Raw genomic sequence first — 57,452 nt, 5'->3', positions numbered from 1 at the left:
TTTTGCCAGAAGTTTTGCAAATGTGGTCTGCCTGCTTACCTTTGCATACTTTTTAACGGGAACGGCAGTAACAGACTGCTGGACTAGTTAGAAACAGTGCTGGTGATGTAGCTCAGTCGGTAGAGCAAAGGACTGAAAATCCTTGTGTCGTTGGTTCGATTCCAATCATCACCACCGGTACAAAAGAGAATCCCGCTTCAAGCAATTGGAGCGGGATTTTTGTTTTTGGTCTGTTTTGCCGAAAAGAGGCCAAAATCAGATTATCCTTCGTCTTTCTTCCAAGCCATTCCAAAGTATAGGAAATTGCATATATGATAGTAAGTCAATACCTTCAGCCCATATTATATCTTAAAACCTTATCCACTATACCCTTATGAAAAAATTATTAACCGTTGTAGCGCTTCTTTCCTTTATGTCTTGCTCAGATATGAAAAAAGGCGCTGAGGCAGAGACCGCAGAAACCACCACCACCGACACTACTACTGTTACTACAGATACCACTAAGACAGTGGCAGACACTACCAAAGACGTTTCCATCACCTCAGACACCTTGACGCTGGGCGCTGGTAACTAATACTTAGGGTTTTATACTACAGAAACATCCCACGGCATTTATACACCGTGGGATGTTCCATTTTCAGCCTAATTCCCAGATAACAAGCCAAAAACGCCTTCTACAATAACAACGCATCCACCCGGTGGGCGTGCACCATGCCTTCACACGGGGACCAGCTGAAGATGGTGAACCGGCCGTCTTGTGAGGCGACTAGTGCTAAAGCGTCTTGTTGATCATAGACAAACTGAGCGGCAGAGAGGTGACGGGTGCCACCGCTCTGCGAGGGGGACACCACCATGGCCTCGCCGCCTAGCACGGGCTCCGTGAAGGTCATCTGCTCTACTTGGGCGCTGTCCGTGGCGCGTACAATCTTCGCCCCGAAGGCCAATAACTCATACTGATCCGTGATGACCGTGGCGCCGTCTATGGCGGTGAGCCCGGCAATGTTGTCAATGGCCTGCACCAGGGCGGTCTGCCATTTGCTACGGCTGCGTACAGACACGTCTTGGCGCATAAGGTCCGCGAGCTCAGAGAAAGCAGGCGCGATGGCGTATTGAATAGGATGCATGATGGAACCGCGCCAGTCCTCTTTGCCAGAAGGCACCACCAGCAAGGTGCCCCCGCGGCCGTGGGCGCGCATAGACACCGCCATCTGTACCAGCACGTTCACAGAATCGTTCCAGGAAGAGGCCGCTGCAAAGCCCAGTAGCGAGGAAAGCACCGCCGGGCAGTCGGGCATGGACGCGCTGCTTTCATCCACCACCTTGATCTGGTCCCCTTTGAGCACGGCTACGTTGTTGAACTTTCCAAAGCCACCCTGCCGGCGGTGTTTAATCACCAGCAGACCCGGCTCAGAAACGTCCAGCACGAAGCAGAAATTAGTAATCTCATGCATGGTGCCCCAGATATACAGCTCCTGCCCTTGGTACCAGACCCCCAAATGAATACCCGCCCGCTCTACACCGGGGGCCAGTTTGGTCAACATATAAGAAGAAAGCGGCAGACGCTGCTCAAACACCAGCGGACGTTGGGCTTTCTCTGGAGGTAGAAATGCTAGAGATATCTTAGGCGAGTTTCCTTCTTCGCGCCGCAGGCTGGCCCAGAAGGCAGTGTCAATCATGGCGGCAATCACCTTGGCGTGCGGCTCTGGAGCCAAGCCTTTCTCGCCGCGGGCACGAGCCTCCCGCAGGTGTTGCACAAAATGCGTTTCTATGGTTTCTGCCACCGCCAGAGCTGCCTGGTAGGTTATTTCACGGTTCATGGTACAGGATTTTGCTTAAGCGAAGCGCTAGTTAAGAACGGCTTCGCTCAATGAAGTACCAACTTACGGCAATTAGACCAGAATTATATTACAGACAGACGCCCTCCAAAAGATTGTTTCTGAAATCTGCTTGAAAACAGGAAGAGCGAGGGAAAAGGAATCCGTTTTTTAGGCTGGTTTCTGGAAAAGATGCCAAAAACGAAAGATAGCGTAACGCGGCAAGAAGAGCTTAAAGTTGAGGGTTACTCTGAAGGGGCAAGCTGCTTGAGGAAGTTTTCCATGCAAGTGGTTTGCAGGTAGGGATCCAGCTGTTTCTGTGAGGTGAACGTGCGCACCAGGGCAATACTGCCGCAGTGCTCCAGCAGCCAGACCTCGGCGTAGAAAGAGCCCATGCCGTACAGACTGATGTGGCACCACCCCTTCAGGCGCGAGTGCAGGTAGCGGCCTTGGTCCTGCACCTGCTTTATCTGCTCTACCAGCGGCAACTCCACAAACTCCTTTACTTGCATATCCTTCATCTCAGTGGCTGTTTTTAAAATACGCTTCTAGCCTTATGTTTAGTACGTTCACCGGCTAATTTATTACTCTTTTCAAGATATCCTGTTGCAGCGGCAGGCCGTTTCCCGTGAGAACACCATAAGATTCTTGCTCAAATCCGATTTTCTACCACCTCACCTCTAACCCTGTCTTTCAGAAGGCAACTGCGGCCAAAAGCCCACTCGCTTAATCAAGCCATTCTACAAGTCCCAGCGGCAGAGCCTGACGCAACTCTGCGCATAGGCCTTCGTTTTAGAGGACGTTCCTACTAACCAAAGACGCCATGAAAAAATTCGCGATTGCCATCCATGCCGGTGCCGAGAACATGAAAAAGAGCGAGGTAAGCCCCGAAAAAGAAAAGGCCTACCGTGATGGTCTCTCAGAGGCGCTTAATGCGGGTTGGCGCGTGTTAAAGAAAGGCGGCACGGCGGTAGATGCGGTAGAAACCGCGGTCAGGTCTTTAGAAGACAATCCCCTGTTCAACGCCGGTAAAGGCGCGGCGCTTACAGAACTAGGCGAAAACAAAATGGACGCAGCCATCATGGACGGCAAAGACATGAACGCCGGTGCCTGTAGCAATGTGCAGCAGGTTAAAAACCCCATCTCCCTGGCGCGCGCCATCATGGAGAAAACCAAACACGTCTACCTGACCAGCGACGGCGCCATGGACTTTGCCCGCGAGCAGGAACTCACCCTCAAGCCCATCCCCTATTTTCAAGAGGAGGAACGCATCAAGGAATGGGAAAAACAGCACGAAAAAGAAAAGAAAAAGCCTGAGGCCCGTGCCAAACTACGGGTAGACACCGTGGGTGCCGTAGCCTTGGACCAGGATGGCAACCTGGCCGCTGCCACCTCTACCGGCGGGCTCACCAACCAGATGAACGGCCGCGTAGGCGACAGTCCCATCATTGGCGCCGGCACCTATGCCAACAGTGAGGTAGTGGCCGTCTCCTGCACCGGCGAAGGCGAGGAAATCATGCGCTCCGTACTGGCCCATGAAGTGTACGCCCTCATGAAATACAAAGGCCTTTCTGTGCAAGAAGCCGTTGACGAAGCCGTAGACATGTACAAGAAAAAGATTGGTGGCGACAAAGGCATCATTGCCATGGATCCTAACGGCGAAGTGGGGATGGTCTACAACTGCAACCTCATGTTCAGGGGCTTTAGACAAGGCGGCGATGACCCGGTAGTGCGCATCTGGGAAGACTAACCCCTCACTGCAACCTATCGGCTTCCATAGCCGCTTCTGAAAACCCCAGGTCTGCCGCTTTTTTAAAAGACTGGTACGCGCCAGAAACGTTCTTCTGGGCCTTTAACACCTGCGCCTGTAAGTAGTGCGCCCGGGCGTTCAAAGAATCTAACTCTATGGCCTTGGCTACGTCTTTTTTGGCCAGGTTCAGCTTGTCTAGTTTAAAATAAGCAAAGCCCCGGTACAGCCACGCGTCTGCCAACTTCCTATCCTGAGAAGGTTTTTCTAAAAACAGGGACAAGTCCTTGACTGCTAAAGGCAGGTCTTCTTCTAGGTGCAAGCGGGCTACGCCTCGGTCAAAATAAACTGACGTATTCTCTGCGCCCAGCTTTACGCTTCTGTCTAAATCATGCAAGGCCTGCGGGTATTTTTTGAGTTGCAGAAAGGCGTTGGCGCGCTCCTGCCAGAGTTGCGGATTAGGATTACTGCCTCGGTCTAAAAGCACAGAATAATCTGCCACGGCGCCTTGGGCATCCTGTAGTTTCTGCAGGCGCATTCTGGCTCTTTTCAGGCGCACATCGGCCTGGTCGGCGTCATACTCCAGCACCGTGGTGAAGGCAACTTCGGCTTCGGCCCAGTGTTTTTGGGCTTCGGCTTGGATGCCCTGCTGGTAGGCTCTTTGGCCGGCAAAACTGTCCCAGGTGAGCTTAATGGTAGCTAATAATACTACCACCAAGGCAATGATGCCCAACGTGATAAGCCTGTCTTTTTTAGAGAAGTGGCTGTGCTTCTTGGGCCGTTGGCGGTAATGGCGCTCTTGAAAACCGGCGGGCTGGCGGGTGTAGTGGTAGCGCGGGTTGCTGTAGGCCTGCGTCTGGCCGTAGTTTTTCTCGTACTGCCGCTTTAGGTCATAGCTGGTTTTTCGGCGGGGGTCAGAGAGGGTTTGGTAGGCTTCATTGACCAGCTTGAACTGCTCCTCGGCGCGGTCATTGAGCGGGTTGCGGTCTGGGTGGTACTTGAGGGCCAAACGCTTATAGGCAGCCTTTATCTCGGGGCCGCTGGCGTTGGGGGCAATGCCCAGGATATGGTAATAATTTTTGGTCAAGGTCTGTGCTAGGCGCGGTGGCCGCTACAAAAGTACGTGGTTTTTAGCGGCATGGTGGCTAGAGGCTCTTCCGTTTTGGTCTGTTTTCTGAGAATTAGCACAAAAACGGCCAAGAGCACAATTTTTACTTGGGTTAGCCATAGGTCCCAGTTTTACGTATGCGGTTTTGATGGGAAACAATTTTGGAATATTTTCCGGCCATGTTCCCGTATATCCTCACTAAAACCTTTACCAGAAAGAAACAAATGGCGCAAGACGAGAAAAGCAAGACGGACAGCATCATTGGCAACATGATGGGGTACATAGACACCCGCATAGACCTCCTCAAGCTAGACATGCAAACCAAACTGAAGAGCGCTTTTGTGAGCACCATTCACGGCGTGCTGCTGGGGCTGGTGGGCTTGATGGTTTTGCTGTTCCTCAACATCTTCTTGGCCCTGCTTTTGAATGATTTATTAGACAGCCGGTTCTGGGGTTTCGGGATCATTACACTTTTTTACCTTATTTTGCTGATTGTTCTCTTTGTTGGCTTAGATAAGAAAGTGTTTCAAGGCATGGCAGACAAGGCCTTTAGAAATACCATTTACAAAGCAGACGAATCTGAACAAACCAATTAACCTCATTTATACCCATGAGCGAGTTGAACAATCCCCTTTTTGAAGACCAGCGCGAACTGCTGGAACGCCAGAAAGAAGAATATAAGAATGCGTTGCTCAGCGACGTGGCAGACCTAAAAACCCAATCTACCCAGGTGGGTAAAAACGTGCTGATGGCTGGTGGCCTTCTAGTGGGAATGTACCTGCTGGGCAAAGCCTTTAGTGGCGGCAACGGGGACAAGCCTAAGAAAAAAAAAAGTAACAAGTTAAAGAAGGCGGCCGCTTTCAAAGGCGCCGAGGACCGTGCCTGGATTGCCAACATTCCAGACGTGGAGGATGACGAGCCTTTGTACAGCGCCATTGAGCGCACATACCCGGCCGTTTATCATCCCAACACGGGCACCCTCTTCACGGCGGGCAGACACAAAAGAGAAAGCGGGTTCATGTCGGCGGCCAAGTCGTTTCTACAGTCAGATTTGTTTAAGGCGGTAGAGCACCAACTGGCGGCCATGCTGATGGTGTACCTCTCTAAGATCATTGAGGAGCGCTTTCATGTAACCGCCGCCCTTACGTCTCATACCCAAGAGGAGCCAGAAACCACAGACGTGGTCTATCACTTACAGACTGACGAGGACACCCATGCCCATCCATCCACACCGCAGTTCTAACTTACTTTCCATACCAGATGCTACTTCGCCAGCCAGCCGCCACAAGCGGTTGGCTGTGCTGTTAGATCCAGACCACCTCACCGTAGCCCGCTGCCAGGAGATCCTGGCCTTGAGCCACAAACATGGGGTGGATTTCTTTTTCATGGGGGGCAGCCTGATTTCCAACCCAGACCAGACCTCGTTTGTCTCCTTTATCAAGCAGCACAGCTCCATTCCAGTCATCCTGTTCCCCAGCAGCGGCTTGTACATTGACGCCAAGGCAGATGGGCTTTTGCTGTTATCCTTGATTTCGGGGCGTAACCCAGATTTCTTGATTGGCCAGCACGTGGCGGCGGCACCTTTGCTCAAGTCCAGCGGCTTGCCTTTGTACTCTACCGGCTACATGCTCATAGACTCAGGCCGGCAGACTACGGCGTCTTACATGAGCGGTACTACCCCTATTCCGCATGACAAGCCTTCCATTGCCGCCTGCACCGCCTTGGCTGGTGAGATGCTAGGCTTGCAGAACATCTATATGGACGGCGGAAGCGGCGCCATGTACCCCATAAGCCCTGCCATGATTCAAGCGGTGCGCCAAGCAGTAGACGTGCCTGTGATTGTGGGAGGTGGCGTAAACACGGCAGAGAAAGCAGAAGCCGCCTGGAAAGCCGGCGCCGATGTTTTGGTTGTGGGCAACCACATAGAGAAAAGCCCCCAGTTCATTGCCGAGGTAAGCGAGGTAAAACACCGGTTCAACGTGGCCTTGCCGCAAACCCAAGAAGCTTAACCTCTTACAAGTTGCTTACCAGTAAAAGAAGGGGTATCTTTGATTAGATCCTATTTATAAACGTGTACCCTTTTAGAGACATACCCACTACCGTCTTGCAGCCTTTCATGGGCTTGGTAGCAGCGTCTCATCATGCGTCCCTGCGTGATGTCCTGAACGGGTATTGCCTTTCCTTTTTTACCTCTCCCAAAGACTTTAACAAGTAGGCCGGGAGCATATCCGGCCCTGTTACCCTTTTGCCATGCCTTGTAGTTAGCTGAGATTGCTTTAAAGCAGTTTCTGCTAGTGCTCTGCATGGCGTTTTCTTTTCCAGCTTCCTTTCTAATCAGCATTCTACTCAGCCACAGCACCTATGCTGGTGGCCCGTCTGCTTTTATTGTTGGAGCCAGAAAAAGCAAAGGCTTTGGGAGATTCTCCATTCCTGAATTTCCATTTAAACTCAATTTGTATGAACCCTATTTTTTTAACCGAGAAGGATTACGAACGCCTGTTGTCTCTGGCGCAGACCCATCGTTCCATTACCAATGCCGCCGTGGTAGAAGGCTTGTGCAAAGAGCTACGCTTGGCCACCATCATTCCCGCGCATGAAGTACCCGTAGACGTGGTGACCATGCACTCACAAGTGCGCCTGCGCGAAAAGAAAAGCGGCGTGGTGATGGACCTATCCTTGGTGTACCCCAAAGAAGCAGATGTAGCTACCCGTAAGATTTCCGTCCTGGCGCCGGTAGGCTCTGCCATCTTGGGCCGCAAAGTGGGCGAAGAGATAGAATGCCCTGCTCCCGGCGGCACGCTGTTGTATGAGATTGAAGAAGTCATGTACCAACCAGAAGCCGCCGGCGATTTTCATTTGTAGCCTTCGCAGTAAGCCTTGGGCTTGAATGTTCGTTTTTGGCTTGTTTTTCAGAAAACAGGCCGAAAACGAAATATTCTTATGCCCATTGCGCAAGAAAACTGACATGCTTTAAAACGTCTAAGCAAGGCAGCGTAACGCCTGTCTTGCCCAGATGCTTTCACCCTTTAAACCCCTGTATCATGAAAACTGAACTTGTCAATGCTTTTGGGAATGTGTTTCTCACCATCACGCTAGATCATGAGAATAGATGGATTACGGCCAAGTGGCAAGGCTACTCCACCGAAGAGTCCATCAAGACCGGTTTGGAGGCTTACACCCAAGCGCTGGAGTCGGCTGACTTTCATTCTATGCTTATAGACACCCGGGCCATGGTGGGCTCCTGGCACCACTCCCTGGGTTGGATGCTAGAGGAATGGGCTCCGCAGGCGGCTCGCGCCGGATTGCAGTACTATGCCATGGTGGTAGAGCCAGAATCCTTTGCAGAGGCTTCAGCAGATTCCTTCTATGAGCAGGTGCGCTATTTCAAGGCCAAAGTGTTTGAAGACCTGGAGTCTGCCAAGAACTGGCTGATGCGTCGCGCCAACTGGTTTCAAAGCAGAGCCTATTAATTTCAATTTATAGGAAGTCGTTTTTGGCCTGATTTCCAGAAAACAGCCTAAAAACAGAAAGGCCCGCTTGCGCGGGCCTTTCCTATAAAAAGTCACTAGTCTGTCTACACGTTCATGGAAGACTCTCTGCGGCGCATCTTGCCCGCCGGAATCCCGAACATCATCTTAAAGCGACGGCAGAAATACGCGGTGTCTTTGTAGCCCACGTCCTTGCCAATCTCTCTGATGCTCTTCTTGGTAGTGCGCAATAAGAACACGGCGCGCTCCATACGCTGGTACTCAATATAATCTTGTGGATTGATGCCGGTCAGCATTTTAAAGTACTGCCCTACGTAGTCCTCAGAAACGTTGGCCACGTTGCTCAACACTTTGTTAGACAAGTCACCGCCTAGGTTCTCTTTGATGTAGTTGAACAAGTCAATGAGGCGCGGATCCTTAAAGTAGGTGCTGTTCGTAGCCAGCTGCTCCACAAACATCTTGTTCTTTAAGATGTAACGGATCAGCTCCACTACCATCTGCTCAGTGTAAAGGCTGATGATGCGCTCCTTGCCCGGCAAGTCCTGCATGCTTTCCTCTACAATTTTAATGATAAGCGTAGCCAGCTTGTTGCTGGTGATCACAAACGCCGGTACCTCCAGAGAGGTAAAGAAGTTCACGGAATCAAACACCTTGGCCTCAAAGCTTACGTGGCTGTGGCTGTCATCGGCTTCGCCAATAAGGTCTAAGTCTGTGTTGCTTCTGAAGAATTTGTCTTTGGTGGTGATGTAGTCATCATTTGAGATGACGCGGCTCTCAGTGTCGCCGTAGTAGATCTTGGTGCTTCGGCCACCTGGTATAAAGAGCAACTGCCCCTCTTCTACCATTTGTTTGTCATCCCCGAAAGCGATAATTCCATTGTGCACTAAGATGAGGTTGTTGCCAACGTCATAGTAGTTACGCACTGTGAGCGGCTGCTGCAACACAAGGTTTTTGGCCTTAATGTAGCGAACCTTCAGCGACTCAATTATTTTATTGTAATCTTCCATGGAGGGGTACTAGATAAAGGGTTTCTTAATTTGTTGTTTTTCAAGATTGTCTGTCGCCCTAAAACTAGTACTTATCTTTGACTTTGTCAAATTACTTTAACAAATAATTATATACCCTCTATCACTATCTTGCTATGTATCAAGCGATAGAGGGTATACAAATACTCCTTATTTTAATATTTCACGGGATATCACAATCTTCTGAATCTCAGAAGTACCCTCATAAATTTGGGTGATTTTGGCATCACGCATTAACCGCTCAACATGGTATTCTTTCACAAAACCGTAACCGCCGTGTACTTGCACTGCTTCAACGGTAGTGTCCATAGCCACTTTAGAGGCGAACAGCTTGGCCATTGCCCCTGTTTTTGAATAATCCCGATGTGCGTCCTTATCGGCGGCCGCCTGCAGGCACAGAAGGCGTGCTGCGTCAATGTTGGTGGCCATGTCTGCCAGCTTGAACTGGATGCCCTGGTGCTGAGAAATTGGAACGCCAAACGCTTTGCGCTCTTTTGAATACTTAAGCGCCAGCTCATAGGCGCCCGAGGCAATACCCAAAGCCTGAGAAGCAATACCAATTCGACCACCGTTCAAGGTAGACATGGCAAACTTAAACCCGAAGCCGTCCTCACCAATGCGGTTCTCCTTAGGCACCTTCACGTCTGTGAACATCAAGGAGTGCGTGTCTGAACCTCTAATGCCCAGTTTGTTCTCTTTAGGCCCAATCTCAAAACCAGGCATGCCCTTCTCCACAATAAAGGCGTTGATGCCCTTGTGACGAAGCTCTGGGTTGGTCTGCGCAATCACTAAATATACAGAGGCAGTACTACCGTTGGTGATCCAGTTTTTGGTACCGTTCAACAGGTAATGGTCGCCCATGTCTACAGCCGTGGTGCGCTGCATGGTGGCGTCAGAACCGGCTTCTGGCTCAGAAAGACAGAAGGCGCCAATGATTTCGCCGGTGGCCAGACGCGTCAGGTATTTCTGCTTTTGCTCTTCGTTGCCGTATTTTTCCAATCCCCAGCAAACCAGAGAGTTGTTTACAGACATCACCACAGAGGCAGAGGCGTCAATTTTAGAGATTTCTTCCATGGCCAGCACGTAAGAAACGGTGTCCATTCCGCCGCCGCCGTACTTAGGGTCTACCATCATGCCCAGAAAGCCCAGCTCTCCCAGCTTCTTCATCTGCTCCGTTGGGAACTTCTGTAGCTCATCGCGCTCAATGACGCCCGGCAATAATTCTGTCTGTGCAAAGTCACGCGCAGCCGCCTGCACCGCTAACTGCTCTTCGGTAAATTGGAATTCCATATCAAAAAGGTGTTATAAATTCTTGTGTACTATTTCTAAGGACAAAGCAGGAAATTACTAGTACAGGTACCTTTCACGCTCCTGCTTATATCAACAGGCAAGCTAACATTTGTTTTGCTCTTATCCATCAGTTTGGGGCAAAAATTGACCTATCCCTTAGGGGTTTACACAAAAAAGGGACAACCCTCAGATTGCCCCTTCCCAAAATAAGTCTTAAAAGATTAGTCTCTTCTGCCAAACAGCATAGAAGCATAGTACAACAACGTGGCTAGTGAACCAATGGCAGCCACCACGTACGTCATGGCAGCCCACTTAAGAGCGTCTTTGGCCATGCCATGTTCTTGCGCGTTAACAATACCTTTGGTGTCCATCCAAGCCAAAGCGCGTTTACTGGCATCAAACTCCACTGGCAGGGTGATGAAACTGAACAGCGTCGTCAAGGCAAAAAGCGCCACCCCTATAGCCAGCGGAATAGGCGTGGACTGAACCAAGATCACTCCTATTAAGAGAATCCATTGCATGTACCGGCTGGCCACACTCAAAGCAGGCACCAACGCTGACCGAAACTTAAGGAATGCATACGCTTTGGCATGCTGCACGGCGTGCCCGCATTCATGGGCAGCCACGGCGGCAGCGGCGGCGCTTCTTCCCTCATACACATACTCGCTCAGGTTCACGGTTTTGTCCGCCGGGTTGTAATGGTCCGTTAGCTTACCCGGGGTGGAAATCACGCGTACGCCGGTAATGCCGTTGTCGGCCAGCATCATTTCTGCTACCTCGCGGCCGCTCAATCCTGACTGCAAGCCTATCTTTGAGTATTTCTCAAACTTGCTCTTTAGCATCCAGCTGACCGCCGCAGAGGCCAGCATGGTCACAATCACTATTAAATAAATGCCTCCCATGGTCTTGTAGTTTTTTTTAGTGGAGGTGCTACGCGCCGAGGATCCTGGCAACCACCTGTGAGGTTGAATACCCCTTTACCAGCGGAATGGTTTTCACCTCTCCCCCCCTCTCTAATACGAGGTCATGGCCCACAATGGTATCTATGGTATAATCATCGCCTTTCACCAACACGTCTGGCTGCACGGCTTTGATCAACTCATAGGGCGTCTCCTCGTCAAATAGCACTATAGCGTCTACAAACCAAAATGATGCCATGACCCGCTGGCGTGACATTTCGTCCTGCAGCGGGCGACTTGGCCCCTTTAACCTACTGACAGACTGGTCAGTATTCAAGCCTAAAATTAGCTTATCGCCCAAAAGCCTAGCCCGCTCCAGATAATCCACATGCCCCACGTGCACAATGTCAAAGCACCCGTTGGTGAACACGATCTTCTGGTTTTGGGAACGCCATTCCTGGACTTTACCTAACAGTTCTGGGAGCGTGCAAATTTTAGCCTGAGACGGAAGCATAGCAAAATAGAATTTGAGAATAGAGAAAGGACGCCGTTTTTGGCCTATTTTCCAGAAAATAGCCTAAAAACGAATTACGCAGGCTGACTAACCAGCACCGCTTCTTTTTTTTTAGCACCCAGGCTGGCCACCAAACTAATCACGCCTAAGACTACCACTAGGATGGCTCCGGTGGCATGCACAATCAAGGCATAGGCCATGCCTTTGTCCAGCGGCACCGCGTATAGCAACAAGGCCGTTCTCACCAAGATATGGTATACGCCAATACCACCTTGCACCGGCGCCGACATGCCAATCCCGCCCATCACAAAAATGGTCATCCCGGCTTGCCATGACAAATGCGAAGTGCCCGGCAGCACAAAAAAAGCCAAGTAGCTGGTAAGGAAGTACGAGAGCCAGACAAATGCCGTATGCAGTAGAAACTGGCCTTTCTGGTCCATCTTTCTAATACTGAAAATACCCTGCCAAAGCCCTTTTACAAACTGGCTCACCTTCTGGAAGTGCCGGTTGTGCTGCAGCCTGCTTATGTTCTTGTAGATGTACCACACTACAAAAAACGTCCCCAAAAGGACCACGCCTATCAAGAGATACAACGTCTCTAAATTCTGCTGAAGGCCTTGGTATTTATCTGAGAAAATCTGCAGAAAGAACTCATTCAAACGGTCAAACTCTAAGAGAAATGTAGCGCCAATGCAGGAAACCAGAATCACTAGATCCAGAATACGTTCTGTGATGACCGTTCCTAGAGACACATTGACCGGCACGCTGGCCGTACGGCGCAGGATGGTGCATCTAATCACTTCGCCGGCTCTTGGCAACACTATATTGGCTAGGTAACCCACCATCTGCGCATGGTATACCTGCCAGAACGAAGGCTGATAGCCCACCGGGGTGTACTGCATGCGCCATCGTATGGCCCTGCTCACATACCCCGCCACAGACAAAAGCAAGGTCACGCCAATCCAGAAGAAGTTGGCCTGGCTGAGCTCCGTTTTCACCGCCGCAAAGTTGATGCTTCTGAGGGCATATGCCATCAAGAAAATAGACACCGCCAAAAGCAGCAGATACTTGACAATATTGGCGGTTTTCTTCATCCTTAACAGAAAGGCTTACACTAACCTGTTGTGCTGATCCGGGAAAATCACGGTGGGCTCGTGGGCACGAGCATCTTGGAAAGGAATCAAGGCATAGGAGATAATGATGATCACATCGCCTACCTGTACTTTACGCGCCGCGGGGCCGTTGAGGCAAATCATGCCGCTGCCGCGCTCGCCTTTGATGATATAGGTCTCAAACCGCTCACCGTTGTTCACGTTAACAATTGTCACCTTCTCATGCGGCACCATGTTGGCGGCATCCAATAGATCCTCATCTATGGTAATGCTCCCCACATAATGTAATTCCGCCTGTGTTACCTTAGCCCGGTGAATCTTGGATTTTAATACTTCAATCTGCATCAGAAAAATCTAAAAAGCCCGCAAAGTTACCAATAATTTACGAGACCCGTCTATCTGGCCATTCTAGAATACCGAAGGACGCTCCAAGGCCATAACCAAAAATTTTCTGGAATGATTTCAACCAGCAAAGCTGGCTTTTAACCGTTCTTATTTCTTAGCAACCAACACGTTGTCAATCAGCCTCACTTCGCCTAAAAAAGCCGCCAGGCAGATCGCCGCTTTCTCAGCCTCCTGCAGTTGTTCAATTGGTTGCAACGTATTGGCATCAATCACTTCCAAATACTCTAACCTAAGCTGTGGGTAGTTGGATAAGAATTGTACGGCAGCTTGCTTGGCTTCTTCAATGGAGGTCTTTGCCAACTGGGTTTCTAGCAGTTGCAAGGCTTCATGCAACTTGGGAGCTATTTGTCGTTGCTCAGGAGTAAGCCTTCTGTTTCTGGAGGACATAGCTAGTCCGTCCTCTTCTCTAATGATGGGATAGCACACCAGCTCTAAGTCAAAGCTCAGATCCTGCACCATCTGCTGTACTATGGCAAACTGTTGTAGGTCCTTCTGGCCAAAAAACGCTTGGTGCGGACGCACTAAGTGAAACAGCTTACTGACTACGGTAGCCACCCCGTTGAAGTGACCGGGCCTGTGTGCGCCTTCCATCACGTTCTCCAGACTTCCAAAATCGAAAGTGAGCTTGGCAGGCTTTAGGTACATCTCGGCCGCCGAGGGGGCAAACAGCACATCACACCCTACCTGGGCCAGCATCTCTGCGTCTTCTACCAAAAGCCTTGGATACAGCTTGTAGTCCTCTGCGTTGTTGAATTGGGTGGGGTTAACGAAGACGCTGCAGACTACCACGTCGTTCTGTTCTTTGGCCGCTTTCAGGAGAGAGAGATGACCTTCATGCAAGGCGCCCATGGTAGGCACAAAACCTATTCTAAGGCCCTGACAACGTACTTGTTCACATTGCTGACGGATATCTGAGAGCGCGGAAAGCTGCAACATGGCAGAGAACTGAGTTAAAGCAGGATTTGTTAAAGGAGGTAAAGGTAGGGTTTTCGCCAAATAAATTGAAAATCAGCTAAGAAATGCGTAATTTTGCACCTCGCGATTCCTATTGCCTAATTCAAAGTCTAATTACTTCCAACTTATGTCCAAATTGAGAATATTATACGCGGCCACCGAGATTGACCCTTTTCTGCAGACCACAAAAGTAGCGGAATTTTTGAGGATGTTGCCACAGGCCATGCAGGAGCGTGGGATGGAAGTTCGTATTTTCGTTCCTCGTTTTGGCTTGATCAATGAGCGTAAAAACCGTTTGCATGAGGTGGTTCGCCTTTCGGGCATCAACATTGCAGTAGGTGAAGAAGAGAAACCCCTGATTATCAAGGTGGCTTCCATTCCAAATGCCAAGCTGCAGGTTTATTTTATTGACAACGAAGACTATTTCCACCGCAAGTCCGTTTTGGTGGACAAGGATAACAAATTTCATGCAGACAATGATGAGCGTGCCATCTTCTTCTGCAAAGGCGTTTTGGAAACCGTGAAAAAACTAGGCTGGGCCCCAGACATTGTGCATTGCAACGACTGGATGACTAGCTTAATGCCTCTTTATTTGAAGACCACTTACAAAAACGATCCTATCTTTAAGGCGTCTAAGTCTGTGTTCAGTGTCTACAACAATGAGTTTGCCCACAAGTTTGAAGGCGATTTGTTGGAGAAGGCCAAAATGCTGGACATTGAAGATGACATGCTGCAACACCTGAAGACCGCAGATTTTGGCGCGTTCATCAAGATGGGCATGCAGTACGCTGATATGGTACTTAAGTCAAATGAGGATTTCAGCGACAACTTAAACGCAATGTTCACGGAGTACAACAATACCAAGCACATTGGGATGATTGCCTCTGATGACAACGTAATGGATTCTTACTTCAACTTATATAATGAACTGGCGAATTAATAAAGTTACCGCGGCACTCTTCCTATCTTCTCTGTTTTTCTTCTCTTGTGAAGACCCTACTGGCGTAGGCTTAGAGCTACAGGAGCCCGGCAGCCAGATTGGAACCAAGTTTTCAGATACAACTGCGGTTTTGGCTTCTACGGTTCTTTTAAAGGACTCTATCTTTACTTTAGGCGCTACCAGTGCATTGGTAGGTCAGATAAATGATGGGACTTTTGGCAAAGTAACCGCCAGAACGTTTGGTGAGCTTACGCTGGTAGGTGGCAATGACACCATCTCTAAAGGTTCTACTTTGGATTCACTGGTATTATCCTTGGATTACTCGTATGCCTACGGAGACGCGGTTTATCCAAAAGAGAATGCTAATATGCGGTCTCTCGTTACTTGGAATATATACCCTCTGACACAAGGGTTTAGTGACAAAACCACATACTTCACAACCTCAGAACTAGCCTATAACACTAACAGCCTTTTAGCTACTTCTACTTTTAGACCCATGCCTACTGACACTATTGCTGGTGGTGTCCCAGTTTTGGCCAAATTTAGATTAGATGAGCAGTCAACGGGACGGGCATTGGCATTAAGTATATTGGACAAGGCAGAAACAGTTACCTTAACTAAGCAAGATGAATTCTTAAACTTTTTTAAGGGAATTGCTATTGTGCCGTCTGGTGATACAAAAAGCATGTTGGGTATTCTTCCCCCTTCTCCAAGAAGCAACTTAACTTTGCATTTCAAGGACAAAAACGGGAAAGCTAAAAAGTACGTTTTCCGTTTCTCTAGTAGGTACTTCAACCAAATTTCTGCAGACAGAGAAGGCTCTTACTTAGCTGGATTTACAAGCTATGGACAAATGAAACCTTCTGGACAAACAGGAAACTCAACGTTTTTACAATCTGGTACTGGTTTAGTAACAAAGTTGACCTTCCCTAATTTGGAGAATTTTAGGAAGACAGTAACTAATGAAACGCAAGAATTGGTAGTTAACAAAGCAGAATTGGTAATTCCAATCTTAGCTTCTGCCTTAGCTGACACGACTATCTATCCGCTACCTTCTACTATTACAGTAGTAGAAGCTACCTCTAATAATCTAATTGGCAGAACTCAGGGTTTTCCTAATGTTCTAGTAGCAGAAGGCGTATCCAATCCAGCAACGTTGACGTATGACAAGGCTCTCAAGGCCTACGTGGTAAATGTGACTTCATACATACAAAACGTGTTGTACAATAAAAGAAAGAACAATGGCATTATTCTATTGCCATCTAACGTGAGCACCACAGTCTCTACGCCTGCCTTTAATGGGCAGCAAATAAATAGAGCAATCCTAGAAGCCAATCCGTATTCCCCTTCGGAGTCTAACACTAATAGAAGACCACGCCTCCGGATTTATTATTCAACTGTTCAATAAACTTATCACCAATTTTATGTGTTAGCCGCTGCAGACCAGAGTCTTGTCGGTTAATTTAAAGAAGATCACTTACTATGTGTGGAATTGTAGCCTATGTTGGGCAGCGTGAAGCTTGCCCTATAATCCTTAAAGGTTTAAAAAGATTAGAGTACCGTGGTTATGACAGCGCCGGTGTGGCTTTGTTAAATGACGGCGAATTAAAGGTATTCAAGAGGAAAGGCAAGGTAAGCGACCTAGAAGCTTTCATTGGCGACCAAGATACTAGCAGCCACATTGGTATTGGCCACACGCGTTGGGCTACCCACGGGGAGCCAAATGATGCCAACGCCCACCCCCATTATTCTAGCTCTAAAAAGATCGCTATTATTCACAATGGTATCATTGAGAACTACGCTTCTTTAAAGCAACACTTAATCAACAAAGGCTACGAATTCCACAGCGACACTGACTCTGAGGTATTTGTGAACCTGATTGAGGACATCAGAGAAACCACCAAGGTAAACCTAGCTGAAGCAGTGCGTTTGGCTTTGCATGAAGTAGTTGGTGCTTACGCGATTGTGGTTATCTCCCATGACTCTCCTACTGAACTGATTGCAGCCCGTAAGGGGAGCCCGTTGGTGATTGGTATTGGAGACGGAGAATACTTCTTGGCTTCTGATGCGACGCCTATCATTGAGTATACCAAAGATGTGGTGTATTTGAACGACTTTGAGATTGCGTTGATCAAGGATGGCGTATTGGATCTTCGTACTAAAGAAGATGTGGTGCAGACCCCTTACATCCAAACGCTAGAGCTGGAGTTAGAGTCTATTGAGAAAGGCGGCTATCCTCACTTCATGCTGAAGGAGATTTTTGAGCAGCCTCGTTCTATCATGGACAGCATGCGCGGCCGTTTAGTGGCCGAGAATACGCAGTTGACCATGTCCAGCATTAGAGAGTATGAAAACCGCTTCAAGAATGCTAACCGTATTCTCATTGTAGCGTGTGGTACTTCTTGGCATGCCGGCCTAGTAGCCGAATACCTTATTGAAGAACTAGCCCGCATCCCGGTAGAAGTTGAATACGCTTCTGAGTTCCGCTATAGAAACCCCATCATCAACGAAGGTGACATTGTTATTGCTATTTCGCAGTCTGGTGAAACGGCAGATACCTTGGCAGCTCTTGAGCTGGCCAAGTCTAAAGGCGCCCTCATCTTTGGGGTATGTAACGTAGTAGGTTCTTCTATTGCCCGTGCCACAGACGCAGGTGCTTATACCCACGCTGGTCCAGAGATTGGCGTAGCCAGTACCAAAGCCTTCACGGCCCAGGTAACGGTTCTTACCCTAATTGCTATGATGCTGGCCGAGAAGCGCGGCACCATGGAGAAATCTGCTTTGCACCAGTTAATGCTGGAGATGGAGCAGATTCCAGCCAAGGTAGAGAAAGCCCTGCAGTTGGACAAAGAGATCCAGGCGATTGCCGAAATCTTCAAAGATTCCAGCAACTTCATTTACCTGGGCCGCGGATTGAATTTCCCGGTGGCCTTGGAAGGCGCCTTGAAACTGAAGGAGATTTCTTACATCCACGCAGAAGGATACCCAGCGGCAGAAATGAAGCACGGTCCTATTGCCTTGATTGATGAGAACATGCCAGTGGTGGTGATTGCCACCAAGGACAACTCTTATGAGAAGGTAGTTTCTAACATTCAGGAGGTAAGAGCCCGCAAAGGCCGTGTAATTGCCATCGTGACCGAAGGCGACACTGTTATCCCAGAAATGGCAGAGTTTGTGATTGAGGTGCCTGAAGCGCATGAGGCCTTAGTGCCATTGCTTTCTGTGATTCCGTTACAATTACTGAGCTACCACATTGCAGTGATGCGTGGTTGCAACGTAGACCAGCCTAGAAACTTGGCGAAGTCTGTAACTGTTGAATAATCCGGTTCATACATAAACAAAAAGGGCACCGCAACAGGTGCCCTTTTCGTTTGCTCCATTTTTGGCGTGTTTCTCACAAAACAGGCTAAAAACGAATTTTAACTTATAGCTCCTCCCCTTTTAGATAGGCAGTTTTTAACAAGGGACAAATCTTGTAGCGTTCATCTTTGGTGTCTTCATAGACAGCTTGCAGCAACTCATAGACATTGGCAACGCCAATCTTGTTCGCCCATTCAAATGGCCCGAAGGGATAGTTGGTCCCCAGCTTCATGCCCAGGTCAATGTCTTCCTTGGAGGCGGTCCCTTCTTGCAGCGTGTAGCAGGCTTCATTGATAATCATACACAAGATGCGCGGTGTAACCATGCCTACTCGGTCCGCTACCAACTCATATCCAGTGCCCAGAACCTCCATGACGCGGGCCACTTCTTTTTCAGACTCCGGTTTCAAGACGTTTACTTCCAATACCTCGCGGTTAAACAAGCTAGGTAGAGCGTTGACACCACATAGATGGAAGTTGACCGGACCGTGCTCTTTAGCGAAAGCAGCTAGCTGTAGCTTAGCCGCATTGCAGAAAATCACCAAGTCTTCCCCTTTCTCAGCCTTGGCATACTGGGCCAGGCGCTCCGGCTGTTCATGCAACAGCAGGTCAAAAACCACTTCCACCTGGTTCAGCCACAAACCTAGTTCTGCCGGGTGCTGCAGGTAGAGGTACGCTCTGTTGGGGAACTTCAAACTGTATTCTTGCTCCATTTCTGGAGAGGCCAAAACCAATGTCTTCATAAATCTGTACCTTTAAGCGCACAAAGATACTGATTTAACTATTCTTGTTATGGCAACCAACATTATAGAAAGCAAAGCAGCACCGGCCCCTATTGGACCCTATAGCCAAGCCGTGATGGCAGGCAATACCTTGTATGTTTCTGGTCAGATTCCTTTGGACCAGGCCACCGGCCAATTGGTAGTAGGAGACATTCAGGCAGAAACCCATCAGGTCATGAAAAACCTGCAGTACATCTTGGAAGAGGCGGGCATGGGTTTCCACAATGTAGTGAAGTGCTCTATTTTCGTGAAGGACTTAGGCAATTTCGGGGCGATTAATGACGCGTATGGCAGCTACTTTTCTACCAATTCACCTGCACGTGAAACGGTGGAGGTAAGCCGCCTGCCGAAAGACGTGAACGTAGAAATCTCCTGCATCGCGGTTAAATTCTAATGTTAGATTGAATGGTTGAATGATTGAAAGAATGGGCAATTCTTGCATTTTCAGCCCTATCCTCCCTCTCAATCATTCAAGCACTCATTCACGCAACCCATTATGCAGCACCGCGAAGAACAGCACAACATCCATGAGCTCATGCAGGCGCGTTGGAGTCCCAGAAGCTTCTCGTCTGAGTTACTCACCAAGGACCAGATAGAAGCTCTGTTCCAGTCGGCGCGCTGGGCACCTTCTTCGGGGAACGGGCAGCCTTGGCGGTTTGTGTACGCTACCAGTGACCAGCAAGAGGATTTCCAGAGGTTAGTAAATCTGTTAGATGAGGGCAATGCCATCTGGGCTAAGAACGCGCCTTTTTTGATGGTGGTATTCTCCAAAACTACTAGAGACAACGGCAAGCCGCATGCTGGCCACCTGTATGACACGGGATTGGCCATGGGGCAGTTTTGTTTGCAGGCCACAGCCATGGGACTACAAGTGCACCAGATGGGTGGCTTCGCCATGGACAAGGCCAATGAGGCTCTACAGGTGCCAAGTGACTACCAGCCCATTGCCATGGCCGTAGTTGGACACCCAGCTCCTTTCACCTTACTCCCAACCCAGGACTTACAAACGCGCGAGCAGACCAAATCTACGCGCAAGGCGCTACAAGAGACCGTGCACGTGGGTACTTGGGAAGGCACCTACCAAGAAATGTCTTAATCTTCTCGTTTTTGGCTTGTTTCTCAGGGAATAGGCCAAAAACGGAAGGTTATTTTTTCGCCGCCTCTTCCTCTTCTTCGGGGTCTTCCTCTCCTTTGGCCTTGGCTTCATTGGGCCCGGGCTCTGCGTTCAGAGGAGACTTGCCTAGTTCTACCTCTTTACTTTCTATCCGCACCGCGTACGTGGACGGGTAAATGTTGGCTCCATAGCGGCGGGCATACACCAGCGTAAACTGCGCGCCCAGAAAGATAATCTGCGAGGTATAAAACACCCATACCAGCACCACAATCACTGAGCCAGCCGCCCCATAAATGCTGGAAAAGTCACTGTTGCCCAAGTAAATACCAATCAGGCTCTTCCCCAGCGCAAAGAGCAGGGCCGTCACCAAAGAGCCTACCCACACATCCTTCCACTTGATTTTAGCGTCGGGCAGGTACTTGTAGATAAGTGCGAACAGGAACGTCACCACAGCAGTGGACACCAGAAAATTGGTAATCTGGGTGATGTGAACCAGTGACGGGTCTATTTTATTGGCTAGGTAGGAGGTAATCACTACCAGAATAGCATTCACAATCAAACTCACCAACAGCAGGAACACAATCCCAAAAATCATAGCGAACGACAACAGCCGGTCCACCAGAATCTTCAAGTATTCGTTCTTGGGTTTCGGCTTTACGCCCCAAATCTGGTTCAAAGACTCTTGCAAGGAAATAAACACCCCGGTAGCCCCCACCAGCAAAGTGAAAACTCCAATAATAGTGGCCAGGTTAAAATCTGCGGACTGATGGATGCTTTCTACCATCTCCTGTATGTCGGCGGCGCCTTTGCTGCCCATGAGCTCCCGTAGCTGGGTGTAGACCTCGCCCTGCACCGCCTCGCGGCCAAAAACCGCCCCAGCGGTGTTAATCATGATGATGAGAATGGGCGGCAGCGCGAAAATGGTGTAATAGGCCAGCGCTGCCCCTTTCTGGAACGAGTTATTGTCCAGAAAGTCATACCAGACCTCTTTGATGATGCACCAGCCTTCCACAAAAATCTTCTTAAACATAGATCAGGATTTCCCCTTCATACGCAGTACACCTTATAGGTTTTCAAACTTCCTGCAAGGCACAAGGTTTAACTCATAGTGAGTAAGTTGAATGAGCAAGGGCCGCCCTTTAAGAATACCTCACAGAACCGCAAGGTTTTACGGGCAAAAGCTTTACCAACGCCTTTAAATACTGTACTTTTGCACCCTGTTTAACCTAGCATGACCATGGAAAGAGAAGTACGTGTACGCTTTGCCCCTAGCCCAACCGGGGCCTTGCACATTGGCGGGGTACGCACTGCGTTATATAATTACCTTTTTGCAAAGAAAATGGGCGGCAAGATGTTGCTGCGCATTGAAGATACAGACCAAAACCGCTTTGTGCCCGGTGCCGAGCAATACATCTTTGACAGCCTGGAATGGTGCGGCATCAAGTTAGACGAGAGCCCCGTGCACGGCGGACCGCACGCGCCGTACCGTCAGTCTGAGCGCAAGCCCATGTACATGGACTACGCCCTGCAGCTGGTAAACGCCGGACACGCCTACTACGCCTTTGACACCGCCGAGGAGCTGGACGCCATGCGCGAGCGCCTGAAGGCCGCCAAGGTAGCCACCCCGCAGTACAACGCCATCACGCGCACCACCATGAAGAACTCCCTTACCCTGCCAGAGGATGAGGTGAAGCGCCGACTGGAAAGCGGTGACCCGTACGTGATTCGTTTGAAAGTACCCCGCAAAGAGGAAATCAGACTGAAGGACATGATCAGAGGCTGGGTTATGGTGCACTCCTCGGCTATTGATGACAAGGTCCTGATGAAGTCTGACGGCATGCCAACGTACCACTTAGCCAACATCGTGGATGACCATTTGATGGAAATCACCCACGTGATACGCGGCGAAGAGTGGTTGCCTAGTGCGCCGCTGCACGTGTTGTTGTACCGCTATTTTGGTTGGGAAGATACTATGCCAGAATTCGCTCACTTGCCTTTGTTGTTGAAGCCAGACGGTAACGGTAAACTAAGCAAGCGTGACGGCGACAAGCTAGGCTTCCCGGTGTTCCCGTTGTTCTGGCAAGACCCTAACACCGGTGAGACAGCCAGCGGCTACCGCGAGAGCGGTTACCTGCCAGAGGCGTTCATCAACTTCCTGGCCTTCTTGGGCTGGAACCCTGGCACCCAGCAGGAGCTGTTCACCATGGAAGAACTGATTGAGGCCTTCAGCATTGAGCGCATTGGTAAGTCCGGGACCCGTTTTGACATTCAGAAAGCCCGTTGGTACAATGAGCAGTACCTGCGCGCCAAGCCAGATACAGAACTAGCCCAATACCTGTTGGCTTCCTTAAAAGACCAGAACGTTGATTGTTCAGAAGACCGCGCCGTGAAGATTGTGAGCCTCATGAAAGAGCGCGTGACCTTCCCGCAGGACTTCGCCAAAGAGGCTACGTATTTCTTCTCTGCCCCTACGCAGTACAATGAGCAGGTGGCCGCCAAGAAATGGAACGCCGCCGGGGCCGCCGCCTTTGAGCAGTTCCGGAATGAGTTGAGCACGCTGGAGGACTTCAACGCAGACACCGTGAAAGCACTGTTGTTGCAGATTCTAGAGCGCAACGGCCTGAAGATTGGCCAGGTGATGCAGGCTTTGAGAATTGCGGTGACCGGCGTAGAAGCTGGCCCCGATCTGATGGCCATCATTGAGATTATTGGTAAGGAAGAAACGCAGCAACGCATTGACGCCGCCATTGCCAAACTGAGCCAGTACGCTGTTTAAGTAGAGAGCTACTCCATATTTTTAGAAGCCGTTTTTGGCCTGCTTTTCAGAAAGCAGGCCAAAAACGGCTTCTTCTTTTAGGCGCTGTTTGCAAAAGGAACGGACAAGTGCTTGCGTAAGCCAATGGTTTCTTCTTAATTCGCTTATCCTTCTTAGGATTTTTCCCGTTTGTAGGAACATCTGTTCTACCGGGCCGCAAGGCTTGGTTCACCACAAATACCTACTGCCATGGCTAAGAAAAAACCTGAAAACAAGAAGGAGAGCAAGCCGGAGAAAAAAGCGAAGGTGCACCCTGAGCTGGAAGGCTTCGAGATTAAGATAAACCCGCTGGGCGACATTACCTCTAACTTCAACATAGACCAACTCAATGACTTTCTGGACCGCAACGTGCGCGACAAGAAACTGGTAGGCGAACAAGGCAAGAAACGCCCCGGCCAAGAGGAAGAGGAGTTCCCGATTGAGGAAACCACCGACGTGGAGGAGAACGAAGAGGATTTCTTTAAAGGAAAGGCTAAATTGTCTGAAGAAGACGAGGCTGACCTAGGCAAAGAACTGAAAGACCCGCCGGCGGACGACAAGAAGCCTAAGAAAAAATAAAACTATATGAGATCACACGAGATTGATTACCGCATCCATGGCTCTGACATTCAGGTGCTGGAAGTAGAACTAGACCCACAGGAAACCGTCATTGCCGAGGCCGGCGCCATGGTCTTCATGGAGGACGGCATCCAGTTTGAAACCAAAATGGGCGACGGCTCCAACCCCAGCCAAGGCTTCTTCGGGAAGCTGGTGTCTGCCGGTAGCCGCTTAATCACGGGTGAGTCTCTGTTCATGACGCACTTCACGCACCGCGGGTACAGCAAGGCCAAGGTAGCCTTCTCAGCGCCTTATCCAGGCACCATCATGCCCATTGACCTGGCGCAGTTTCCGCAGGGCCTGATTGTGCAGAAAGACGGCTTTCTGGCCGCGGCCATGGGCACCAAGATTGCCATGCACTTGAACCAACGGCTGGGCGCGGGCTTCTTTGGCGGCGAGGGCTTCATCATGCAAAAACTCACAGGCGACGGCCTGGCTTTCATTCATGCCGGCGGTACGGTCATTGAGCGGCATCTGCACAATGAAACCCTACGCATAGACACCGGTTGCGTGGTGGCCTATGAGTCCGGCATTGACTTTGACATTCAGCAGACGGGCGGCTTAAAATCCATGGTGTTCGGCGGCGAGGGTCTGTTTTTGGCAACTTTGCGCGGAACCGGCAGAGTTTGGATTCAGTCCATGCCCATCAAGAAGCTCATCCAAGCCTTGATGCCACACGGCGGAAATGCTGGAAAAGAAGGCGGCCTTTTGAGCAGCTTCATGGAATAGTCTTCGCTTTCAATGATAATATAAATGCCCGGCGATAACCGGGCATTTTTTGTAAGTATCTTTTTTAACCTATATTCTTGAAAACAGGCCAAAAACGGCTAGCAAATCGTTTTAAGATGCCGCTGGCGGTATAGGTGCCGGCACTACATTTTTAACTGGCGGAAGGGACTTGAGATAGGTGAAGATGGCTTCTAAGTCTTGGTCGGTCATGTGGCGGTAATGAGGCCATGGCATTGGAGGCAGTATATCTCTGCCATTCTCCATGCCTTTGTATTTGCCCTTGCGAAGAGCCGTTTTAAAATTGTCTAAGGTCCAGTTGCCTATGCCGGTTGGGTCTGGCGTAAGGTTCGCAGAGAAGGAGGTTCCCCAAGGGCCTATCATGGCGGTACTGTTCATACTAAACCGCACCCATCCGTCTTTGCCAGCGCCCGGTCCTGCGGGAGGTAATTTCTCATTGGCTGGATGGCCAGACAATCGCCTAGCTGGGTCTTCTGTCATAGGTGGCACTTTGTCTGAAGGCGCCAGTTTAGGCGAGTGGCAATCACCACAGGCCCCTATTGTCACCAGGTAGTTTCCCCTTTCCAGTAACTGGTCCTGGCTTAGCGTTGCATTGTCTTCACTTTCTGTTTCTGGAATATTGGCAACAGTCGTCGCTTTGTCCTGGGTTTTACTTTCGCAACCTAGCAACAAAGCGGTTGCAAAGAGCATAGCAAAAAAGTTTTTCATGGCTATTTTTGATTAGAGTGAGAGAATACAGCAAACAGACGCAGCCAAGCTTAAACCCACACGGGCATAAATAGTGCGTCTTAAGAAATGGGGATATTAAAGAGGGAGATTACCGGAGAACCGCTGGGGTTGCTTGGAAGATGTATAAGCTACTCGTTTACTTTATTCTTACAGCATGGTGTAGAGGGACCTCTACCAGCTTTTAAGGATAGAACTTAAGAACGTATACTCTTAAAATGCAAGAAGGATAGTGTTTCTATCCAATTATTTTTTGAAAGCTAATTCTGCCAGTATAAAAAGATAGGCGCCGGTGGTTTATCAGCGTTTAGGTGGCAGCATCTGCTTTACACTCCAGACCAGTCTTTCGTCTACTCAAATAGACTTATGGTTTTTGGCCTCCTTTCCAGAAGACAGGCCAAAAACGGATGGCTTATACCAGGTTGTTCACCTCCAGAATCTCTTCCAGGTAATCGCGGTTGTTGGCCAGTCTGGGAACTTTGTGCTGTCCGCCCATCTTTCCTTTGTGCTCCAGCCAGTTCAGGAAAGCGCCTTTGGGAGCCACCGTGATTAGCGGCGCCTGCAGGGCCATGTCCTTGTAGCGCTTGGCGTCATAGTCTGAGTTGATTTGCCGAAGCGTCTGGTCCAGTATGTCTGTGAATTTTTCTATGCTGGACGGATGTTTAGAGAACTCTATAATCCACTGGTGACCGCCTTTGCTTTTGCCTTCAAAGTAGATGGGTGCGGCTGTGAAGTTGGTGATGGTGGCGCCGGTAGCGTCGCAGGCTTTGGTAATGGCCGTCTCGGCGTTCTCTACCACCACCTCTTCGCCGAAGGCGTTGATGAAGTGCTTGGTCCGGCCTGATATTTTAATGCGGTACGGGGCCAGAGAGGTGAACTTGACAGTGTCGCCAATCTTATAGCGCCAGAGGCCGGCGTTGGTAGATATAAGGAGCGCGTAGTTCTGGCCCAGTTCTACTTGGTCAAGGGTAAGCACCTTCGGGTTTTCTTTGCCCTCCTCCTCCATAGGGATGAACTCATAGAACACGCCATAATCCAGCATCAAGAGCATTTCGTCTTTGAGGCTTGGCTCATCCTGTATCCCGAAGAAGCCTTCAGAGGCGTTGTAAATCTCCAGGTAGTGCATCTTATCTGTGGGGATAATCTGCCGGAAGAGTTCTCTATACGGACCAAAGGCTACTGCCCCGTGCGCGAACAGCTCCAGATTAGGCCAAACCTCAGTGATGTCCTTGGCGCCCGTCTCCTCCAAAATCCTGTTCAAGAGCACATAGGTCCAGGTAGGCACGCCCGATATGCTGGTCACGTTCTCCTTGACGCAGATTTCCACCATCTTGGCTATCTTCTCCTCCCACTTGTCCATGAGCGCCACTTTCAAAGGTGGCGTACGCATGGCCTCGGCCCACAGGGGTAGGTTCTGCATAATCACGGCAGAGACGTCGCCGCAGCGGGTGTCTGCGTTGAACTCATTGGGATGGTGCGTCCCGCCAATAGACAAGCCCTTCCCCGCGAAGACTTTGGTATCTGGGTAGTTGTTGACGTAGATGGAAAGCATGTCCTTCCCGCCTTTGTAATGGCAGTCTTCCAGGGCCTCGGGGCTTACGGGAATGAATTTACTGCGGGCATTGGTAGTGCCAGAAGACTTAGCAAACCACTCAATCTTAGAAGGCCACAGCACATTCTGCTCCCCGCGCATGATACGCTCAATCTGCGGGTACAAGTCCTCATAGGTGCAGATAGGCACGCGCTCCTGAAACTCGCGTACGCTCAGCTTGTCTGAGTAGCCGTACTGCTTGCCCCACTCCGTGTACTTGGCGGTATTAATCAAACTGGAAAACAATTCAGTCTGGACGTCATGCGGGTATTTTCTGAACAGGTCTATCTGGTGGACCCGCTTCTTCATTACCCACGTCACAATTGAATTGATGATTTCCACTTATTGATTGCTAATTGTTGGTTGTTGATTACGTTAAAGTATGTGCTTGTACTCTTGAATGGCATTTTGGTTTAAGCCGGGCTTCTCTTACTGCAATTCTTTCAGATTTGATTGAAGCATTGTTCCCAAGCGTCCTTACCATTCGCTTGTTTATACAGCTTCTTCATACGCCTATCCATTCGTCTACTTGCTACTCGATATTGCCTTTCAGTCCAAAATGCTCCTAAGCAATTCACTTCCTTGTCAGCCATTATAAGCTTTATAGGAAGGGATGAATCTTTGATTAAGATTTTGTCTGTTGTGAATCCAACCATTCGGAATTCAAGAGAGTCACCTTGGCTAGCAATAATTTTAAATTGGCCTTTCTGGTCAGAAGTCGCTTTTGCTCCACTTTTCAAATTAGAGATAACTACTCCGGTCAAACAATGCAGTTTATCATCAATTATTTTGCCCTCAATGTTTGTCACTATTTGAGCAGAGGCTAATTGATAAACCATGGATAACATTATTATGAATATTGTTCTCATGGGATTCAGCCTAGTAATAGGTTCTAAACCTTCCTTTTCAGCTCAAAGTGCTTGCCTAGGTACACGCGTCTCACCTGCTCATCGGCGGCAAGTTCTTCGGCGGTGCCGGATTTGAGGATTTTGCCTTCAAAGAGAAGGTAGGCACGGTCCACGATGGAGAGAGTCTCGTTCACGTTGTGGTCTGTGATGAGAATGCCAATGTTTTTGGTCTTGAGCTTGGCCACAATGCTCTGGATCTCCTCCACGGCAATAGGGTCAACGCCGGCAAAGGGCTCATCCAACAGCACGAAGCTGGGGTCTACGGCCAAGGCGCGGGCAATCTCGGTGCGGCGGCGTTCCCCACCCGACAAGACTACGCCCTTGTTTTTACGTACATGCGTAAGAGAGAACTCCTCTAAGAGCTCTTCTACCTTCTCCTTCTGTTCCTGTTTGGGCCGGCCCGTCATCTCCAGTACCGACAGGATGTTCTCCTCCACGGTGAGGTCTCTGAAGACAGAGGCCTCTTGCGCCAGATAGCCCACGCCTTTCTTGGCCCGGCGGTACATGGGCAGCTCGGTGATGTCCTCCTGGTCAAGATAGATTCGCCCCGAGTTGGGCTTCACCAAGCCTACAATCATGTAGAACGAAGTAGTCTTTCCCGCGCCGTTTGGCCCCAGTAGTCCCACAATCTCGCCTTGGTTGACTTCCACGCTCACGTCGTTCACCACCGTGCGCGACTTATATTTTTTGAATAGGTGTTCAGCTCTTAAAATCATTGGGCTAAAAATAGGCAATAAACCGCAGATGTGATAGTCTAACGCATAAGTGAGGGCGTTACGCATATCGTTCGCCAATGTTTCACTTATAATTGCACTTTACAAGGGACTTTATTTTAAAATTCAGAGAATGTTTGATTGATTTTATTCTTCTTTCTAATTTACAATACCTTTTAGTACAAGCGCTTATCTGTTATGGCTTCATTTTTTACTACGGCTGGTTGGAAAACCCTTACTGCTTCTGTCTTATTAGCAGGTAGTATCACTTTGATGGGAGCCAATACCAACTCCTCCAGCTTTCTGCACGGCATTGACGTGTCCAGGTACCAGGCAGAGGTGAATTGGGAGCACGTAAAGGAGTCTAACATTGCCTTCGCGTTCATGAAAGCCACCGAAGGTAATTTTCTGAAGGACCCATACTTTAAGCGCAACTGGGAGTCAAGCCGCAAACACGGCATCAAACGTGGTGCCTACCATTTCTACCTGCCTTGGGTAGACGTAGACAGTCAGTTAGAATTATTTAAAAGCACCGTTGATTTACAACCAGGCGATTTAGCCCCGGTCTTGGACCTGGAGACCTACGCCAAAGACATTTCTGATGTGCAGATGCGCGCTGACATCAAGCGCTGGTTGGTAGGCATTGAGGCCCATTACGGCATCAAGCCCATCATCTACACCTACCAGGGCTTCTACGACAAGAAACTGCGCGGCCACTTCGCCGGCTACAAGTTCTGGATTGCCCGCTACAAGAACGAGGAACCCTCTACCCACCCCAGTGACCAGATGGCGTTCTGGCAGTACTCAGAGAAAGGCACCGTGAAAGGCATCAACACCCCCGTAGACGTGAACTGGTTCTACGGCGACATCAACGCCCTCAACGCGCACTGCCTGCCTGCCCCGGTAAAGGCAACTACGACTACTGCTTCCACTGCCATAGCCCAGGCCGAGCCTGCGTTTTAAGGCTATTTCCTGAGAAACAGGCTGAAAACGAGAAAAGCACCATTATTAAAGACAAATCCCAACCCAAGCATATTAATTCTAACTAAAACGCCCAGCTACTTGAATGTAGCTGGGCGTTTTTGGCTTGTTTTCCGGGAATTAGCCCGAAAACGGACTATTTACCGGCGTTCACAGGCACGGCCGTGGTGTTGGTAACCGGTGGCTGACCCGGCGTGGGCGTAGTAGTGGTGGGCTCTTCAATTAGCTCCAAGCCGTATTCTTTGCCTTTCACCAGCGTTGGTACACCTTTCTTCATCCAAGCTGGTTCTGGGGCGCCTTTCAGGTAATGGTCAAAGAACTGTGATAGACGCACGGACAGGTCTTTGCGGTTCTTTCTTTGCACCAGATTGTGGGCCTCACCGTTGTAAACTAGCATCCACACCGGTTTCTCCAGACGGCGCAGGGCCATAAAGAACTCAATGCCTTGGTACCACGGAACGGCGCCGTCATTGTCATTGCTCATAATCATCAAGGGGGTCTCTACCTTAGGTGCGAAGAACAGCGGTGAGTTCTCAATGTACTGCATCGGCTTTTCCCAAAGGGTACCACCAATACGGCTCTGCGTGCGCTCATACTGGAACTGACGGCTCATGCCGGTTTCCCATCTAATTCCGCCGTAGGCGCTGGTCATGTTGCTGACCGGCGCTCCGGCCATGGCCGCTTTGAACAGATTGGTACGCGTCACCAAGTAGGCAATCTGGTAACCACCCCAGCTCTGTCCCTGTAAGGCCATGTTCTTTTCGTCCACAAATCCTTTGGCTACTAAACTCTGCACACCCGGGATGATGGAGTTGTAAGCGCTCTCACCTGGGTAGCCGTCTTTGTACACAATGTCTGGCACAAACACCAGATAGCCCTGGCTCACGAACAACGGAATGTTGATGGTAGAGGCGCTTGGCGCCGGCTGACGGTAATTATGCAAGGTCTCAGAGGTGCGCTCATAGAAATACACCAGCATCGGGTACTTCTTGTTCGGGTCAAAGTTGTCTGGTTTGAACAACAGACCTTCCAACGGAATATTGTCATTAGAGCGCCAGTTGATTAGTTCCACGTTGCCCCAGGCGTACTCGCTCTGCTGTGGGTTGGCGTCACTTACTTTCTGCGGAGCATTGAAGCTGGTGTTGGTCACCCACACATCCGGGAACTCGCGGTAACTGCCTCTTCTAAAGATGAGGCGGTCAGCGCTCCTGGCTTTCTGCACGGCGGTGAAGGAGTTCGGCTCCATCAACACCTTCTGCGGAGCGCCAGATTTAGACACGAAGTCTGTGTAGAAACCATTGCTCTTAGTCTTCAGGTCGAAGGTTCTCAACAACAGCTTGTCTTCTGCCGGAATAGTGCGCTGGGTTGGGTTCAGGCTCAGGTACCTAAACTGCAGGTTGTTCTGACGCCCGAAGCCATCTGTTACGTTTACCGCTTTGTCTTTTCCACTTGGGTCCAAACGCCAGATATCATACTGGTCATATACCAACAGGTGCTCATCTTCTTTGGTCCAGCCGGCTAGACCATATTCCTCTGGCAAGGTGGGCATGTCGTGCTGTACGTCATAAAAAGGCGTTTTAAGCGCACGGGTCAGGTTCATAGGCGTGTTGGCTTTCACGCTCATGGCTTTCCAGGAGCTGTCGGCGGGCTCAAACCAGTACAGGTACTTGCCGGCCGGCGACAAACGTGGATTGCCTCTCACAGCTTTGGCGACCAGTTTTCGGCTTCCGTCTTTGAGGTTAATCAGCCAGGCATCTTGCTTAGAAGGCGTGTCATAGCCCACGCTCAACAGGTAGTTCACGTTGCTGGTGCCCACTGCGTAATCAGCGGTTCGGCCCGGGTTCAGGGCTACTTCTGGGATTTCAAGTGTGGCCAGCTGAATCATCTTCTTGGCCTTTAGGTCATACACCGCCAAAAAAGACCGCTTTTGCTCGCGCTCCAACTGCTTTAACTGCATAGGCTGAATGAGCGGGTCTTTGTAGGTCCAGATGTCCAAGCTTACTTTGTCCTCCTCCAGCTTGGTGGTGTCTTTCTCATATTGCGTAGGGCGCGGAAACGTCCCGAAGAACAGGCGCTCGCCCTTGTCATCAAAACCTAACTGCGCGTGCTCACTCACCATCCATTTAGATGGCATGCCTTTGTAGACCGTGTCAGCCAACACTTTGGCGCGATTGTCTTTCTGCGTCCAGTGCATGAGATGGAAGTAGCGCAGGTCTTTGCCTGTGCTGTCCTTGCTGGCTACAAACGCCAGTTGCTGACCAGTGGCATCTGTCGCGAGGTTCTTATAGCTCACTCTACCCGTGTCTATCGGCATGGCTTTGCGAGTAGCCGTGTTGAAGGCGTGTACACCTGCCTTGTGCAGAGAATCGGTTTCGGCTTTCACGAAGAACAGCGTACTGCCTTTGCTGGAGAACAAGTAATCTGTCACGCGGTCAAACCGAAACTCCTGGCCGGTAGGCAAATGGCGCAACACTAACTCCGTAGGGTCTTGCTTATTGGCTCCCGTAGCGGGCTTAGGCGCTGGTTTCGCGGCAGGTTTGGCGGGGGCTTTGCCTTTGGTAGTATCTTTGGGCGCTTTTGATGCCAACGGCGCTTCTAGGTGATAAGCCAGCCATTCGCCGTTCTGCTTGGGTAGTTTGTAGGTCTTCACACGGGCCACATATTGGGTGTTGCCTTTGCTCAGGTCATGAATGGCCAGGGAGTCTTTGGGCATTTCCTCGGGCTTCTTCTTTTTGAGTTTGGCTTGGCGCGTTGCGGCAAAAGCCGGCTTTATCTGGAAAACAGCAAACCGGCTGTCTGTGGTAAAGGCGCTTCTGTAGCCTCTGGCGAACTGCTTAGATGCGTTGGCCGTCAAGTCGCGTAGATGCAATAGGCCGTCGCCTTCTTGCGGGTTGATAGCATATAGTAGGTATTTCCCGTCTGCTGAGAGGGAGTCGCCTTCAATGTTTTTCCAGGAGTCATAGACATCATGGGTCAGGGGCTTTTTGGCGACGGACTGCGCTTGCACGGTCATCGAACCTGCCCCTAGTACCAGCCCTATGAGGAGAGAAGGTATTTTCATAAAGATTTGTTTGTAGGTAGTGTGATTGGGAAAGAAGAAAGATACGGCTTTTGCGCTTTCTGAATTATTACAAATGTGATTAAATCAGATTGTGACACATCACTATATAAGTGAAGCTTCCTTTAAATGAGCAATAATTAAATAATTATTCTATGCCTTTTCTAGTTGTTCCTTATCTGTAATTTCTTTTATAAAAATAAGGATAGATGTTTGAATAAATAATCTAGTAAAGTTTATATACTTAAACTTACTCAAAGATATTAGAGCATATATTTTAAATGCTTCTGGATTTATTCCTTCAGGAACTTCTTTACCTTGAGTAAAATCGTATGGCACAATAATTACAGAAAGTATAAGTGCTATAATACTAAGGATGTTAATTATTTTTTTCATTTAACTTTATAATATAGATTCAGTCGTTCCTAAATGTAATATTAAAAATTAATCCCTTAATCTATACCCTAGATTAGCATACATACTCGCCATTGTTGATGTTATTACCAACAACCATGAACTGGCTCTCCAACCGCTATTACTTTCTGCCTTAGCCGCCTTGCGCTTCCATTGGCTATCCCTGAGAAAGCTCTTCCTTCCGGTACCCTGTTCTCCGCTAAGCGGTCACGGCCGCGCCGCGCCGTCTTCCCGCCTCGCGTTACACCAACTTGCCTCTTCTGCATCGTTACTCCTTTGGGTGATTGCCTAGCCCCACCTTGTCGTGACCGCTGTTCTTGTCAGAGGTGGCAACCTGCTTAGACGACTCGCCAGAAAGACTGGATCAGGTCCCAGTGGCAAAGGCTTTTACTAATCGCAGATTCTCCCCTTGAGGGGAGCGTAGAGGGGTGTTTGAGGCAGCGAGCACAGCTCAATAGAGGTGTGTTTACACGAGCTGGTTTAGCAACCAGCAATTGACAATCAGCAATGAACCACCCTTCCGTTTTTGGTTTGATTCCTATAAAACAGGCTAAAAGCGGCGTTATCTAAGAAGAGAATCGAATGTCTTTGATGCGCAGTTGCAATGTCACGTTGCCGCGGTAGACGTTCTCTTCAATGCTGTAGCAGACGTCAAACGGAATGCCTTTCTGAATCATCGGGTAGAACTCGGCCATACCGAACGCGATGGCGTCAAAGGAAATGTCCCCGTCTTGGGTAAGGCGCAATTTGAGGTGGGTGTCCCCTACCACCCGCACAGAACCGGTGTCATACACGCAGGTGCTCATAAAGACCGGCGACATATTACCCGGCCCGAACGGCTCCATCTGCTTGAGCACTCTGAAGAAGTTCGGTTTGATTTGATGGAACTCCAGGGGCAGGTCAATCTCTACCATGGGCACCAGTTGCTCGTCCAGGATGGTGTTGGCCACAATCTCTTCAAAGCGCGCTCTAAAGGCCGGCACGTTCTCCACGGGCATAGTCAAGCCGGCGGCGTACATATGCCCGCCAAACTGGTCCAGAAGGTCAGAGCAGGCCAGGATGGCCTGGTGAACGTCAAAGCCATGCACCGACCGGGCAGAACCGGTGGCTTTGCCGTGGGACTCGGTGAGGATGATGGTGGGGCGGTAGTATTTCTCAATGCACCGGGAGGCCACAATTCCTACCACGCCTTTGTGCCAGCTGTCTTTGAACAGGACCGTGGAACGGGCGTTGCGCAGAAAATCATCCTGCTCAATCATCTGCAAGGCCTCTTTGGTAATGCTGGTATCATGCCCGCGCCGCTCAGAGTTGGAGAGGTTAATGTTGGCGGCCATGTCAAAGGCTTCTTCCTTGGTCTTAGCCAATAACATAGCTACTGAGCGCTTGGCATCACCCATACGACCGGCGGCGTTGATGCGCGGCGCAAACCCGAACACAATCTGCGTAATGTCCAGCTCTGACCGCAAGCCAGCCAGTTCTTTCAATGCTTCCAGGCCCGGGCGTAACAGTCGGCCGCTGTTCATGCGCTGCAAACCATGGTAGGCCAGAATGCGGTTCTCACCCGTGATAGGTACAATATCAGCGGCGATGCTCACCACCACTAAGTCTAATAACTGGTACAGCGGTTCTAGGTCAAAGCCCTGCTGAAGGCAGAAGGCCTGCATGAACTTGAAGCCTACGCCGCAACCGGCCAGTTCTTTGTACGGGTAGGGACAGTCCAGGCGCTTGGCATCCAATACGGCCACGGCCTCCGGGAGCATGTCATCGGGTAAGTGGTGGTCGCAGATGATAAAGTCAATTCCCTTCTCGTTGGCGTAGGCAATCTTGTCAATGGACTTGACGCCGCAGTCCAGGGAGATAATCAGGCTGAAGCCGTTCTCCTGCGCCCAGTCAATGCCTTGGAATGAGATGCCGTAGCCCTCGGCGTAGCGGTCTGGAATGTAGTATTGGATGTTGTCTCTAAAGAAGTCTTTGAGAAAGCTGAAGACCAGCGCCACCGAGGTAGTGCCGTCCACGTCATAGTCGCCGTAGATGAGGATGCGTTCCTGGCGGTGCAGGGCGTCTACCAGGCGGTTGACAGCCTTGTCCATGTCCTTGAGCAGGAATGGGTCATGCAGGTCTTCCAGAGACGGCCTAAAGAACGAGCGAGCCTCCTCATAGGTACAGATACCGCGCTGACAGAGAATGGCGGCCAAGGGCAAACCAATCTTCAGGCTGTCACTCAGATTCTGTACTTTTGCGGCGTCCGGCACCTCCTTAACTACCCATCTCTTCTGCATTGGTGTGTTGCTGCGGCGTTTAATGTATTTGACAAGCGGGCGCAAAAATAACGAATTCATCTGGCACTGTTGCGTCTTGCCCGCTGTTAGAAATCCTGAAACCTCTTTTTTAATTCCTGACTTCCGTGAAAAACCTGAAAGAATTTTACCACAAGTACAAAGCCTACGGTCTGGTGGACGCCCTCATGTACCTCTCCTTCTTCCTTTTCCTGGGGCTGCTGTTCCTCTTCTTCGCGTAGGTTGCAGAGCGTTCTTGACCTCTTTTCTGGAAAACGCGCCAAAACCAAAGCAGTCATCTTGATATTATAGGAAGACAATTTGTACCTTCCTGAATGGACAGCACCCGTACATTCACCTCTTCCAAGAGCTGGTTTGTCAGCTTGGCCCTTTTAGGCACTTCCCTTTTTCTGGCAGTAATGACTATTCAAGACTTCCTGACGGCAGGGTCCTTGGCCGGGAAGCTGATCTTCTTGGGTTTCTCTTTGGCGATGATTGGGCTACTGCTCTGGACGTGGTTTGGCACCTATTACCGGGTGGCTGGCCATCATCTTTACTACCGGTGCGGACCCCTGCACGGCAGAATCCCCATTCAAGAGATCAGGATAGTCAAACAGAAGGAACGTTTGTGGTCCGGGCTGCGGCCGGCGCTGGGCCTCCATGGCCTTATCCTGCATTACCATAAGTGGGATGAGATTTACCTTTCGCCCAAGGATAAGGAGGCGTTTGTCAAGGCTTTGCAGGAGATTAACCCATCTATACAGGTAAAGTAACTCGCACCTAACCAAAGAGAAATCCTTCGTTTTTGGCCTATTTCCTGAGAATTAGCCCTAAAACGCTTTTCTTCTCAACTTCCACGTAACGTTCTGAACCGCTTTCTAGCCTCCGCTACAAACACGCTGCCGGGGTACTTGACCAGCAGTTGGTTGTAGAGTTCCTGCGCTTTGGCAGGCTGTTTTAGGTTTTCCTCGTTGATTTTGGCCAGCAGGAACAAGGCGTCGTCTGAGAGGATGTCATACCTGGGGTTGTCAATAATCTTCTGCAGGTTCTGGGCGGCTATTTCAAACTGGCCGGTCTGATAAAGCAACTGCGCCTTCTGGTAATAGATTTCATCGGTGAGGCTGTGCCCGGGGTATTTGGTGAGCAGACCGTCCAAGGCTTTGAGGGCCTCCGCGGTTTTATGCTGAAATACCAAGAAGTCAATAGCGGCGTATTCTTTGAGGGCAACGGCAGATGTGTCCATGCCGGTGTTGTCCACAATCAAAAGGCTCAGGTCCAAGGCGTCATTGGCAATCTCGCGGCTGGTGGCTAGTTTCAAGATATCAAGGTGGCTTTGGGCCAGTTCAAAGTCTCCTTTGTAGTAGCTGAGGCGGGCGTTGCGCAGTTTGGCCTCATAGCCCAGCGGCTGTTCCTTATGCGATTTCTCCACCTGGCTATAGAGCAGGGTGCTTTCCCAGGGCTCGCCGCGCAAGAGGTACACGTCTGCCAGCACTAGTTTGGCCTCTGCCACCACGTTAGGGTTGGCGCCGGGCAGGGCAATCACTTCCTGCAGGTGCTTGATGGCTTGTTCGGGTTGGTCCAGGTAGAAAGCCTGCAGTTCGCCCAGGTCTTTGATGATTTCGGAGGTGCGGCCAGTTCTGCCTAACTCTACTAAAAGCGCTTCATATTCCTGCGCCAGCAGCTTTATCTTCTCCTTGTCTACTGGGAACGTGTTTTTGACCTGCTCCTCTCTGGCCCTGATAATGCGCTGCCGGGCCACCGGGTAGACCTCAGTGCCTTTGTACTGCTGCATGAGGTAGGTGTAGGCGTCAATGGAGGTAGCGTAGTCTTTGTTGCGCAAGCTGATGTCCGCCAGGGAAAGCACGCGTTCGCCGCCGCCTTGGGTGCGCCGGTCCAGCGCCCGGGCCTGCATTAGCGCCGGCCCGAAGTCCTTGCGTTGCACCAGGGTCCAGATGAGCAGTTCCTGCAAGGGCGTGGCATCTGGCTCCAGCTGCACGGCCTGCATCAATTTGGACTCCAGCAGATTTAAGGACTCTTCGTCTCGGAGCGTGTTCTGGAGCATGTTCTGCGCGAAGTTCACCGGCACGGCGTTGCTTTTCACCTGCAGCATGACCTCGTTGATCAACTGCTCGCTCTTACGCTGAAAGGAATAGATCTGCAGCAGTTGCGGTGCGAAGGCTTTCTCATTACCGCTCAGTTTTCTGGCTTGCAGATAAGCCTGTTCCATCTGGTCAAACATCTCGGCCTGCTGGAAGGCGGCGGCCACGCTGTACACGTTCTCTGGGTTCACGGACCGGATCACCTCCGCCCATTGCTTTTCGGCGGCGGCATTGTTGCCGGCGGCCTGCAACACCTTGCCCTCGTCCACGGCGTAGTTGGCTACGCCCGGAAACTTCTTCTGGGCGCGCTTCACCAGCTTTTCGGCTTCCTTGAAATTACTGAGGGCCAGTAGGGTCTTGAGATAGTCTGCGTAGACCAAACCAAACTGCACGTCCTGCTCAATGAGCTGGCTTAACAATACCTCGGCTTTCTGAAACTCATTCTTGCGGAGGTATTCCTTAATCAGTGCCATCTGCTCTGGCACGCTTTGCGTCTGAGGCTGGGTTTGCGCCATGCTCTGCACCGGACTGGCGCAAAGGCACCAGCACACTAGCAATCCACCCAAACCCAGTCGCTTGCTCATATCTTTCTTAAAACAGAGGTGATGTCTTTATAAACGATGTAGAAGGAAGTATACGTATTTCTGGCGCGTAGATTGTCTCACAGTGCTCCAGACCTTGCGTCCTTCTTACAAGATAGCGTTTTCGGCCTATTTTCCAGAAATCAGGCCGAAAACGCTATTGGCTGAAAACACAAAAGCCGCACGGTGGGTGCGGCTTTTGCAATAGATGATGTTGTCTTCTAATTAAAAGAAACGTACGCGGTTGTCTTCTACGTTGGCGTTTTTCTTAACGGCCTCATAGATAGCACCTTGCACACGGCCGGCACGCTGACCGGCTAGTTGCTGCTTGAAGGTGTTTACGTCCGTTACCGGAGGGGCTGGCGTCACGCTGGTCATTTCCATCACCACTACACCGGCTTCGCCTTGGATAGGCTGCGTGCGCTGTCCTGGCTTCAACCCGAAGGCGTTGCCCACAGCCACCGGCTCAAAGCCCAATCCTTGCGCGTTGGCCGTAGCAAGCGTTACATCCGTCACTGAACGAACGATGGCATTTGGACCATATTTAGCGGCGGCTTGCTCCAAGGTGCCTGTGATTTTACCCAATTTCTCCTGGATTTGCTTTGCCTTTAACTCATTGCGCACGGCGGCGGTCAACTCGTCTTTCACATCAGCTACTTTGGCGGTTCCTTTTTCACGCTTGCCGGTTAACACGGCTACTACGTACTGGTCGTCCAAGGTCATGACCGGAGAAACTTTTCCAACTTCGGTTTCTTTGTCAAAAGCCCAACGCACCAGTTCACGGGCGTTCTGCAAGTTGTTTACGCCACGGTCAGCGGCGGTGATGTTCTTGGCTTCAGCTTTTACCAGGCCTTTTTCTTTGGCGATGGCTTTCTCAAACTCATCTGCATTTTTGCTCTCAGAGGCCAAGATGCTGGCTCTTCTGAAGGCGTCTTCTCTAGAGGCATCGCTTGGCGTGATGGTGCGGGTCACCTGCGCCAATTGGTACGACTTGCTGGTTTTAGGTGCCGTTACTTTCACAATGTGGAAACCATATTCAGTCTCTACCAAGTTAGGCAACAATCCGGCAGAAGAGGCACCAAATACTGCTTTCTCAAACGCTGGCACCATGCGGCCTTGGGTAAACCAACCTAGGTCACCGCCTTGTGAGGCTGTTCCGTCAGTACCGTGCTTGGCCGCCATCATGGCAAAGTCAGCACCGCCTTTGATTTGGTTGTAGATGTCCTGGGCTTTTGTCTTAGCAGCGGCCTTGGCCTCTGGGGTAGTGTTTTCTGGTTTGATCAAGATGTGGCTGGCGCGGGCAGAAGGCGTACCACCGTCTTTCACACCGGTTACTTTGATCAAGCTGAACGTGCCGTTCTCCATGAAAGGACCGTACAGTTTACCTTGCTCTAGAGTCTGGGTTCTCAACGCTTCTGGCAACTCGCTCACAGATACAAACGCACCGTTGTAAGGCGTGTCAGACTCGGCTTTCACAAAAAGGGAGTCGTTCTGGGTCTTGCTGAATTCAGCGGCTAGCTCAGAGGTCTCTTTCTGGTACTCGGTGCTGTCTTCTCTAGAGGCAGACACTGGAATGGTCACGTAAGAGATAGAACGTCCTTCTTCTACTTCAAACTTCTTCTTGTTCTTGTCCAGGTAGTCCTGCAACTGGTTGTCCGTTACCTTCACGGCAGAATCAGAGATGGTGAAATACGGGATGAACAGGTATTTCATGGCTGCGCGGCTGTTCTGCTCTGCGTTGTAGCGCTTCACTTCTTCGGTGGTCACGTAGTTAGACAGCGTGAACAGGTTGTAGTATTTGTTACGAAGGCGGTCTGTGGCCAGTTCTGCCTCGTACTTGTACCAAGACTCGCGCTGGGCAGGGTCCATGGTCTTTAGGTTTTGCAACGTCTGGCGAACTCTGTTTATATCAAACTGTCCCGTCTGCTGGTCTGTGAACATCTGTCTGATGGCAGGGTGGATGTTCTTGCCCTGCACCATGTCATACAGCTCATCATCAGAAACTCCTAAGCCCAGTTTCTCAAACTCCTCTTCAAAGGCGTATTTGAATACCAGCTGGTTCCAGGTCTGCTCACGCAATTGTGCCATTTCGGCTTCACCGGGCTGACGACCGTACTGCTGTGCGTAGTTGTTCTTGGCTTCCTCCACCATGAGCTCAAAGTCTTGCACAGGCACCTCATGCCCGGCAATCTCCCCCACTACCATTTTGTCATTGAACAACCGGGAATTAGGTCCCAGCAAGTCTCCCAACACAATGAAAAAAAGTAAGCCCACAGCAATCGCACCAATAGCGAAGCCTGACTTCTCCCGAATCTTGTTAATTAATGCCATGTAAGTAATTGACGTATTTTATGCGTTATGCAAAATAATCTGAATAAGTGGTAAAATCAAAATATAAGTGCCTAGCGGCCAGTTATTCTTCTGGGTAGGGATTCTTGACAGACAGGTGCACGGTGTTGATGCGGTGCTCATCCATGGACAGAATGCGTATTTCAAAGGGTAAGACCGTGATTATGTCTCCGGTAGAGGGGATTTCTTCCAGCACAGATAAAATAAACCCGCCCAAGGTTTCATAGTCTCCCTCTGGCAGGTTCAAGGCATATTCCTCATTGAGGTAGTCAATCTCCTGGCGCGCCGAGAACAGGTAGGTGTTGGGCTCTGGCAAGGTCTGCTCCAGCAGGTCCTCCTCGTCATACTCATCGTTGATATCGCCAAAGATCTCCTCCATCACGTCCTCTAAGGTTACAATGCCAGACGTGCCGCCAAACTCGTCCACCACCAACACAATGCTGCGGTGGTCTGTAATGAACTTGACAAATAACTCGCGCGCCAGCATGGTCTCCGGCACCGCCTCCATGGGCATAAGGATGTCTTGCAGGCTCTTGGGTTGGTCAAACAGACTGAACTGGTGGCAGTAGCCCAGAATATGATCCAGAGAATCTTGGTAGATGAGGATTTTGGAGTGGCCGGTTTCAATGAAGGCTTCACGCAGGGCGTCAACGCCAGCTTCTAGCTCAAGGGCGTCAATCTCGGTGCGGGGCACCATGCACTCACGCACCTTCACGTTCTTGAACTCCAAGGCATTGTGGAAAATTTTGCTGTCCACCTCTTCGGTGGCTAATAAGGCCAGGGTAGACTCCTCTGGGGTGGGTAGCTTGGTAGCGAAAGGCTCAAACGCCAGCGCATTGGTCAGCAGCTCCTCTTCGTTTTTGGTGTCTTTTCCAGAAAACAGGCCAAAAACAACGTTCACCGCAGCAGTAAAAGGATAAAGAAGCACCCACACCAAGGTCAAGGGGCCAGACAGAATCCTGATGATTTTACCGCTGGTCGCCAAAGAGGCCATCATGCCCACGCTTAAAAAAAGCAGCCAGCTTACTAGAAACGTACTGCCGGCGGCCAATACCATGACCAGGCTGTGCATGAGCGCGGTTTTATCCAGGAGCAGCGTATAGACTACCTCATATAGCCCCGCGGCAAACAGAAGCAGGCCAATGCCCAGGCCCAGTTGGATGGTAAGAAAGACTTGAGATTCGCGGCGAAGGAGGAACCCGATCAGGCTTTTTTGTTCGGTTGCCTCTAATTTGGCCACCACTGGATTGAGGTGCCGCAAGGCCACTTCACTAGTGGCTAATAATAATAGCAGGATTGCTCCCAGGCTAAGAAGTATGTAGGGTATGTCTGAATCCATTCAGTGGAAGGAACGAGGCTTATTTCCCTTTGTTCATACGAAAAAGGAATAGAAAGATCATGGCGATCATGAAAATCCAGTAGCTCTCCACAATGCCGTCCTGCGTAGCGCGGTGAATGCCAATCACAATGGCCACTACAGAAAGAGCCAAGTAAATAGTTTGCTTAATGGTCATTGCTGCAGGGTAAAGCTACCCGAGAAGTTTTTAATCTGATAGTCTGAGAAATCCTCATTAGCGGTGAGGCCGTGCCCGGTGGCAACCTCTTTGGCACTGGTGATGCGCACAAACTTTTCTGTGAAGATGATGCGTTTCTTCTTGTCCCAGTACAGCTCCTCTGTGTTGAGCTGCTCATTCTTGGTGATGTTCTTAACCACCACGTTGTTGCGCACAAAGTACTGGTCCTTGGACTGGTCATACTTGCCGTACTTAGAAGACACCACGCTGGACGGTTTGCCTTCTTCATAAAAGGTGATGTGCAGTCCTTTGGGGTAAAGAATGTCACCGTTCTGCATCTTCTGCTCCAGTGGCGCGGTCATCTTCAAGACGGTCTTGGCCGAATCACTATAAATGGTAACCAGGTCCTTGGTCTCGGCCTCTGGGCCTTTGTACTGCACCACTTTGACCGCCTCATCTCCAGACCCAGAGCAGCTTACGCTCACCAGGGCCAACAATGCCAGCACGTACACAGCGTATGCCTTCATGTAGGAGAAGTTTTGGTTTATAAAATGGACAGCGCTACCCCGGGATTAGTCAAACTTACGCTTGATGAACCAGCGGCTGTTAAAGTTGATGCCCAGGTTCACTCTAAAGTAAAGCTCTTCCAATTCGGTTTGCTTTCCTTCTAGGCGACCTACTGCGAAGCTGGTGTTAACCAAGGCTTGAGTATAGTCTGGCGGACGAACGCCTCTGCCCAACGGCAAGGTGAAGCCCCAGGTAAGGCCCATGTCTTTTACTTCTTGTACGCCTGTGCTGGCCATTACCTCATTGGCGCTGTAGTAACCACCCACACGGTAGGTCATACGCTTCAGGTAAGAACTTACAGAACCGGCGTCTGGCGTAAATTCACCGCCCAAGCCAATTCTATAGCCGTCCCCTAGTTCCTGGCGGCCGGCGTTCTTTTCACTGCTGAATCCTCTAAACTCAGATCCTTTGTATGAAGCAAAATCTAACCCCATCACCAAGTTCTTGGCATTGTCCAAGGCTAATCCTACCTGTAGGTTCTGCGGAAGGGTGCTATAGCCGCCTAGACTGTCTACCAATACTTGAGACACAATAGACTCATCTACCCTTCTGCGTTCTTGGCTCACCTGTCTATCGGCGTCCAGAACAGACTGAGCGGTGTAAGTAGCACCTACGCCTACGTTCCATTTGTCTGCCAGCTTTCTGCGGTAGTGGGTGCCGCCTTTGAACATAAACCCAGAGTATTTGGTAGTGCTGTGCACCAAGGCCTTTTGTACCGCTGAGATGTCTGTTTCGCCGTTCTCTACTAAAATAGTAGAGGCGTCTTTCTCAATAGTCCCGAAGATGTAAGAACCCGCCGCACCAATAGTCAATCCAGGGGCCAAAGAAACTCCATGCGAGAAATGCACCTCATTCAGGCCGCCGCTTCCTCTGTATTCTGTGTAAGAAGTAGCCACTGTACTACCCGTAGACGGATTAAGCACTGGAGAAGTGAAAATAGTATTGTAGTTGACGCGGCTGTAAGGCTTAAGACCTACAGAGGCAGTCCATCTGCTAGTGATTGGAATAGACAACGCCAAGTAGTTGAGGTTGGTCTTGCCGTCTACCTGTGAGTCTGTTCTGTCTTCCAGCTTTTTGAGTTCAGAGATAACCGCGGCCTCAAAGGTCACCATGTTGTTGTAATACAGGAGCGCAGGGTTTATGTCATTGACCGCGCCCAAGCTGGCGGTGGCTATTCCCACATTCCCCATTCCAAAATTACGAACACCGCCGGTGCCCTGCACTACATCACCCACTCCAAACCGTGAATACGGCGAGTTGGCGAGTTGTTGCGCTTGTACATGCGACCCAATAACAAGACCTGAAAGGAGAAGCAGTGCGCGAAAAGGCTTATACATTATACTCTAAAATTCGGTTTAGCCCGATTAAAACCAATTCGGGAATGACAAAGATGCGTGCTTTTACTGTACTTTCAAAAAACGGAGCGTCACCGCCGCAAAGAACCACGGTCAATGATTTGTATTGACGCTCATAATGTTGAATCATGCCCTCCACCTCGGCTATGACCCCGTAGAGCACCCCGCTTTTCATGGCCTCCTCAGTGGTTTTCCCCGTTCTTGGTGGCAACTCAGTACCAGACAGGAGCGGCAACTTACCAGTGAACGTATGCATGGCCTGATAGCGCATGTTTATCCCCGGAGAAATACTGCCGCCTTGGTAAATACCTTCTGCCTCCACTACGTCATAGGTGATGCAAGTGCCCGCGTCAATGACCAGGCAGGTACGCTCAGGGAACAAATACTGTGCGCCCACGGCGGCGGCCAGCCTGTCTACCCCCAGCGTGCTGGGCGTGGCGTAGGCATTCTGCAAGGGCACCGGTGTTTGGGTAGAAAACAGAATCTGCTTACCCGTTATTGGTACCACGGCGCTCAGCTTCTCAGGCGTTTTGCGTACCGAAGAGACAATCACGTGCTGCACGAGCTGGTCTTTCACGGCCTCGCCCACTTCAGAGAGCTCAGAAAAAATGGACTCCCGCACCAAAGCACCGCCTTCAAAAAAGCCGACTTTGATGCGGGAGTTGCCCATGTCAATGGCTAGATTCAACATCCAGAGAACGATTGATTACATGAAGTATTTCAAACGCACTACTTCTTTTTCTGAAAGGAATCTCCAGTCTCCTCTAGGAAGGTCTTTCTTAGTCAAGCTGGCGTATTGCACCCGGTCCAGAGATACTACCTCATAACCCAGGTGCTCAAAAATGCGGCGCACAATGCGGTTACGGCCAATGTGAATCTCAATGCCCAAGAACTTGTTAGAATCACCCAGCAAGGCCACATCATCTACGGTTGCTTTACCGTCTTCCAGTTCTAACCCTTCGGCTACTTTAGCCAAGTCATCTTTGGTGATGGGCTTGTCCAATTCTACCTGGTAGATTTTAGTGATTTTGTGCGAAGGGTGCGTCAGTTTCTGGGCCAGCTCGCCGTCATTGGTGAACAGCAACAGACCGGTGGTGTTTCTATCTAGTCTACCCACGGGGAACAAGCGCTCCTTAGAGGCATTCTTCACCAGATCCATCACGGTCTTGCGGCCTTCTGGATCCTCAGTGGTAGTGATAAAGTCTTTGGGCTTGTTTAAGAGCACATATACCGTTTTCTCACGGTTCAAAGTCTTGCGGCCGTACTGCACGGTGTCAGAAGGATCTACTTTGTAGCCCATCTCGGTCACTACTTCGCCGTTTACTTTTATCTCACCGGCGGCAATCAACTCATCTGCTTCTCTGCGGGAGCAGATACCAGCGTTGGCAATGTAGCGGTTCAAACGGATGCCGTCTTCTACGTCATCTTTTTGCTTGCGCTTCTTGCGGTCTTCGTAGTGCTTTAAGTTGTAAGAAGGCGCCTCTTGGGTTTCTTCATTGCTACGGTCATACCGGCTGGTGCTACGCGGTTTGCTGGCGTCGCGGTCGTTGGTTCTGTTGTTTCTATCGTTACCGCGACGGTCATCACGACCCTGGAAAGACGGACGGTCTCCTCCTTTGTTAAAAGAAGGTTTGTCGCCTCTATCTGGTCTAGAAGCAACGCGGTCTGGATTGTCTATTTCAAATGCACGCTTAGGTCTGTCCTCAAATTTACGCGGACGCTCATCTCTTGGGCGTCCGTCTCTTGGGCGCTCTTCTCTGCCTTCGCTTCTGCTTGGGTGTGGATTGGGTGCAAATCGTTTCTTGCCTTCTGAAGGATTGAAACCTCCCTCACGGCGGCTGTCTCCACCACGGTTAAAGCCACGGCTTTCTCTGTCATCGCCGCCGGCTGGTCTAAAGCCGCCTCTACGGTCCTCTCTGTTGTCAGAGCTGCCAAAGCTGCGTCTCTCTCCTTCACCTCTTGAGGAAGAACGGTCTCTATCGCCACCAAAGGCCCCTGGTTTTTTGTAGCCTCCCTCGCGGTTGCGGTCTTCACCGCCTCTTGAGAAGCTGCCTCTTTCGTTTCTATCTGAAGAACCTGGTCTTTTGAACCCGCCTCTGTCATCATCGCGGCGTGGCGCTCTGTCACGGTCTCCAAAGGAAGGTCTGTCTGAGCGGCTATTGCTGTTGCGTTCTACCGGACGGAAGTCACCTCCACGGCGGTCATTCTCGCGGCGCGGGGCTCTTTCTCTGTCTGCGCTTCTTGAGGGAGTCTCATAGCCGCTGTAGTCGTCTTTGTGTTCTCTTTTTGGACGCTCTGCACGGTCTCCTCCTCTGTCTGAGGAAGGACGGCTTCTGTCATTGCTATCTCTACGCGGGCCTCTGTCTCTGTCACCGCCGGCTGGGCGATCAAAGCGGGTACCACGGCCAAATACTTTTCTCTCGCCGTTGCCTGCGCTACGGTCTCTGTCTCTGCCTTCTTGGGGCGTGTCTTCTCTTCTAGCCATGTTGAAATTAAAAAATTGCAGTATCGCTACTGTATAAAAGGATGTGTACTATCTACTTATAAATCAGCGGTCTCGCCGATGGTGTTCTCTTCTGGGGCCAAGTCTCTGAGCTGAGGCAGGTCTCTGAGGTGGTTGATGCCAAAGTACTCCATGAATTTCTGGCTGGTGCCATACAACACGGGGCGTCCAATGGTGTTTGCCTTGCCTTTGATCTCTACAAGGTCTTTCTCCAGCAGGCGCTGGATGGCGTAGTCACAACTTACGCCTCTTATCTGTTCTAATTGGGTGCGGGTGATGGGCTGTTTGTAGGCAATGATGGCCAAGGTCTCCAGCGCAGAGGCAGAGAGCTTCTTCTTGGACTTATGCTTTAATAAAATACTCACCGAGTCCTGGTAGGCCGGCTTGGTCAAAAACTGATACCCGCCGCCAATGGCGTAAATCTGGAAAGAGAACGCGTCTGTAGAAAATTGAGCATTCAATTGCTCAATTCCCTCCAGGACGTCACTCACACTCACCTCCGTAACCAAGGCTTCTGAGAGGCATTTCTGCAACTCCTCAATAGACACTGGCGAGGTGGCACAAAAGATAAGTGCCTGTAGGTGATTCAATAGCAGGTTCAAATCAGGTACTCCTTAATTAGTCGTTGCGGTTCATTTTGGCTTCAATGGTGTGCTGCGTGTGCGGCACGGCCTTCAAGCGCTCTTTTGGTATCAATTTACCAGTCTTGATGCACACGCCGTAGCTTCCGTTTTTAATCCGGATCAGGGCGTTCTCTAGCTGCTGGATAAATTTCAGCTGTCTGGAGGCTAACTGGTTTAAGCTTTCTTTCTCCTGGGTGTCTGCACCGTCTTCCAAAACCTTAGAGGTGTTGGCGGTGTTGTCAGTACCCTCGTCATTGCGGCGGCTCAGGGTCTCTTTGATAAAAGCCACCTCTTTGCGCGCATTATTTAATTTCTCAAGGATTATCGCTTCAAATTCGTTCAACTCCTCGCGGGAATACCGTAGTTTTTCTTCAGACATGGCTATACGTTGGTAACGGTTTTGCTATAGTTTGTTAGTATAAATGCTTTTAAGGCTCGGGCTTGGTTACGACGTTTGGCCTTTTGTGTTGTTGGCCTTGGTCCTACCTGACGCCGTTTGCCCTCAATACCCTACCTCTTATTTAGGTAAAAGACATAGGTTGGGGGAGTTACAATTTTGCGCAAAAATACAGCTATTATTTCTGAAAACTATGCAGTAGTTCAAATTGATAGCTTCATTTTACAATTTCAGGTGCTTTGTTGGCCCTATTCATCCCACAGGCCGCTTTACCTGTTCCGTTTTTGGCCTGTTTTCTCCATAATACCCTAAAAACGGAAATGGTTAATGACCTGGGAATGGATTCTATTGTTGAGAGAGCCTTTTGGCAAGCCAATGGTTGCATGCACTGTGAACAGGGTTGTACCTTTTAGGAAGACAAGCTGTAGCTTAGATTTGATGAGGAAACGAGTTTCAACCCAAAACCCGTTCAACTTCAGTGAATAAGGCTCGCACTTTGATTTCACCTGCTGAAAGAATGGCGCCGGAGGATGAGTGATACGTTGGTAAGCCGGTAAGAGGAGATGAGTTTGCAGAGGGGGCTGGAGAAAGGGTGTTACTGGAAAGGTTCTACCTGAATTTGAATAGCGTAACCGTAGCTATAGCTACTATTCTAAAATCAGACTCAAATAATAAAAAATGCCGTTTTTGGCCTATTTCCTGGAAAACAGGCCAAAAACGGCATTAAAAGATAAGTAGGTTTACCAAACCCACTGCGGGCATAGGGCTCTGGTAGAATTTTTCAAGCGTACGCCCAGCATCACCTCATGGCTTCCGGCGTTCACTTCAGAAAGGCTGGAAGTGGTCCAGTCATAGGCATACCCTACGCTGAACAGGTGGTTCACATTCACGCCGGCCATCACAGAAACTGCGCTTCTATCCCTGTAAGACGCTCCCAGCCAAACCCGGTTGTCATACTCCACGCGGGCATTCACATCAGTCATCCAGGGGCCTTCCACCATCTTTCTAACCAGCACAGAGGGCACAATGGCTACGTATCGCTGCAGCTGGAACCGGTAACCCGCCGTGGCTACGTACACAGGCTCCAGGCTGATGGCCAGATTAGAGAGAAACGGACTGTTGAAGTCATCGCCGCTTTTGATCAGGTGGGCCCCGGTGAAGCCTATGTAGCCTCTTCGGGTATAAATCCAGGCGCCCAAACTCACATCTGCCTTAAAGGTGGCCATGTTATGACCGTTCAAAGATGGGTCCATGACATCGTTCACCTCGGCGCGAGCGCTGTTAAAAGACTGCCGCGCAAATCCCCCCGAAGCCCCCAGTGAGAAGTTGATGGCCTTGGTGAGGGGAATATGGTACGCGTACACCAGGTTCATGGCCTGCGACTGTAACAACCCCATCCTGTCTGCCTGCAACACCACGCCCACGCCATGATGCGGACGCACCCCATAGAACTTGTTGTTATGCTCAACGCGGTTATTAGAATAAGCAGCGTCTCTGGACATTCTATTCCGGCCCACGTTACGGTCATTGTGACCAATGGACGCGTTGGCGCTTAAGTAGACAGAGAACGGACTGTTGTCAATGCCCACCCACTGCTTCCTGATGGAGCTCTTGACATCTATGTAGTTCTCAATACCCGCCACTGCTGGGTTAATAAGCAGGTTGTTGACCATGTACTGGCTGTAATAGTCTGTTTTTTGGGCAAAGCCGGTCCCTACTGCGCAACTCCATACCAACAAAGCGGCGCACACTCCTCTTACTGCTTTCATCACTTCACAATGGTTACACTGCCCGTAATTGGTTTCTCCTGCGCATTGATATGGATGATATAATAGTAAGCGGCTACCGGCAATGGCGTGCCCTGGTAGGTTCCGTTCCACTTCGTTTTATACCCGTTGGAGGTAAAGACCAGGCTGCCCCAGTGGTTGTACACTTCTACTTTGCACTCTGGATAGGCGTCTATGTTCTTGATGTCCCATTCATCGTTCATGCCGTCATTGTTCAGGGTGAGGACATTGGGCACAAAAAGATTAGGTGTGACCTCTACCGTTACTTGGTCAGAGACTGTGCAGCCTTCCGGCGAGGTATAGGTGACCGTATAAGTAGTCGTTTGTTCAGGATTGGCCACTACATCCGCCCCCTCCGGGGATTGCAATCCAGCCGCGGGTGACCAAAGGAACTTACCGCCAGCTGCCGGGGTGGCAGTGGCCCTCAGGTGGACGCCTCGGCCTTTCAGAACAGAGACATCAGCGCCAGCCATGACTTCTGGCCGTACTACTTCTGCCTTCACCGATTCCCGGCCTAAGCTCACGCAGCCGCTCTCTGAGATAGCCTCTACGTAAAAGACCGCCTCTTTCTGTAGCCTGGGTGAAATAAAGACGTTGCCCGTGTGTAACACCACGCCGCCTTTTGCCTGGTCATACCATTTGTATTGCCATTTAGAATTGGCCAATTCAAACCTAGCAGATTGCCCGGCGCACACCTTCTGGTTCAAGTGGGCCAAGGAGCTAAGCTTAGGCAGTGGCTCTGTTCTGATTTCTACCGCCGCACTGATATGCTGTTGGCAAGGCGCAGCGGTAACCACTCTTCTGTACCATCTGGTGTCATTGACCTGCGGCGGCTGGTAATCTTTGCCTGTATTCAGGCCTGGGGCTGGCACAAATCCGCCTGTTGGTCCAATATCGCTTGACTCCCAGAGATAGGCATAGACACCATTACCACCGGTGGCTGCCGTTCCCCAGATGACTTTGGGTGCCTGCCCTTCACAGGCCACTTGGTTGCCGCCAATGCTGTTGTTGGCAATAGGCGGTGACACCGTGATTTTAACAGGCTGGCTTGCGCTACTGAAGCAGTTGCCCGAAGCGACGACCCGTCTAAACCAAGTGGTCCTGTCTAGTGTTGGCGGTACGTAATCTTTTCCTTGATTAACTCCTGGTGCAGGGACGTACACTTGGTTGTCTGCGCTGTATTCCCATTGGTAAGAATAAGTACCATTGCCGCCCGCTGGTGAGCTTCCCACAAAAGGTGCCAAGCTTGTCCCCGGACAAATACTCTGGTCCCCTGAGATGGAATTGTTGACCAAGGCGGGCAAGACCTTCACGGTGACTTTGGTCCTGACATCGCTTCCGCAGGTAGAGCCCAGGTTGTTGGCTTGTACATAAAAAGTGGTGTCCTTTAAGACCCTGGGTAAGTTAAGGGTGGCCGTCTCTCCCAGCTCGGTGCCGCCGGAGGCTTGGGTAAACCACTTGTAAACCTCCTGGGTTTTGGGTGAGACTACCTGTAGAGACACCGCTTCGCCGGCGCACACGGTTTTGCTTAAAAGCACGGGAGCCACAGGCTTGGTGACGCGGCTTATCTTCACGGTATCACTGACTGCTTCAAAGCAATGGCCGCCTAGCACAATCCGTCTAAACCACATGTCCTTGGTGAGCGCGGGCGCTTGATAGTCTTTCCCTTTATTGGCACCGGCAGCCTCCACAAAGTGGAACCCGTCCTCGCTCATCTGCCATCTATAGGTATAGGTTAAATCTGATTTGGCAGGGTCTGTGCCCGCAATAACCGTTGGAGCTTCCCCAGCGCATTGCACAGGTTGCGTTAGGCTCAGTTTATTGGCAATAGCCGCCGGGTAGACATGGATTTTGACCTCTTTGCGAGTAGAACTCACACAGCCCAAAGTACTCTCTTCCTCTACATAACAGGTGATGGATTTGGTTAAGGGAGGCGTGGTGTAAATTGCCCCGGTGTAGAATGGAGTGCCACCGGTGGCTTGCCAATACCATTTGTACACTCCCACCGGATTGCGCATGCTTAGGATAGCGGCTTTGCCTTCACAGATAACCGTATCACCTGCCAAGGAAAGCGCCTGGTTGCCGTCAAAGAAGGAAAGCACCTGCGAGGTAGTGTCTGCGGGGCCGCAGGCACCAGAAACTACCAAGCTTAGTTTGTACTCGCCTTTTTCTGGGAAGACAATCTCTGGCGTAGCTGACCCAGCCGAGCTGCCTTGCGCAAAAGTAGCCCCATTAGTAAGAATCCATTTATAGGACGTGATAGGAGCGCCAGTAGCCGCAATAGAGAGCGCATGCTGGGAGCCGTCTACGCCCACTTTGACCTTTTGCGGCGCACAGTACACCACTTGCTTCTGAGTAAAGGCCACTTGTGGCTTCCCAATTACCTTTAGTTGTTGAGAGGCCGTTTCTACCCCGCAGCCGTTGGTCACTGTGAGTACTATGTTATACTCCCCAGGCGTTATAAAGGAGATTTGAGCCACTTCAGAGCTGTCTGTAGTATTGTTCACAAACTGCATGCCCTGCGCTGGGGCTATGGCCCACTTAAACTTTCTGTCGGTGCAGCCGCCGGGAGGCAGATTCAAGAGAGGCTTCAGTTTAAAGACGTCAGTGGCGCAGCTATTGGCCGTAGGTTTCTCAATGGCAAAGGAAGCGGCCTGGGCGGTACTAATGCAGATCTCCCGTTTCATCTCTGACGCACCGCAACCGTTTTGCGCGGTCAGGATGACGGTGTACGTGCCGGGCTTGGTGTATTGATGGGTCTGTTCCGGCTTGGAGCCGTTGGTGTCGGTGAAGGGACCTATCTTGGTGCCGTCGCCAAAATCCCAGGTGTATTGCACTGTGCTGGAGCAGTCTGTATTGGCCCCTACCTCAGAAATGTTCTTAAACACCAGCGGCTGGTTCACACAGCTTGACCCATTATTACTCACACTAAAGTACGGCACTGGGGCTTTGTAGACCTCGGGACCTTTAAAGGTGTTCATGGTGGTTTTACAGGCGTTGTTGGCAGTGGTCTGGATGGTGAACCGCTTGCTAGGCACGGCGCAGGACGCGCTGTCAAAGACGTGGGTGATGGTGGCAGGCGGCGGATGAGGCAACCGTAACAAGGGACTGCCGTCGCCGAAATCAATGGTATACAGCGTACTCTTGGCGTTATTGGGTTGGTTGAGGGTATAGGTGATGGAATGAGGGCCGCACCCATCGGGCTTAGTGGGCGGCGCCCTGAGGACCAGGCCTTCGGGTTTGCCAATGTTCTTGATGGTGTATTCCTTAAACGCCTTGCACCCGTTTTTGCCAATCACGGTCACTATCAAGAAATACACTCCTTCCTTGGCATAGGTATGCGGTACTGCTTTGAATGACTTGTCTGAGAAGAATTCCTCAGTGCTGTCACCCCAGTCAATGTGGTATTCTGCGTTGCTTTCTTTGGTAATGGACACGTCAGAGACCTGCACGGTGAAGGCCCCATTGTTAGCACCCACATTGGCACAGTTGTCAAACTGGGCTACCAAGTCTATTAGAGCTGGTTCAGGCTCCTGCTTGATCAACACCGTCTTTTGGATGACCGCGCTACACCCATCTGCCGAACTTACTCTCAAGGTAACAATGTAGCCCGTCACCTCGCCCCCCACAGAGGTATACTTATGTGAAGGATTGGGAGAAGAAGACACATTAAACGGGCCAGAGTCTGGGTCCCCGAAGTCCCAGGAATAGCGCAGGTTCTGACCCACAGACTTATTAATAAAGGTCGCCATTGTACCCGAGCAGACGGTGTCTGTGGGTATGGCAAAATCTGGGATGATTCGCCCCATAGACTGCGTAATGACCAGTTCATTAGATTTAGCTGCATTTGGGCAAGAGGCATCCTCTGCCTTTACCGCATAGGTACCTGGCACATGAATGGCCATCTCCTGCTTTGATTCACCAGAAACTACTTGCCCGTCTTTGTACCATACAAATGTGGTAGCTTTAGGATAGCCTGCCTTTAAGACCACTTGCCCACCTTGGCAAAGCGTTTTTGATCCAGTGGTGGTTAAGGTGGTGACACAATTTGATTGGGCAAAAGACCTTGCTTGCACCCAGAAGAGAAGAAATAAGAATCCCCAATAAAATTTAGTAGCGTTCATCTCATACCAACAAGTTAAGGGTGAAATAGCAAGGGGGAAGGGCTAAGAAAAGCCTGTGCTTCAAGTATTTACTACCATATCATAAAAAAGGATTAGAAAATTTAAAAGTATTATATGAATACCCCTACTTATAGAATGAATCTATAAAAAATTTAAGAAATGTATATGACTATTTATAGCGAGCATTATGGTAATACCTTTGTAGTAAGTCAGATTTGATCTCCTAGTATTATCCTAATCATTATACATGTAGGCAATGGCAGTTTATCAGCCAAAAGACCTATCTTACCATAGGATATAGGGCTCTTGACCAGCTTCTCTGTCCTATCTCTATAAAACCTACTACCTAAACCCTTTTACTCATGAAAAAGCTATTCTTACTGGCGCTAGTGTGCGCATTGGCCGTAACGGCTAAACCTGTGCAGGCGCAGAACAACCTTATCAAAACCAATCTCCTTACCCCTTTTATACAGACAGGGTCTTTTTACTTTGAGCATGTGATCAAGGAAGATAAAAGTCTACAGTTGGGAGTTTTCTTCACCAAGATCGGGGATTTGTCTGGCTACGGCATTACCCCAGAATACCGGGTATACCTGTCAGATACTCCCGCCCCAGACGGCTTTTATGTGGCTCCGTTTGTGAGTTTTATGAACTTTAAAGTAGAAGGCGGAGATTTTGATGACTACAAAGGAAACGCCACTAACTTTGGAGGAGGACTTATAGCCGGACGTCAATGGATTTTTAAAGAGAAAGTATCTTTTGACATCTTTATTGGCCCAGAGTACACAGCCGGTAGTGTGAAAGCAGAATACGGAGACGAAGAACAAATAGAAGACGCGGCCTACAACGGCTGGATACCAAGAGCCGGCATTGCCCTAGGTCTTAGATTTTAAAGAATTCCTTATAAAGCAATAATCGTTTTTAACCTGATTCTTGGAAAATAGGCTAAAACGAACCTCTGTAAACCATGAAAACAGAAAGACCCTCAGAGATATCTGAGGGTCTTTCTGTTTAAAAGCCGTGAATAACCTTAGTTATGCAAGGCTAACATCTGGATGGCGGTGATAGCGGCTTCTACGCCTTTGTTGCCGTGCTTTCCGCCGGCGCGGTCTTTGGCCTGCTGCTCATCATTGGTAGTCACTAAGCCAAAGATGACGGGCTTGTTGAATTTCAAGGCTACGTCTGTAAGACCTTTGGCAACGGCATGGCAGATGTAATCATCATGCTTGGTATCGCCTTTAATCACCACACCCAGCGCAATGACCGCATCAATCTCATTGCTCATGGCCAAGTATTGCGAGCCCAAAGTCAACTCAAAGCTGCCGGGTACGGTGTTGCGGTGAATGTTCTCTGGCCGGGCGCCGTGCTTTAACAGGGTTTCATAAGCGCCTTTGCAAAGGGCGTCGGTGATTTCTTTGTTCCACTCGGCAACCACTATTCCAAACCGTTTTCCAGAGATGTCTGGCAGCTTATCTGAGTTGTAGTCGCTTAAGTTTTTTAGGCTGGTGGCCATGCGTTCTTCTAGTTTTAAGGGGACGATAGGTTTCTGGGCGAAAGGCCGTTTTCGGCTTGTTTTCTGGAAATAAGGCCAAAAACGGTTCTACGCAAAAATGCATAAAAAAACGGTTCGCTAGAGAGAAAATCTCCCCACCGAACCGTTTTGGGTTTCTTATGAAAGAAACTTATTTGCTAGTAGCCAAAGCCTCGTTGCGGGCTTTGTATTTCTTGGCATCGTTTACTTCTGGGGCACTAGGGTAGTCTGTGATGATGCGGTTGTACACCTCAGCGGCCTCTGAGTATTTGTTGGCAGACTCAAGCGCCACACCAGCTTTCATCAAATACTGCGGCGTGAAGAACTCATTGGCTTTGTGATCGGCGGCTTTCTTGTACAGTTCAGCAGCTTCTTCCTTCTTACCAAGTTCCAGGTTGGCGTCACCTTGCAGGCTGTAGGCGCGGGCCTGTAGCAACAAATCATCAGACTTGAAGTTCTCTAGGTAGTTCAGGGCGTCTTGAAACTTACCGTCCTTCAAGAGGGCTACACCCGCGTAGAAGTTGGCCAGGTTACCGGCTTTGGTGCTTCCGTACTCATCTGCCACTTTCTTGAAACCGTCATACTGACCGTCACCGTTGATGGCTTTGGCCAGAGAGTCAGACTCTAGGTAATACTCTGCCTGGAACATGGCAGCCAGCGCCTCTTGGTTTTTGGTTTGCTGGTTCTGGTAGTACAGGAACCCACCTACCACGGCGGCGGCAATAGCCACAAAAATTCCAATCAGCAAGTTCTTGTGACGGTTCACAAAATCTTCGGACCCGCCTACAAGGCGATTCGCCAGGGCATCTGGGTTTTCCACTAGCTCGAATTCGCTTTCTTGCTTCATTGTGTTATTTGACATCAGTAATATAAGATAATAAGTTTTTTTGCTTTGTGTTCGCCTTGCTAGCCCCAAGAACCACCCGTTTTCACAGACCGTTCCCGCAGCGCCAAGGTTTTAGTCCATTAGGTAAGGATAGTCAGCCTCTACGTAAATGTCTGTGTACAACTCTTTTGGATCTGGATACGGCGAGTTCTCAGCAAACTCCACTGACTCCTGCACCTGCCCTTTGATCTTGTTGTCTATCTCTTCCAACTCCTGCTCTGTGGCAAATTTGTTCTCCAAGATAGTAAAACGAACGCTCTCAATTGGATCTTGATTACGATAGCTCTCCAATTCTTCTTTGGTGCGGTACTTAGCCGGGTCAGACATGGAGTGACCTTTGTAACGGTAGGTTCTAAACTCCAGGAAGGTTGGACCCTCACCAGCACGGGCACGCTCAGCGGCACGGGCTACGGCCTCATGCACGTCTTCGCAGCGCATGGCGTTTACCGGCTCTGAGGGCATGTCATAGGCCAGACCTAGTTTATAAAGATCAGTTACGTTAGACGTGCGCTCCACAGAAGTACCCATGGCGTAGCCGTTGTTTTCTACCACAAAGATAACCGGCAGTTTCCACAGCATGGCCATGTTAAAGGCCTCGTGCAACGCACCTTGGCGCACGGCACCATCCCCCATATAGGTGATGCACAGATTGCCCGTCTTGTTGTATTTCTCTGCGAAGGCCAGACCAGCCCCCATAGGCACTTGCGCACCTACAATCCCGTGACCGCCTACAAAGTTTACCTCTTTGTCAAAGATGTGCATAGATCCACCTTTCCCCTTAGAGCAACCCGTGGCCTTGGCGTACAACTCAGCCATAACAGCGTTTGGCGACGTTCCCAACCCCAGCGGATGCGCGTGGTCACGGTAGGCGGTGATCCATTTGTCATCTTTGGTAAGCGCGGTGATGGCACCGGCAGCGCAAGCCTCCTGACCGATGTATAAGTGACAGAAACCTTTGATTTTCTGCTGACCATACAATTGGCCGGCTTTTTCCTCAAATTTGCGCATGAGTTGCATCATCTCATACCAGCGCATGTAGGTCTCTTTTGAAAATGCAGGGGCAGCGTTTACCTTTGCTTTCTTCGCTTTCGCGTCTTTCGTCTCCGCCATACTTTATGTCTGTTGTGCGTACTAGTTAAGTCAGGGGCCAGAACGTATTAGTAGTTTTTCTCTAAAGATCTGCTACAGGCTATGTTCCGACAGGTGTTAAACATGCGAAATTAAGAAAAATACCGGAAACAAATTAATGGTCCTCGAAAATCTACACCTGCTCCACTTTAAGAACTACGAGGAAGCCACGCTACCCTTTTCCACGCACATCAACTGCTTTATAGGTGACAACGGCAGCGGCAAGACCAACCTGCTGGATGCCATCCATTACCTGTCCCTCACCAAAAGCGCCTTTACGGGCACCGACCTGCAGAACATCAAGGACGGAGAAGACTACTTTATAGTGCGCGGCCGTTTTGTGAGCAATGACAAAGTGAGCGCCGTACAGTGCTATTTGAAAGCCGGTCAGAAGAAAATCATCACGCTCAACAAAACGCCCTATGAGCGCGTGAGTGAGCACGTGGGCCAGTTTCCGGTGGTCTTGATTTCGCCGTATGATACAGATTTGATTAGGGAAGGAAGCGAAGACCGGCGCAAATTCTTTGATTCCCTCATGGCGCAGCTGGACCATTCCTACCTAGACCTGCTCATTCAATACAACTACGTCCTCAAGCAGCGCAACTCTTTGTTAAAGCAGTTCGCGGAGAAG

The 57,452-nt window shown here is 50.1% G+C and carries 54 protein-coding genes and 1 tRNA gene (1 of these 55 running past the window's edge); 21 read left to right on the top strand and 34 right to left on the bottom strand.

All coding sequences use genetic code 11. The features are described from left to right. Positions 1-101 precede the first annotated feature (101 nt). Positions 102-174, top strand: a tRNA-Phe gene (locus tag TH61_RS06820). Between the two features lie 199 nt (positions 175-373). After that, the gene (locus tag TH61_RS18130) at positions 374-574 is read left to right on the top strand and encodes a hypothetical protein (RefSeq protein WP_157600620.1); all 201 of its coding nucleotides are present in this window, start codon (positions 374-376) and stop codon (positions 572-574) included. Between the two features lie 100 nt (positions 575-674). Here TH61_RS18130 and TH61_RS06815 read toward each other — a convergent pair whose 3' ends face one another. Both TH61_RS06815 and TH61_RS06810 read right to left on the bottom strand, forming a co-directional pair. Continuing rightward, positions 675-1,817 carry a putative sensor domain DACNV-containing protein gene (locus TH61_RS06815; protein WP_066507641.1) on the bottom strand — a complete coding sequence of 381 codons (1,143 nt, stop codon included), beginning with the start codon at positions 1,815-1,817 and terminating at the stop codon, positions 675-677. Positions 1,818-2,059: 242 nt separating this feature from the next. Further along, positions 2,060-2,335, bottom strand: a complete 276-nt coding sequence (locus tag TH61_RS06810; RefSeq protein ID WP_066507639.1) for a hypothetical protein — start codon at positions 2,333-2,335, stop codon at positions 2,060-2,062. Between the two features lie 302 nt (positions 2,336-2,637). On the opposite strand from TH61_RS06810, the gene TH61_RS06805 reads away from it, so the two are divergent. Then, complete coding sequence (locus TH61_RS06805; RefSeq protein WP_066507637.1) at positions 2,638-3,564, top strand: isoaspartyl peptidase/L-asparaginase family protein; 927 nt, start codon at positions 2,638-2,640, stop codon at positions 3,562-3,564. 4 nt (positions 3,565-3,568) lie between these two features. Here TH61_RS06805 and TH61_RS06800 read toward each other — a convergent pair whose 3' ends face one another. After that, the gene (locus TH61_RS06800; RefSeq protein WP_066507634.1) at positions 3,569-4,648 is read right to left on the bottom strand and encodes a tetratricopeptide repeat protein; all 1,080 of its coding nucleotides are present in this window, start codon (positions 4,646-4,648) and stop codon (positions 3,569-3,571) included. Positions 4,649-4,830: 182 nt separating this feature from the next. Between TH61_RS06800 and TH61_RS06795 the strand changes: the two genes are divergently transcribed. The 6 genes from TH61_RS06795 to TH61_RS06770 all read left to right on the top strand — a co-directional run bounded on the left by TH61_RS06795 (position 4,831) and on the right by TH61_RS06770 (position 8,139). After that, positions 4,831-5,265: a phage holin family protein gene (locus TH61_RS06795; protein WP_231862314.1), complete on the top strand. Its 435-nt coding sequence runs from the start codon at positions 4,831-4,833 to the stop codon at positions 5,263-5,265. 14 nt (positions 5,266-5,279) lie between these two features. Next, positions 5,280-5,912, top strand: a complete 633-nt coding sequence (locus tag TH61_RS06790; protein ID WP_066507631.1) for a hypothetical protein — start codon at positions 5,280-5,282, stop codon at positions 5,910-5,912. Then, on the top strand, positions 5,884-6,678 hold the full coding sequence (locus TH61_RS06785; protein ID WP_082780320.1) for a geranylgeranylglyceryl/heptaprenylglyceryl phosphate synthase: 795 nt from the start codon (positions 5,884-5,886) through the stop codon (positions 6,676-6,678). Before TH61_RS06790 ends, TH61_RS06785 begins: the two co-directional genes overlap by 29 nt. Positions 6,679-6,740: 62 nt before the next feature. Next, positions 6,741-6,884: a hypothetical protein gene (locus tag TH61_RS18125; protein WP_157600618.1), complete on the top strand. Its 144-nt coding sequence runs from the start codon at positions 6,741-6,743 to the stop codon at positions 6,882-6,884. A gap of 242 nt (positions 6,885-7,126) precedes the next feature. Continuing rightward, positions 7,127-7,531 carry a nucleoside diphosphate kinase regulator gene (rnk, locus tag TH61_RS06775; RefSeq protein WP_066512602.1) on the top strand — a complete coding sequence of 135 codons (405 nt, stop codon included), beginning with the start codon at positions 7,127-7,129 and terminating at the stop codon, positions 7,529-7,531. Positions 7,532-7,710: 179 nt separating this feature from the next. Then, a complete protein-coding gene (locus TH61_RS06770; protein ID WP_066507626.1) occupies positions 7,711-8,139 on the top strand; it encodes a hypothetical protein in 429 nt (142 codons plus the stop codon). Positions 8,140-8,243: 104 nt separating this feature from the next. Here TH61_RS06770 and TH61_RS06765 read toward each other — a convergent pair whose 3' ends face one another. The 7 genes from TH61_RS06765 to panC all read right to left on the bottom strand — a co-directional run bounded on the left by TH61_RS06765 (position 8,244) and on the right by panC (position 14,338). Further along, a complete protein-coding gene (locus TH61_RS06765) occupies positions 8,244-9,164 on the bottom strand; it encodes an AraC family transcriptional regulator (protein ID WP_066507624.1) in 921 nt (306 codons plus the stop codon). A gap of 168 nt (positions 9,165-9,332) precedes the next feature. Then, positions 9,333-10,472, bottom strand: coding sequence for an acyl-CoA dehydrogenase (locus TH61_RS06760; protein WP_066507621.1), 1,140 nt, complete (start codon positions 10,470-10,472; stop codon positions 9,333-9,335). Between the two features lie 221 nt (positions 10,473-10,693). Further along, a complete protein-coding gene (locus tag TH61_RS06755; protein WP_197464112.1) occupies positions 10,694-11,374 on the bottom strand; it encodes a zinc metallopeptidase in 681 nt (226 codons plus the stop codon). A 28-nt stretch (positions 11,375-11,402) separates the two neighbouring features. Beyond that, entirely contained in the window at positions 11,403-11,885 is a 483-nt protein-coding gene (rfaE2, locus tag TH61_RS06750; protein WP_066507619.1) for a D-glycero-beta-D-manno-heptose 1-phosphate adenylyltransferase, read from the bottom strand. Positions 11,886-11,959: 74 nt separating this feature from the next. Continuing rightward, positions 11,960-12,979, bottom strand: a complete 1,020-nt coding sequence (locus tag TH61_RS06745) for a lysylphosphatidylglycerol synthase transmembrane domain-containing protein (RefSeq protein ID WP_066507617.1) — start codon at positions 12,977-12,979, stop codon at positions 11,960-11,962. A gap of 15 nt (positions 12,980-12,994) precedes the next feature. Next, on the bottom strand, positions 12,995-13,342 hold the full coding sequence (panD, locus tag TH61_RS06740; RefSeq protein WP_066507614.1) for an aspartate 1-decarboxylase: 348 nt from the start codon (positions 13,340-13,342) through the stop codon (positions 12,995-12,997). Positions 13,343-13,489: 147 nt separating this feature from the next. Further along, on the bottom strand, positions 13,490-14,338 hold the full coding sequence (gene panC, locus TH61_RS06735; protein ID WP_066507611.1) for a pantoate--beta-alanine ligase: 849 nt from the start codon (positions 14,336-14,338) through the stop codon (positions 13,490-13,492). 145 nt (positions 14,339-14,483) lie between these two features. On the opposite strand from panC, the gene TH61_RS06730 reads away from it, so the two are divergent. From TH61_RS06730 to glmS, 3 genes are all read left to right on the top strand, one after another. Continuing rightward, positions 14,484-15,296 carry a glycogen/starch synthase gene (locus tag TH61_RS06730; protein ID WP_066512597.1) on the top strand — a complete coding sequence of 271 codons (813 nt, stop codon included), beginning with the start codon at positions 14,484-14,486 and terminating at the stop codon, positions 15,294-15,296. Next, positions 15,280-16,704 (top strand): DUF4270 family protein, encoded by a 1,425-nt coding sequence (locus TH61_RS06725; RefSeq protein WP_066507607.1) that lies wholly within the window; start codon positions 15,280-15,282, stop codon positions 16,702-16,704. Before TH61_RS06730 ends, TH61_RS06725 begins: the two co-directional genes overlap by 17 nt. A 74-nt stretch (positions 16,705-16,778) precedes the next feature. Then, entirely contained in the window at positions 16,779-18,617 is a 1,839-nt protein-coding gene (glmS, locus tag TH61_RS06720; RefSeq protein WP_066507605.1) for a glutamine--fructose-6-phosphate transaminase (isomerizing), read from the top strand. Positions 18,618-18,720: 103 nt separating this feature from the next. Here glmS and TH61_RS06715 read toward each other — a convergent pair whose 3' ends face one another. After that, entirely contained in the window at positions 18,721-19,398 is a 678-nt protein-coding gene (locus TH61_RS06715) for a 3-hydroxyacyl-CoA dehydrogenase family protein (protein ID WP_066507596.1), read from the bottom strand. 49 nt (positions 19,399-19,447) lie between these two features. On the opposite strand from TH61_RS06715, the gene TH61_RS06710 reads away from it, so the two are divergent. Together TH61_RS06710 and TH61_RS06705 are read left to right on the top strand one after the other, a co-directional pair. After that, the gene (locus TH61_RS06710; protein WP_066507593.1) at positions 19,448-19,831 is read left to right on the top strand and encodes a RidA family protein; all 384 of its coding nucleotides are present in this window, start codon (positions 19,448-19,450) and stop codon (positions 19,829-19,831) included. Positions 19,832-19,933: 102 nt separating this feature from the next. Next, positions 19,934-20,533, top strand: coding sequence for a nitroreductase family protein (locus tag TH61_RS06705; RefSeq protein ID WP_066507590.1), 600 nt, complete (start codon positions 19,934-19,936; stop codon positions 20,531-20,533). Between the two features lie 49 nt (positions 20,534-20,582). Here TH61_RS06705 and TH61_RS06700 read toward each other — a convergent pair whose 3' ends face one another. Further along, on the bottom strand, positions 20,583-21,581 hold the full coding sequence (locus TH61_RS06700) for a YihY/virulence factor BrkB family protein (RefSeq protein ID WP_066507586.1): 999 nt from the start codon (positions 21,579-21,581) through the stop codon (positions 20,583-20,585). A gap of 207 nt (positions 21,582-21,788) precedes the next feature. Here TH61_RS06700 and gltX point away from each other — a divergent pair, with 207 nt between their 5' ends. From gltX to TH61_RS06685, 3 genes are all read left to right on the top strand, one after another. Continuing rightward, entirely contained in the window at positions 21,789-23,327 is a 1,539-nt protein-coding gene (gene gltX, locus TH61_RS06695) for a glutamate--tRNA ligase (RefSeq protein ID WP_066512595.1), read from the top strand. Between the two features lie 228 nt (positions 23,328-23,555). Next, positions 23,556-23,924 carry a hypothetical protein gene (locus tag TH61_RS06690; protein WP_066507583.1) on the top strand — a complete coding sequence of 123 codons (369 nt, stop codon included), beginning with the start codon at positions 23,556-23,558 and terminating at the stop codon, positions 23,922-23,924. Positions 23,925-23,930: 6 nt separating this feature from the next. After that, complete coding sequence (locus tag TH61_RS06685; RefSeq protein WP_066507581.1) at positions 23,931-24,692, top strand: TIGR00266 family protein; 762 nt, start codon at positions 23,931-23,933, stop codon at positions 24,690-24,692. 111 nt (positions 24,693-24,803) lie between these two features. On the opposite strand, the gene TH61_RS06680 is transcribed toward TH61_RS06685, so the two are convergent. From TH61_RS06680 to lptB, 4 genes are all read right to left on the bottom strand, one after another. Beyond that, a complete protein-coding gene (locus TH61_RS06680; RefSeq protein ID WP_066507579.1) occupies positions 24,804-25,418 on the bottom strand; it encodes a c-type cytochrome in 615 nt (204 codons plus the stop codon). 430 nt (positions 25,419-25,848) lie between these two features. After that, positions 25,849-27,336, bottom strand: a complete 1,488-nt coding sequence (locus tag TH61_RS06675; RefSeq protein ID WP_066507577.1) for a GH3 auxin-responsive promoter family protein — start codon at positions 27,334-27,336, stop codon at positions 25,849-25,851. A gap of 134 nt (positions 27,337-27,470) precedes the next feature. Beyond that, positions 27,471-27,896, bottom strand: a complete 426-nt coding sequence (locus tag TH61_RS06670; RefSeq protein ID WP_066507574.1) for a carboxypeptidase-like regulatory domain-containing protein — start codon at positions 27,894-27,896, stop codon at positions 27,471-27,473. Positions 27,897-27,919: 23 nt separating this feature from the next. After that, positions 27,920-28,651, bottom strand: a complete 732-nt coding sequence (lptB, locus tag TH61_RS06665) for an LPS export ABC transporter ATP-binding protein (protein ID WP_066512591.1) — start codon at positions 28,649-28,651, stop codon at positions 27,920-27,922. 195 nt (positions 28,652-28,846) lie between these two features. On the opposite strand from lptB, the gene TH61_RS06660 reads away from it, so the two are divergent. Next, positions 28,847-29,611, top strand: coding sequence for a glycoside hydrolase family 25 protein (locus TH61_RS06660; protein WP_082780319.1), 765 nt, complete (start codon positions 28,847-28,849; stop codon positions 29,609-29,611). 154 nt (positions 29,612-29,765) lie between these two features. Here the strand turns inward: TH61_RS06660 and TH61_RS06655 are convergent, their stop codons facing one another. The 3 genes from TH61_RS06655 to recJ all read right to left on the bottom strand — a co-directional run bounded on the left by TH61_RS06655 (position 29,766) and on the right by recJ (position 35,380). Then, a complete protein-coding gene (locus TH61_RS06655; protein ID WP_082780318.1) occupies positions 29,766-32,690 on the bottom strand; it encodes a S9 family peptidase in 2,925 nt (974 codons plus the stop codon). Between the two features lie 150 nt (positions 32,691-32,840). Then, complete coding sequence (locus tag TH61_RS06650; protein ID WP_066507569.1) at positions 32,841-33,083, bottom strand: hypothetical protein; 243 nt, start codon at positions 33,081-33,083, stop codon at positions 32,841-32,843. A gap of 584 nt (positions 33,084-33,667) precedes the next feature. Further along, positions 33,668-35,380, bottom strand: a complete 1,713-nt coding sequence (recJ, locus tag TH61_RS06645) for a single-stranded-DNA-specific exonuclease RecJ (RefSeq protein WP_066512586.1) — start codon at positions 35,378-35,380, stop codon at positions 33,668-33,670. Positions 35,381-35,712: 332 nt separating this feature from the next. Between recJ and TH61_RS06635 the strand changes: the two genes are divergently transcribed. Then, positions 35,713-36,150, top strand: coding sequence for a PH domain-containing protein (locus TH61_RS06635; RefSeq protein WP_066507563.1), 438 nt, complete (start codon positions 35,713-35,715; stop codon positions 36,148-36,150). A gap of 74 nt (positions 36,151-36,224) precedes the next feature. Here the strand turns inward: TH61_RS06635 and TH61_RS06630 are convergent, their stop codons facing one another. From TH61_RS06630 to TH61_RS06580, 12 genes are all read right to left on the bottom strand, one after another. Beyond that, complete coding sequence (locus tag TH61_RS06630) at positions 36,225-38,060, bottom strand: tetratricopeptide repeat protein (RefSeq protein ID WP_071887802.1); 1,836 nt, start codon at positions 38,058-38,060, stop codon at positions 36,225-36,227. A 222-nt stretch (positions 38,061-38,282) separates the two neighbouring features. Beyond that, complete coding sequence (locus TH61_RS06625; RefSeq protein ID WP_066507549.1) at positions 38,283-40,388, bottom strand: peptidylprolyl isomerase; 2,106 nt, start codon at positions 40,386-40,388, stop codon at positions 38,283-38,285. An 82-nt stretch (positions 40,389-40,470) separates the two neighbouring features. Beyond that, positions 40,471-41,745, bottom strand: a complete 1,275-nt coding sequence (locus TH61_RS06620) for a hemolysin family protein (protein WP_066507546.1) — start codon at positions 41,743-41,745, stop codon at positions 40,471-40,473. Positions 41,746-41,764: 19 nt separating this feature from the next. Then, on the bottom strand, positions 41,765-41,920 hold the full coding sequence (locus tag TH61_RS18120; protein WP_157600616.1) for a hypothetical protein: 156 nt from the start codon (positions 41,918-41,920) through the stop codon (positions 41,765-41,767). Further along, on the bottom strand, positions 41,917-42,447 hold the full coding sequence (gene lptC, locus TH61_RS06615) for an LPS export ABC transporter periplasmic protein LptC (protein WP_066507544.1): 531 nt from the start codon (positions 42,445-42,447) through the stop codon (positions 41,917-41,919). Before lptC ends, TH61_RS18120 begins: the two co-directional genes overlap by 4 nt. A 45-nt stretch (positions 42,448-42,492) precedes the next feature. Continuing rightward, positions 42,493-43,824, bottom strand: a complete 1,332-nt coding sequence (locus TH61_RS06610; RefSeq protein WP_157600614.1) for a hypothetical protein — start codon at positions 43,822-43,824, stop codon at positions 42,493-42,495. Then, the gene (locus TH61_RS06605; protein ID WP_066507540.1) at positions 43,817-44,533 is read right to left on the bottom strand and encodes a type III pantothenate kinase; all 717 of its coding nucleotides are present in this window, start codon (positions 44,531-44,533) and stop codon (positions 43,817-43,819) included. The genes TH61_RS06610 and TH61_RS06605 overlap by 8 nt, the downstream gene beginning before the upstream one ends. A 15-nt stretch (positions 44,534-44,548) precedes the next feature. After that, on the bottom strand, positions 44,549-46,327 hold the full coding sequence (locus TH61_RS06600; protein ID WP_071887801.1) for a pseudouridine synthase: 1,779 nt from the start codon (positions 46,325-46,327) through the stop codon (positions 44,549-44,551). A 56-nt stretch (positions 46,328-46,383) separates the two neighbouring features. Continuing rightward, positions 46,384-46,947 carry an SMC-Scp complex subunit ScpB gene (scpB, locus tag TH61_RS06595; RefSeq protein ID WP_066507532.1) on the bottom strand — a complete coding sequence of 188 codons (564 nt, stop codon included), beginning with the start codon at positions 46,945-46,947 and terminating at the stop codon, positions 46,384-46,386. Between the two features lie 16 nt (positions 46,948-46,963). Beyond that, positions 46,964-47,347, bottom strand: a complete 384-nt coding sequence (locus tag TH61_RS06590; RefSeq protein ID WP_066507530.1) for a TraR/DksA C4-type zinc finger protein — start codon at positions 47,345-47,347, stop codon at positions 46,964-46,966. A 758-nt stretch (positions 47,348-48,105) separates the two neighbouring features. Next, positions 48,106-49,134: a type IX secretion system membrane protein PorP/SprF gene (locus tag TH61_RS06585; protein WP_066507528.1), complete on the bottom strand. Its 1,029-nt coding sequence runs from the start codon at positions 49,132-49,134 to the stop codon at positions 48,106-48,108. Then, entirely contained in the window at positions 49,134-53,276 is a 4,143-nt protein-coding gene (locus tag TH61_RS06580) for a PKD domain-containing protein (RefSeq protein WP_082780317.1), read from the bottom strand. The genes TH61_RS06585 and TH61_RS06580 overlap by 1 nt, the downstream gene beginning before the upstream one ends. A 362-nt stretch (positions 53,277-53,638) precedes the next feature. Here TH61_RS06580 and TH61_RS06575 point away from each other — a divergent pair, with 362 nt between their 5' ends. After that, on the top strand, positions 53,639-54,169 hold the full coding sequence (locus tag TH61_RS06575) for a DUF3575 domain-containing protein (RefSeq protein ID WP_066507519.1): 531 nt from the start codon (positions 53,639-53,641) through the stop codon (positions 54,167-54,169). A gap of 137 nt (positions 54,170-54,306) precedes the next feature. Here TH61_RS06575 and ribH read toward each other — a convergent pair whose 3' ends face one another. From ribH to pdhA, 3 genes are all read right to left on the bottom strand, one after another. Then, positions 54,307-54,789, bottom strand: coding sequence for a 6,7-dimethyl-8-ribityllumazine synthase (ribH, locus tag TH61_RS06570; protein WP_066507516.1), 483 nt, complete (start codon positions 54,787-54,789; stop codon positions 54,307-54,309). Positions 54,790-54,958: 169 nt separating this feature from the next. Further along, positions 54,959-55,654, bottom strand: coding sequence for a tol-pal system YbgF family protein (locus TH61_RS06565; protein ID WP_231862313.1), 696 nt, complete (start codon positions 55,652-55,654; stop codon positions 54,959-54,961). Positions 55,655-55,765: 111 nt separating this feature from the next. Further along, positions 55,766-56,803, bottom strand: a complete 1,038-nt coding sequence (gene pdhA, locus TH61_RS06560; RefSeq protein ID WP_066507509.1) for a pyruvate dehydrogenase (acetyl-transferring) E1 component subunit alpha — start codon at positions 56,801-56,803, stop codon at positions 55,766-55,768. Between the two features lie 136 nt (positions 56,804-56,939). On the opposite strand from pdhA, the gene TH61_RS06555 reads away from it, so the two are divergent. After that, on the top strand, positions 56,940-57,452 hold the 5' portion of the coding sequence (locus tag TH61_RS06555; protein WP_066507506.1) for a DNA replication/repair protein RecF. Its footprint extends 606 nt past the window's final position; the window shows 513 of its 1,119 coding nt (coding positions 1-513); the start codon lies at positions 56,940-56,942; the stop codon falls past the right edge of the window.

This window comes from Rufibacter sp. DG15C (assembly GCF_001577755.1).
Taxonomy (GTDB): Bacteria; Bacteroidota; Bacteroidia; order Cytophagales; family Hymenobacteraceae; genus Nibribacter.
This window is presented reverse-complemented; position numbering and strand designations above follow the sequence as displayed.

Bases quoted from the DNA above. Each gene is read 5' to 3' on its own strand.
- TH61_RS18130 (WP_157600620.1), top strand. From the start codon at position 374: ATGAAAAAATTATTAACCGTTGTAGCGCTTCTTTCCTTTATGTCTTGC.
- TH61_RS06815 (WP_066507641.1), bottom strand. From the start codon at position 1,817: ATGAACCGTGAAATAACCTACCAGGCAGCTCTGGCGGTGGCAGAAACC.
- TH61_RS06810 (WP_066507639.1), bottom strand. From the start codon at position 2,335: ATGAAGGATATGCAAGTAAAGGAGTTTGTGGAGTTGCCGCTGGTAGAG.
- TH61_RS06805 (WP_066507637.1), top strand. From the start codon at position 2,638: ATGAAAAAATTCGCGATTGCCATCCATGCCGGTGCCGAGAACATGAAA.
- TH61_RS06790 (WP_066507631.1), top strand. From the start codon at position 5,280: ATGAGCGAGTTGAACAATCCCCTTTTTGAAGACCAGCGCGAACTGCTG.
- TH61_RS06785 (WP_082780320.1), top strand. From the start codon at position 5,884: ATGCCCATCCATCCACACCGCAGTTCTAACTTACTTTCCATACCAGAT.
- rnk (WP_066512602.1), top strand. From the start codon at position 7,127: ATGAACCCTATTTTTTTAACCGAGAAGGATTACGAACGCCTGTTGTCT.
- TH61_RS06770 (WP_066507626.1), top strand. From the start codon at position 7,711: ATGAAAACTGAACTTGTCAATGCTTTTGGGAATGTGTTTCTCACCATC.
- TH61_RS06765 (WP_066507624.1), bottom strand. From the start codon at position 9,164: ATGGAAGATTACAATAAAATAATTGAGTCGCTGAAGGTTCGCTACATT.
- TH61_RS06760 (WP_066507621.1), bottom strand. From the start codon at position 10,472: ATGGAATTCCAATTTACCGAAGAGCAGTTAGCGGTGCAGGCGGCTGCG.
- TH61_RS06755 (WP_197464112.1), bottom strand. From the start codon at position 11,374: ATGGGAGGCATTTATTTAATAGTGATTGTGACCATGCTGGCCTCTGCG.
- rfaE2 (WP_066507619.1), bottom strand. From the start codon at position 11,885: ATGCTTCCGTCTCAGGCTAAAATTTGCACGCTCCCAGAACTGTTAGGT.
- TH61_RS06745 (WP_066507617.1), bottom strand. From the start codon at position 12,979: ATGAAGAAAACCGCCAATATTGTCAAGTATCTGCTGCTTTTGGCGGTG.
- panD (WP_066507614.1), bottom strand. From the start codon at position 13,342: ATGCAGATTGAAGTATTAAAATCCAAGATTCACCGGGCTAAGGTAACA.
- panC (WP_066507611.1), bottom strand. From the start codon at position 14,338: ATGTTGCAGCTTTCCGCGCTCTCAGATATCCGTCAGCAATGTGAACAA.
- TH61_RS06730 (WP_066512597.1), top strand. From the start codon at position 14,484: ATGTCCAAATTGAGAATATTATACGCGGCCACCGAGATTGACCCTTTT.
- TH61_RS06725 (WP_066507607.1), top strand. From the start codon at position 15,280: ATGAACTGGCGAATTAATAAAGTTACCGCGGCACTCTTCCTATCTTCT.
- glmS (WP_066507605.1), top strand. From the start codon at position 16,779: ATGTGTGGAATTGTAGCCTATGTTGGGCAGCGTGAAGCTTGCCCTATA.
- TH61_RS06715 (WP_066507596.1), bottom strand. From the start codon at position 19,398: ATGAAGACATTGGTTTTGGCCTCTCCAGAAATGGAGCAAGAATACAGT.
- TH61_RS06710 (WP_066507593.1), top strand. From the start codon at position 19,448: ATGGCAACCAACATTATAGAAAGCAAAGCAGCACCGGCCCCTATTGGA.
- TH61_RS06705 (WP_066507590.1), top strand. From the start codon at position 19,934: ATGCAGCACCGCGAAGAACAGCACAACATCCATGAGCTCATGCAGGCG.
- TH61_RS06700 (WP_066507586.1), bottom strand. From the start codon at position 21,581: ATGTTTAAGAAGATTTTTGTGGAAGGCTGGTGCATCATCAAAGAGGTC.
- gltX (WP_066512595.1), top strand. From the start codon at position 21,789: ATGGAAAGAGAAGTACGTGTACGCTTTGCCCCTAGCCCAACCGGGGCC.
- TH61_RS06690 (WP_066507583.1), top strand. From the start codon at position 23,556: ATGGCTAAGAAAAAACCTGAAAACAAGAAGGAGAGCAAGCCGGAGAAA.
- TH61_RS06685 (WP_066507581.1), top strand. From the start codon at position 23,931: ATGAGATCACACGAGATTGATTACCGCATCCATGGCTCTGACATTCAG.
- TH61_RS06680 (WP_066507579.1), bottom strand. From the start codon at position 25,418: ATGAAAAACTTTTTTGCTATGCTCTTTGCAACCGCTTTGTTGCTAGGT.
- TH61_RS06675 (WP_066507577.1), bottom strand. From the start codon at position 27,336: ATGAAGAAGCGGGTCCACCAGATAGACCTGTTCAGAAAATACCCGCAT.
- TH61_RS06670 (WP_066507574.1), bottom strand. From the start codon at position 27,896: ATGAGAACAATATTCATAATAATGTTATCCATGGTTTATCAATTAGCC.
- lptB (WP_066512591.1), bottom strand. From the start codon at position 28,651: ATGATTTTAAGAGCTGAACACCTATTCAAAAAATATAAGTCGCGCACG.
- TH61_RS06660 (WP_082780319.1), top strand. From the start codon at position 28,847: ATGGCTTCATTTTTTACTACGGCTGGTTGGAAAACCCTTACTGCTTCT.
- TH61_RS06655 (WP_082780318.1), bottom strand. From the start codon at position 32,690: ATGAAAATACCTTCTCTCCTCATAGGGCTGGTACTAGGGGCAGGTTCG.
- TH61_RS06650 (WP_066507569.1), bottom strand. From the start codon at position 33,083: ATGAAAAAAATAATTAACATCCTTAGTATTATAGCACTTATACTTTCT.
- recJ (WP_066512586.1), bottom strand. From the start codon at position 35,380: ATGCAGAAGAGATGGGTAGTTAAGGAGGTGCCGGACGCCGCAAAAGTA.
- TH61_RS06635 (WP_066507563.1), top strand. From the start codon at position 35,713: ATGGACAGCACCCGTACATTCACCTCTTCCAAGAGCTGGTTTGTCAGC.
- TH61_RS06630 (WP_071887802.1), bottom strand. From the start codon at position 38,060: ATGAGCAAGCGACTGGGTTTGGGTGGATTGCTAGTGTGCTGGTGCCTT.
- TH61_RS06625 (WP_066507549.1), bottom strand. From the start codon at position 40,388: ATGGCATTAATTAACAAGATTCGGGAGAAGTCAGGCTTCGCTATTGGT.
- TH61_RS06620 (WP_066507546.1), bottom strand. From the start codon at position 41,745: ATGGATTCAGACATACCCTACATACTTCTTAGCCTGGGAGCAATCCTG.
- TH61_RS18120 (WP_157600616.1), bottom strand. From the start codon at position 41,920: ATGACCATTAAGCAAACTATTTACTTGGCTCTTTCTGTAGTGGCCATT.
- lptC (WP_066507544.1), bottom strand. From the start codon at position 42,447: ATGAAGGCATACGCTGTGTACGTGCTGGCATTGTTGGCCCTGGTGAGC.
- TH61_RS06610 (WP_157600614.1), bottom strand. From the start codon at position 43,824: ATGTATAAGCCTTTTCGCGCACTGCTTCTCCTTTCAGGTCTTGTTATT.
- TH61_RS06605 (WP_066507540.1), bottom strand. From the start codon at position 44,533: ATGTTGAATCTAGCCATTGACATGGGCAACTCCCGCATCAAAGTCGGC.
- TH61_RS06600 (WP_071887801.1), bottom strand. From the start codon at position 46,327: ATGGCTAGAAGAGAAGACACGCCCCAAGAAGGCAGAGACAGAGACCGT.
- TH61_RS06590 (WP_066507530.1), bottom strand. From the start codon at position 47,347: ATGTCTGAAGAAAAACTACGGTATTCCCGCGAGGAGTTGAACGAATTT.
- TH61_RS06585 (WP_066507528.1), bottom strand. From the start codon at position 49,134: ATGAAAGCAGTAAGAGGAGTGTGCGCCGCTTTGTTGGTATGGAGTTGC.
- TH61_RS06580 (WP_082780317.1), bottom strand. From the start codon at position 53,276: ATGAACGCTACTAAATTTTATTGGGGATTCTTATTTCTTCTCTTCTGG.
- TH61_RS06575 (WP_066507519.1), top strand. From the start codon at position 53,639: ATGAAAAAGCTATTCTTACTGGCGCTAGTGTGCGCATTGGCCGTAACG.
- ribH (WP_066507516.1), bottom strand. From the start codon at position 54,789: ATGGCCACCAGCCTAAAAAACTTAAGCGACTACAACTCAGATAAGCTG.
- TH61_RS06565 (WP_231862313.1), bottom strand. From the start codon at position 55,654: ATGAAGCAAGAAAGCGAATTCGAGCTAGTGGAAAACCCAGATGCCCTG.
- pdhA (WP_066507509.1), bottom strand. From the start codon at position 56,803: ATGGCGGAGACGAAAGACGCGAAAGCGAAGAAAGCAAAGGTAAACGCT.